A 55214-nucleotide genomic window follows, 5' to 3' on the forward strand; every position below is an offset into this window, starting at 1 on the left:
TCGCCGAGCTGGCCGCGGCGCCGGCGCCGGACGCCGACGACCTGCCCACGCTCGACGGCGAGGACATCCTCGAGGAGATCCCGGCCGACGAGCTGGTGGCCCTGGCGCCCGACGAGGTCGGCGGCGACGTCGAGCCCGGCGCGCCGTCGCTCGCCGAGGCGGGCGCGGAGCCGGTGCCCGAGCCCGGGCCGGTTCCCGGGCCGGTTCCCGAGCCGGCGCCGGAGGCCGAGGCCGCCGGCGTGCCCGAGCCGGCGGCGGCCGCCGCGATCCCGGCCCCCGATCTCGAGCCGCTGCCGGTCGAGGAGGTCTCCTTCACGCCGCCCCCGGTGGTCGAGGCGCCGCCCGCGCCGCCCGGCGCGTGGGAGGTGCCCGGCGCGCACCGGGTGGTGATCCACACGCTGGAGGGGCTGGTGAAGCGCGGCGTGATCGAGGACCCGAGGCTGGACGCGCCCGCGCTCGACCTCGTCGCGCAGGGGCCGCTCCCGGAGCGGATCCCCACCGACAAGGTGAAGGCGATCTTCTTCATGCTGGCGCCGGGCGAGGCCGCGCCGGCGGCGGAGGGGAAGCGCGTGCGCGTCACCTTCCGCGACGGCCGGCAGGTGGCCGGGTTCAGCCCCGACTACCGCGAGGACGGGCCCGGGTTCTTCATGATCCCGGCGGACACGCGCACCAGCACGGCGCGGATCTGGATCTACCGCTCGGCGGTGCGGCAGGTGGCGGTGAGCTGAGGGACGGCCGGCTCAGTTCATCCAGCGGGGCGGCTCGTCCTTGCCGTTCTTGCGGATCACCTTGAGGTGCTTGGAGCGGCGGCGGAACTCGCGCTCCGCCCACCACTCGCGCGCCTGCAGCTTCCAGCGCCGCGTGGGCAGCCGGCCGCCGCGCGACAGCGCGAAGCCCAGGCCGAGCGCCGCGAAGTGCGGCACGAACGCGCCCAGCCCCGGGAGGCCGCCGCCGGCCAGGCCGTACAGCACCGTCCCGAACACCACCAGCAGCGCCAGCGTCTTGCCGGTGAGCGGGAGCACGCCCCAGATGCTCACCTGGCGGTCCGGGTACAGCATCGCCCACATGAGCAGGAGCGCGTTCACCACCGGCCACATGCCGAGGTGCGGCCGGTCGGCCGGGAACCAGAGCAGCGCCGCCACCACGGTCACCGCGGTCGCGCCGGCGGCGAGGCCGAGGAAGGTGCCGACCAGGCGCCGCTCGCTCCAGGTGAACGCGAGCTGCTGGCCGATCGAGTAGAGCATGAACCCGCCGAACAGCAGCGTGAGCGGGTCGTTCTGCACGAAGGCCCAGGAGACGAGCCGCCACACCTGCCCGCGCAGCACCAGGCCCGGCACCAGCGCGGCCCAGGTCTGGTCGCGCGTCACCCAGGAGCCGACGGTCGCGACCAGGATGAGGACGAGCAGCAGCCCCAGCCCGGAGGGGATGCGGCCGCCGAAGGTGAACGCGCTGCCGAGGTCGGGGCTCCGTCTGCTGCGCACGCGGTCCTAGCCCTTCTTCCTCTCCCGGTAGAAGAGGGTGATGGTGAGGCAGTGGAACTCCTTGTCCGAGCTCTGCCGGACCTCGTGGCTCACCACCTCGAGCTCGGGGTTGCCGGCGAGCCAGCGCGTGATCTGCTCGCCCATGGCGTCGCGATCGCGCGCCAGCGTCGTCGAGAAGACCTTCACGCCGGTGAAGCTCGTCATCGTCGCCCCTCCTCGCCGCGGACCCTCGGGGACCCTATCGTCCCCTCCCGGCGGGGGCAAGAACGCGGTCGTTACAGCGGCTCCAGGATCACCGCGACCCCCTGGCCGCCGCCGATGCAGGCCGCGCCGAGGCCGGCCCGGGCGCCCCGGCGCCGCAGCTCGTACAGCAGGTGCATGGTGATCCGGGCCCCGCTCGCGGCGAGCGGGTGCCCGAGCGCGATGGCGCCGCCGTCCACGTTGGTGCGGTCGCGCGGCAGGCCCAGCTCCTGCTCGACCGCCAGGTACTGCGGCGCGAACGCCTCGTTCACCTCGAACAGATCGAGGTCGGACAGGGTGGCGCCGGCGCGGGCGAGCGCGTTGCGGACCGCCGGCACCGGGCCGATGCCCATCACGGTGGGGTCCACGCCGGCGTGGCCCCAGTTCACCAGCCGTCCCAGCGGCCGCAGCCCGCGGCGCTCCGCGTAGGCGCGCGAGGCCACCACCAGCATGCCGGCGCCGTCGGCGATGCCGCTCGCCGCGCCGGCGTGGATGACGCCGTCGGCCTTGAACACCTTGGGGAGCTTGCTCAGCCCCTCGAGCGTGGTGCCGGGGCGCGGGTGCTCGTCCTTCTCGAACCGGACCGGCCCCTTGCGCGTCTGGAGCTCCACCGGCGCCAGCTCCTCGCGGAAGCGCCCGGCCTCGTCGGCGGCGGCCCAGCGCCGCTGCGAGGCGACCGCGAACTCGTCCACCGCCGCCTGGCCGATGCCGTGCAACTCGGCCAGCTTCTCGGCGGTGAGCGCCATGGGCATGCCGGCGTAGGTGTCGGTGAGCGCCGACCAGAGCATGTCCTCGAGCGGCGGGGTCTTGCCGAAGGCGTGGCCGAAGCGCGTGCCGCGCAGCACGAGCGGCGCCTGGCTCATCGACTCGGTGCCGCCGGCCAGCACCAGCTCCGCCTCGCCGGTCTGGACGAGCCGCGCCGCCTCGATGACCGCCTCGAAGCCGGAGCCGCACAGCCGGTTCACCGTGAGCGCGGGGACGCCCTCGGGGAGGCCGGCGCGGAGCCCCACGTGGCGCGCCAGGTAGATGGCGTCCGGCGACGTCTGGGCCACGTTCCCGACCACCACGTGGCCGTAGTCCGCGGGCGGCGCCCCGGCCTGCGCCATCGCCGCCTTCGCGGCGTGGACCGCGAGGTCGGTCGCGCTGAGGTCCTTCAGGGCGCCGCCGAACGTCCCGAAGGGCGTCCGCTTCGCGGCGAGGAACACCACGTCCTGCTGGCCGGCCCGGTTCATCACGCCTCCTGGTGCTCACCTCGAGATAAGCGCGCCCGCGAGGCCTTTCACGGCCACCACCAGGATGGCCAGCGCCAGGGCCACGTTCAGGGCCGGCACGAGCGCGCCCACCCGGTCGCCGGCGCGGCCGCGGAGCGCGGCCCAGGCGCGCGGGGCGTGGCGGGCGAGCATGTAGACCGCGAACAGCGCCGCGACCGACTGGAAGACGAGCATCCGCCGATGCTAGACGCAGGCGCCCGCCGTGAACAGCGCGCCGGCGCGCCGCGCCCGCCCGGGCCAGGGCCCGGGCCGCCCTAGGCCGCGGGGGCGGCGTCCGCCGCGGGCTTCTTGCCGAGGATCCGCGCCAGCACGATGCCCACCTCGTAGAAGACGATCATGGGCACGGCCATGAGCGCGAGGTTGAGCGGGTCGCCGGTGGGCGTGATGATCGCGGCCGCGATCACGTTCACGATGATGGCGATGCGCCGGTACTTCGCGAGTGTGCGCCAGTTCACCAGGCCGATCATCGACAGGAACGCGATGACCACCGGGACCTCGAACACCACCCCGAAGCCGAGCAGCATGGCGAGGACGAGCGAGAGCTGCTCGGAGAGGGAGAGCATCGGCGAGAGCGTGTCGCTCTCGGCGAACGCCAGCATGGCCGGGAAGGCCTGCGGCATCACCAGCTCGAAGCAGAACAGCGCGCCCAGGTAGAAGAGCAGCGTCCCCCAGAACAGGAACGGGAAGACGACCTTCTTCTCGCGCTTGTACAGGCCGGGGGCGATGAAGAGCCACAGCTGCCACAGCACCCAGGGGGCCGCGACGAAGACGCCGCCGTACATGGCCACCTTGATGTAGACCATCATCGGCTCGATCGCGCTCGTGTACACGAGCTGCTGGCGGCCGGCCGGGAGCGCGTCGCGCACCGGCTTCATGAGGTGGTCCACGATCTGCGGCACGAACCCGCCGACCAGGCCCATCCCCACGGCGATGCCGAGCATCGCGCGCACCATGCGGACGCGCAGGTCGCGCAGGTGATCGAGGAAGGAGAGCTTCACCTCGCCCTCGGGCTCGGGCGACGGCGGCGGCGGCAGCTGCGGGACGGTTTCGCTCATGCGGGCCTACGCTGCGGTGCCGCCGGTGCCGGACGGCTCGGGCGACGATGACGGGGCCGGCGCCGCGGGCGCGGCGGGCGTTTCGGGCGCGGCGGCGGGCGCGGCCGGCTCGGCGTCCACCAGCGCCGCCTCGAGGCCCGGGACGTTCTCGGCGGTGGCGGCGGGCGGCGGACCGGACGGGCCGGGGACCGGACGGTTCGGGACGGGCGGCACCAGCGAGGGGCGCGCCACCTTCCGGTCGTCCTTGTAGATCTCGGTCTCGATCTGGTCCTTCAGGTCGTCGGTGGCCTGCTTGAACTGGCGCAGGCCCTTGCCGATGGTCTTCGCCGCCTCGGGGAGGCGATCCGGCCCGAGGAGGATGAGGGCGAGGACGGCGATGATCACGATCTCGCCGAAGGACAGACCGAACATAGGGCGGTTCCTATAACACGGCGGAAACCGGGACGCTTCCGCCGCCGGACGGATCCGGTTGCGGCGGCAGCATGCCACGCCTAACGTCCCCGCGCATGGCCTACTGGCTGCTGAAGACCGAGCCCGGCACCTATGCGTGGTCCGACCTCGTCGCCGACGGGACCACCCCGTGGACCGGCGTCGCCAACCCGCAGGCCCAGGCGAACCTCCGGGCCATGAAGGCGGGCGATCGCGCGATCGTCTACCACTCCGGCGAGAAGCGCGCGGTGGGCGTCGCCGAGGTGGTGCGGACCGCCTACCCCGACCCGACCGCCGGCGGCGAGCTGGTCTGCGTGGACGTGAAGGCCGTCGAGCCGCTCCCGGCGCCGGTGCCGCTCGAGGCGCTGAAGCAGGAGCCGGCGTTCGAGGGCTCGGTCCTGCTCAGGCAGGGCCGGCTCTCGGTGGTGCCGCTCGCGCCCGCGGAGTGGCGCGATCTGGCCGCGCTCGCCGACGTCATCGCCCGGACCGGCGGCCTGCGCCGCAAGGCCAGGTTCTAGGCGGGCGCGGCCGGGCGCCGCACCTCCTCAGATCCTGAACCGCCTCACCTCGCCGCGGAGCACCTCCGCCTGCGAGGCGAGGTCCACGATGGCGGCCTCGAGGTCGCGGACCGAGTGCGTCTGCGCCTCGGCCACCTGCTTGATCTGCACCACCGCCGTCATCACCTGCTCGGAGCCCTTGGTCTGCTCCTTCTGGGCGCGGTTCAGGTGGTGGACCATCTCCGAGATCGACTCGATGGCGCGGGTGATCTGCTTCGACCCGCGCGCCTGCTCCTGCGCCGAGCGCTCCACGTGCTTGGTGATCGCCTTCATCTTCTCGGCGCTCTTCATGATCTGCTCGGAGCCGCGCGCCTGCTCCGCGGTGGCGCTCGCGATCTGCTGCACCGTCTCGGCGATGCGGTTGATCGCCATGGTCACCTGCTTCGACCCGCGCGCCTGCTCCAGCGTGGCCCGCGCGATGGCCTTCACCATCTGCGTGGACTTCTGGCTCGACTCCTGGATCTTCTTCAGCGCGGTCTCGGTCTCCTGCCCGAGCCGCACGCCCTCTTCCACGTTGCGGACGCCGCGGTCCATGGCCTGGATGGCGTTGCGCGACTGGTCCTGCACCGCGCGGATGAGCTCGGAGATCTCCTTGGTGGACGCGCCGGTGCGCTCGGCCAGGTCCTTGATCTCGTCCGCCACCACCGCGAAGCCCTTGCCGTGCTCGCCCGACTGCGCCGCCAGGATGGCGGCGTTCAGCGCGAGCAGGTTGGTCTGCTCGGCCACGTCGTCGATGACGTTGAGGATGTTGCCGATGGCGGCGATCTTGGCGCCGAGCGCCTCGATGACGCTGGCCGCCTCCTTGGAGGACTCCTTGATCTTGTCGATGCCGAGGAGCGTGCGCGAGAGCGCCTCCGCCCCCGACTCCGCGTCGCGCTGCGCCTGCTCGGAGAGGCGCGCGGTCTCGTTCGCGTTCGACTCCACCTGCGAGATGGACACGTCCATCTCGTTCATGGAGGACGACGTCTCCTCGGTGGTGGCGGACAGGTCCTCGATGTTCTTCGCCACCTCCTTGATCGAGTAGGTCATCTGCTCGATCGCGGCGGTGGTCTCCTCCACGCTGGCCGCCAGCGCCTGGATGTTCTCGGCCACCTCGTCGTTGGTGGCGGCCATCTCCAGGATCGACGAGGACGACTCCTCGGCGCTCTGCGCCAGCACCTCGACGTTGTCGGCGATGCCCTTCAGCGACGAGATCATCTGGCTCATCGAAGAGGAGGTGTCCACCACCCGGGCCGACACCGTGCCGGCGCCGGAGGACACCGCCGAGCCGGTGCGCGAGATCCGGTCGATCACCGTCGCCACGCCGCCGGTCACGTTCTGCACGCGGGAGAGCGTCGCGGCCAGGTTCTCGCCGATGCGGTTCAGCGACTCGGCCAGCGTCCCCAGCTCGTCCGGGCCGAGCTGCGCGGAGCGGGCGGTGAGGTCGCAGTCGGAGACCCGGCGCGCCACCGCGCTCATCTCGTCGAGCGGCCGGAGCACGAGGCGCGAGACGAACACGTAGACGAGCCCCGCCAGCACCATCCCGCCGCCCACCAGGAGCGCGAAGATGTACCAGCCGGCCCGCCCGGCCTGCGCGTCGAGCGGGTCGCGATCGAGGCCGAGCAGCACGTACCCGGCGCGCGCGCCCCCGCCCGCGCCCTCCACCGGGCGCGTGAAGGCGACCACGCCCGGCGCCCGGGGCTGCGCGGTGGCGCCCGCCGCCTGGTGCCACGCCACCACCTCCTCGGCGCTGCGGCCCAGGTTGCGGGAGAGGTGCCTGGCGGCGATCGACCAGTCCTCCCGGACCACCACCACGTACGCGAACGACTCCTCGTCCCAGTCCTCGTCCACCCGCGCCGCGATGCGCGCCGGGTCGCCGGCCGCGAGCGCCGGCGCGAGCGCGGAGGCGTAGACGCGGGCGTCGGCCTCGCCGCGGTGCTCGGCGGCGCGCTCCAGCGCGGCGTGGATCTCGCGGTTCACGGCGATCGACGTGAGCACGCCGGCGATGGCCAGCGCGCCGGCGATGGAGAGGAACAGGATCCGCTTCACGCCGAGGTGGGCGAGCTTTGGACGCATCGGGCCCTTCTCGCCGGCGCGGGCTGAAGCACGCGGATTTCCCGGCGGTTCGGCGCGATGCTACCGGCGGGTCGGGACCGAGGCAAGGGAACGGCCGGCGCCGCGCCGGGCGGCGCACGCACCTTGGCCCACGCCGCCCGCGCTACTGCATGAACAGGTCCTGCACCTCGACCTGCTTCTTCTCGGCGTCGGCGAGCACGGGCTCGGTCCCCTGCTTGAACGGCTCCGGCACGCCGCCGGCGCCGTCCGCCACCGCCTTGCCGCTGGCCGGGTCGATCCGCACCTCGACGATCCCCGAGGGCGCCTCGAACTCGGGCTGGGCCCGGCCCTTCAGCGCCGCCGACATGAAGTCGAGCCAGATGGGCAGCGCGGCGTGGCCGCCGGTCTCGTACCGGCCGAGCGGGGTGACGTTCACGTCGTAGCCGAGCCACACGCCGGTGGCGAGGTCGCGGGTGAACCCCATGAACCAGGTGTCGAAGGAGTCGTTGGTGGTGCCGGTCTTGCCCGCCGCCGGCTTCCCCAGCGCGGCGGCGCGCGCGCCGGTGCCGACCGTCGCGACCTCGCGCATGAGGCGGACCAGGATGTACGCGCTGCGCGGGTCCATCACCTGCTCGCGCGGGCGCGTCACCTCGGCCACCGCGCCGGCCAGCCGCTCGTCGAGCCCCACCCACGGGTCGCGGTAGTCGGCGTGGTCCTCGAGGACGCGCCCGTCGCGGTCCAGCACCCGCTTCACGAAGGTGCTGGGGCGCTTCTCGCCGTAGCGCGCGAACAGCGCGTACACGTTGGTGAGCTCCCAGGGCGTCACGCAGGACGAGCCGAGCGCGCTGCCCAGCTCCTGCTTCACCGGCGTGGTGATCCCGAGCGTCTTCGCCCAGTCGCCCAGCCCCGCCGGCCCGAGCTTCGCGTTGAGCGCCTCGGCGGTCTTCACCGCCGGGATGTTCATCGAGTTGACGAGCGCGGTGCGCAGGGTGACGTCGCCCTTGAAGTCCTCGCCGTAGTTCTGCGGCTTCCAGCTCGACTCGTCGTCGCGGAAGACGATGGGCGCGTCGGTGAGGATGGTCGCGGGCGTGTAGTCGAGCTTCTCCACCGCGGCGGAGTAGACGACGGGCTTGAACGCCGAGCCCGGCTGGCGGCAGGCCTGGAAGGCGCGGTTGAACTCGGAGGCCTCGAAGTCGTAGCCGCCCACCATGGCGGTGACGTACGCCGTCCCGGGATCGACCGCGACGAGCGCCCCCTGCAGCGTGGGATCCTGCTGCAGCGAGAACAGCACCGGGGCCTCGGGCACGTCCTTGGGCCGGCCCACCCCGAGCTGCGCCTCCCTCCGCTGCAGCTCGGCGCGCTCGACCCGCTTCAGCACCACCACGTCGCCGGCGCGCAGCGCGCTCGACGGGCGGGAGAGGAGCGAGTCCGCGTAGGACACCACCGGGTTGGGCCGGCGGGCCCAGCGCATGCCGGAGATGGGCAGCACCCCGCGCGTCTCGCCCACCTCCACCTCGACGATCCCCGCCTTGTCGTCCACCCGGTCCACGATGCCGACGCAGTAGTCGCCGGCGTGGAGCGTGCCCTTCGGCCAGGCCTTCGCGAGCCGCGCGGCGAGCGCGGTCCGCTCCGCGCCGGCCACCTTCGCCACCGGCCCGGTGAAGCCCTGCCGCTGGTCCACCTCGACGAGCCCCTTCAGCACGGCCGCCTGCGCGGCGCGCTGCTTCTCGAGGTCCATCGCCATCTCGACCCGCAGCCCGTCGTGCAGCAGCCGCTCGTTGCCGTAGCGGTCCACCACCTGCCGGCGCACCGTCTCCACGTAGAACGGCGCGGTCTCGCGGAACACGTCGTCCACGCCGAAGACCTTCACCTCGGCCTTCTCGGCGCTGCGCCGCTCGGCCTCGGTGATCATCCCCTCCTCGGCCATGCGCCGCAGCACGTACCGCCGGCGCTCCGAGGCCGCCTCGGGCCGCGAGAACGGCGAGTAGCGCGAGGGCGCCTGCGGCAGCCCGGCGATGAGCGCCGCCTCCTCCAGCGTCAGGTCCTCCACGTTCTTCCGGTAGTAGTTCTCCGCGGCCGACTGCACCCCGTAGCTGTGGTGCCCGAGGTACACGCCGTTCAGGTACATCCAGAGGATCTGCTCCTTCGTGAACCGCGCCTCGAGGCGCCGCGCCAGGATCAGCTCGCGGATCTTGCGGCGCAGGCTCCGCTCGGTGCCGCGCTCGAACCCCTCGGCGCTGATGAGGATGGCCTTGGCGGTCTGTTGCGTGAGCGTGGACGCGCCCTGGATGCGCGAGCGGAGCACGTAGGTCTTCACCGCGGCGCGGAGCGTGCCGAGCAGGTCGATGCCGCCGTGCTCGAAGAAGTTCTTGTCCTCCGAGGCGATGAACGCCTGGATGACCCGCTTCGGGATGCGCTCGTACGGGACGACCTTGCGGCGCTCCACGAAGAACTCGCCCGCGATCTGGCCGTCGGCCGAGATCATCTCGGTGATGATGGGCGGGCGGTACTGCTCCAGCGTGGGGATGTCGGGCAGCCCGCGCGAGAACACGATCCAGCCCACCACCGCGGCCACCAGCGCGGCGTTCACCGCCGCGAGCGCGGCGAACAGCCCCCAGCGGAGGAGCCGCCGGCGCAGCGGGCGCTCGGGCGGCAGGCCGTCGAGGACCACGCGCGAGGAGGGCTCCTCGGGCGGCTTGTGGGGTTCGCCGGGCTCGCTCATGGGGTGGCCGAATCTATGCGTGCCCCGCCCCGGAGTTCAACGCTCGCGGTGCGGTCCGTCGCGGCGCGCGGCGGGCGCGTGTGCGCCGGTGGGCGACGCGGGGAGCTTCAGGTTCGCGCGGGAGAGCACCTCGGCGAGCTCCGCCGGGAACGGCGCCTCGAGCCGGAGCGGCGCGCCGGTGAGCGGATGTGGGACCTCCAGCCTCCACGCGTGCAGGCCCATGCGGCGCAGCCCCCAGCGCGTGCGCGCGGTCCGGTTGAAGGCGAAGTCGCCGTAGCGCCGGTCGCCCGCCACCGGGTGGCCCACCGCCTCGAGGTGGCGGCGGATCTGGTGCGTGCGGCCGGTCTCGATGGTGACGGCGAGCAGCGAGAGCTCCTTCGCGGCCGAGACGACCTTCCAGCGCGTCAGCGCCTCCTGGAAGTTCACCCCCCGCATCGCCTTGGACCTCGAGGTCTGCTCGTGCTCGGAGAGCGGCAGGTCGATGGTGCCGGCCTCGCGCGGCATCTTCCCCTTCACGAGCGCGAGGTAGGTCTTGTGGACGCCTTCGCCGCTGGTGAACGTCTCGGTGAGCCGCACCATCGCCTTGCGGTGCTTCGCCACCAGCACCACGCCCGAGGTGTCGCGGTCGAGCCGGTGCGCCGGCGAGGGCTTGAACTCGGTGGGCGGGAGGTCGTCGGGCGTTCTCAGGTATCCGCGCGCCATCTCCACCAGCGTGGCGCCCTCGATCCCGGTGCCGGGGTGCGCGGCCAGGCCGGCCGGCTTGTCCACCGCGAGCAGGTCCGCGTCCTCGTGCAGCACGCCGAACGTCACCCGCGGCGCGCCGCCCGGGGCCGTCGGCTCGGGCTTCGCGAGCAGCCGCTCCTCGTCCCCGCGGATCACCACCACGTCGCCCTCGGCGACGAGCTGGTCGGCCTTCCCGCGCGCGCCGTTCACCCGCACCTTGCGCGTGCGGAACATCTTGTAGACGTGGCTGAGCGGCACGTCGCGAAGCGCCTTGCGCACGAGCTTGTCGAGGCGCTGGCCGGCCGCGTCGGCCGAGACGGTGAGCTGGATCACGGGGGAGATCTACCTCACCCGGGCCCGCGGCACCTCAAATCAGCTCGAGCTGCATGTGCTCGCGCAGGGGCTCGGCGCGGATCCCCTCCTTGCGGAGCGCGGCGGCGAGCGCGTCCTCGTGGCCGTGGACCGTGAACACGCGGCCGGCGCCGGTGGCCCGGGCGTAGCGCACCAGCGAGGGGAAGTCGGCGTGGTCGGAGAGCGGGAACGCCGCGTCCACCCCGCGGAAGAAGCGGCCGCCGTCGATGGCCCAGCCGGTGAGGATGGCGGTGCGGCGCCTGCGGATCCCGCGCATGGCCGGGCTGCGGGCGAGGTGCGGCGGGCACACCACCACCTCGTCGATCGCGGCGCCCTCCGGCCCGAGCGGCCGCACGTTGGGCAGCGCCACCCCGTGCGCCTCGTAGACCTTGTTCACCGCCTGGACCACCGGGTGGGCGCGGCAGGCGTAGCCGAGGTCGGAGAGGTACTTCAGGATCTCCTGCGCCTTGCCGAGCGCGTAGCCGAGCAGCACCGGCGTGACCCCGTCGGCGAGCGCGTCGTCCACGAAGCGGCGCACCGCCGCGAGCGTCTCGTCCTTGGGCGGGAACACGTAGCGCGGGTGGCCGAAGGTGGACTCGATCACGAGCACGTCGCAGCCCATCACCTCGGCGCGCTCCGCGGCGTGGGTCGGCTCGGTGCAGAGGTCGCCCGAGTAGCCCAGCGAGACGCCGTTGCGCGTCACCCGCACCTGCGCCGAGCCGAGGACGTGGCCGGCCGGGAACAGCTCCAGGGTCAGCTCGCCCAGGCCGAACGGCGCGCGGTAGGACGCGGGCAGGTGCTCGGTCCGGCGGCGCTTCCCCTCGCCCAGGCGGTGGCGCATGAGCGCCAGCGTCGGGGCGGTGGCGATGGTCCGGTCGTGGCGCCCGATGTGATCGCCGTGCGCGTGCGACACGAACGCGCACTCGACCCGCCGGGTGGCGTCGAGGTGGAGGGACGAGCCGGTGATCCTCAGCTCGCCCCGGTGGAGCTCGATCGGCGGGCGCCTCATCGGGCGCCCGTTCTACAACGGGCGCCCGACACGGCGCGAGGCAGGGCCCGCGGGCCCCGCCGCTACTTCTTCGGCGGCTCCTTCGCCGGCGCCTTCTTCTCCTCCGGCTTCGACTCCTGCGCCGCCTTCGTCCGGTCTTCCTCCTCGATCTGGTGGATCCGTTTCTCGAGCGAATGGAACCCGCCCTTCTTCTTCTCCTCCGCCATGGAACACCTCCTTCGAGGACCCTAGGGATCCTCTCGCGGCCGGGGGAACCGGTCCGCGCCACGGTGGGTTCCGCCGGAGGTCCCACCCGCGCCGGGGCCCCGCCCGCGGCCGAGCGCCGCGCCGTGCCCCTCTGGCGGGTGTCAGGGCGGGAGGGCATGATGCGCCGCCCCAGCCCTCCGGCACCCCGGCCGCCCCGCCGGCCAGCGCCCGGGCGAGCGGGCGCGTCGCGTGGCGCATCTCGAGGAGGGACCATGAAGAGGACCGTGGACGTCGGGGAGCGGCTGCCGCTGCTCCAGAGCATTCCCCTGTCGCTGCAGCACCTGTTCGCCATGTTCGGCGCCACCGTGCTGGTGCCGTTCCTGGTCGGGCTCGACACCTCGGTGACCTTGTTCACCAGCGGTGTCGGCACGCTCGTCTACATCTTCATCACCAAGGGGAAGATCCCGGCCTACCTCGGCTCCTCCTTCGCGTTCATCGCCGCCCTCTCCGCCATCCTCGGGGTGGCGCCGGGCCAGGCCGCGCCGGCCGACCGGGTGGCGGTGGCCATGGGCGGCTGCGTGGCGGTGGGCGTCTGCTACCTGGTGGTGGCGGCGCTCATCGGCAAGTTCGGCACCGGCTGGATCGACCGCCTGCTCCCGCCGGTGGTGATCGGCTCGGTGGTGATGGTCATCGGCCTCGGCCTCGCCCGCGTGGCGGTGGTCAACATGGCCATGAACGGCGGCGGCCCCACCTACCGGCCGGAGTTCTTCGCGGTGGCGCTCGCCTCGCTCGCCATCGCCATCCTGGCGGCGGTGTTCCTGAAGGGCTTCCTGGGCGTCATCCCGGTGCTCATCGGCATCGTGGGCGGCTACGTCGTCGCGCTGCTCGCCGGCCAGGTGGACCTCTCCGGCGTCGCCGCGGCGAGGCCGCTGGCGGTGCCGCCCTTCGTGCTCCCGAAGTTCACCTGGGCGGCCATCATCACGCTCGCGCCCATCTCGCTCGTCGTCATCACCGAGCACATCGGCCACCTCATCGTCACGAACAACGTGGTGGGCCGGGACTTCGTGAAGGACCCGGGCCTGCACCGCTCGCTCGCCGGCGACGGCGTCGCCACCATGATCTCCGGCGCGCTGGGCGGCCCGCCCAACACCACCTACGGCGAGAACATCGGCGTGATGGCCATCACCCGCGTCTTCTCGGTGTGGGTGATCGGCGGCGCGGCGGTGCTCGCCGTGCTCATGTCCTTCCTCCCGCCGGTGGGCGCGCTCATCCGCTCCATCCCGACCCAGGTGATGGGCGGCATCTGCATCCTGCTCTTCGGGATCATCGCCTCCGCCGGCATCCGCATGCTGGTCGAGGCGGGCATCGACTTCTCGCAGAAGCGGAACCTGATCATCGCCTCGGTGGTGCTGGTCATCGGCGTGGGCGGCGCCGAGATGCACTTCGGCTCGGTGAAGATCGACGCCATGCCGCTCGCCACCTACGTCGGCATCCTGCTCAACCTGGTGCTGCCGCGCGGGATGGAGGGCACCGCCGCGAACGGGACCGTCTCCGAGGCGCCGGACGTGTAGCCCGCGGGACGCCGCTCGCCCCTCGACGGGCTCAGGGTGACCCTTCGACGGGCTCAGGGTGAGCGGGGGTCCCCGCTCGCGGTGAGCCCGTCGAACCGCGGGCGGGGCCCGGCTACCTGAGCAGCAGGTACCAGAGCCGCCCCGGCTGCTTCATGCGGCCGGCGGCGTTCGCGGCGTAGGGGCCGCTGCCCAGGTACAGGTCCACGCGGCCGGAGGTGCGGATGGCCCCGCCCGCGTCCTGGTCGAGCACGAAGCGCGAGAACGGGCGCATGGTGGCCGAGGTCGCGTCCACCGGCCGCTCGGTCTCCAGGAACGCGAGGCCGCCCTTCGGGAACACCTTCGCGTCGGCGGCGATGGTGCGGTCCGGGGTGACCGGGACGCCCAGCGCGCCGATGGCGTCGTCGGCGAAGCGGAAGAACACGTAGGACGGGTTGGTGGCGAGCACCGCCGCCTGCTCCTCCGGGTGCGCGAGCAGCCAGGCGCGGATCGACTGCATCGACACCTCCTCGCGCCGGAGCGCGCCGCGCCGGACCAGCTCCGCGCCCACCGCGGCGTAGCGCTGGCCGTTCTTGCCCGCGTAGGTGACCACGCGCGCGGTGCCGTCGGGGAGGCGCACCACCCCGCTCCCCTGGATCTCCAGGAAGAACGCGTCGAGCGCCGAGTCCACGAAGCAGAGCTCCGCGCCCTTCCCCTCGAGCGCGCCGCGCGCGATGTCGGCGCGGGTCGGGTAGGGGACGAGCCGGCCCTGCTCCACCCGGCCGACGACGTCCTCCGCGACCTGCGGGAAGTCGCGCGCGCGCACCACCACGAGGTCGTCGGGCGCGCGGTGGAGCGGCACCTGGTACGGGCCGCCGCGGGCGAGCGCGCCGCGCAGCTCGGGCAGGTAGTAGCCGGTGAAGAGCACCGTCCCGCGCCCGTCGCCGGCCGAGCGGAAGGCGCGGAACTCGCGGCGGAGCGCCTCGCGCAGCGCGTCCGGCGAGGGCCGCGCCGCCACGAGGGCGCGGAAGCGCGCCAGCGTCGCGCGCACGCGCTCGAGCGGCACGCGCTCCTTGCCGTAGGCGAACGTCCGGCCCGGATCCGAGGCGGCGAGCCGCGCCAGCCAGGTCTCGGTGCGGCCGATCGCGTCCTCGAGGCCGGCGTAGTCGAGGTCGTCCGCGAACGCCGGGAGCTCGGACGGCGGCACCTCGCGCAGCGCCTCGTCGGCGGTGCGGGCCGGCGCGGGCGGGGGCGCGTGGCGGCAGGCGGCGAGCGCCGCGGTGAGCACCAGGACGAGCGCCGCGGCGAGGGCGTGCTGGAGAGGCGTGCGTCGCATCGGGCCGAAGGTAGCAGAGGTCCCGACGCGCGGCGCGGGCCCGGCGCTCGCCCCGGCGTCGCCGGCTACGCCGCGGGCGCGCGGGCGCGGGCCCTGGCCTCCGCCGCGCGGGCCTCCAGCACCCCGCCCACCTCGCCGGCCAGCACCCCGAGCACCATGAGCGCGCCGCCGGCCCAGTCGAGCGGCCCGAGCGGCTCGCCGTAGTACAGCCAGCTGAACACCGCGGCGGCGGCGGGCTCGAGCGAGAAGATGAGCGCGGCCCGGACCGCGGTGGTGTGGCGCTGGCCCCAGTTCATGACGAAGAAGGCGAACGCGGTCATGACGAGGCCGGTGAACGCGACCACCAGCACGAAGTGGCCGGCCCCGGCCGGATCGAAGCGCGGCCCCTCCAGCGGGACGAGGACGAGCGCGCCGGCCAGCGTGACCAGCACCTGCACCGCCACGAACGGCGCGAGCGGGTGGCGCGGCGCCCACTCCGAGGTGAACGTCACCTGGAGCCCGTAGGCGACGGCGCAGAACAGCGTGAGCAGGTCGCCGAGGCGGACCTCCTCCGTGACCGCGCCCGCCGTGAAGGGCCGGGTGAGCAGGACCAGCCCGGCCACCGCGAACGTCACGCCCACCCAGAACGCGGGGCGCACCCGGCGCCCCAGGAACCAGCGCGCCACCACCGGCACCACCAACACGTTCAGGCCGGTGATGAACCCGGAGCGCGCGGGCGTGGTGTGCCGGAGCGCCACCGTCTGCAGCACGAAGCCGACCAGCATGGTCAGGCCGAGCAGGAGCCCGTGCCGCCAGAACCCCTCGCCGAGCGGCGCGCGCGGCCGGAGCGCCCAGGCGGCGAGCAGCGCCACCGCGGCCAGGCCGAAGCGGGCGGTGAGGAACACGCCCGGCGAGGCGGTCTCGAGCGCCTCCTTCACGAGCGCGAAGGTGGTCCCCCACAGCAGGGTGAGGGCGAGCAGGGCGAGGTCGGCCACGGGCGCGGCGGGGCGGCGCTAGCGCCCGGCCCGCTCCTCCTCGAAGCGCCCGTGCAGGTGGACCGGCGCCTGCCGCGCCTTGCGCACGCGCATGTTGAGGAGCTCGACGCCGAGGGAGAACGCCATGGCGAAGTAGACGTAGCCCTTCTCGATGTGCCTCCCGAGCCCCTCGGCCACCAGCATCACGCCGATGAGGATGAGGAAGGACAGCGCCAGCATCTTGATGGTGGGGTGGCGCTCCACGAAGCCGCCGATCGCGTCGGCGAAGATCAGCATCACGCCCACCGCGAGGACCATGGCGGCGACCATCACCGGCAGGTGCTTCGCCATCCCCACCGCGGTGATGACCGAGTCGAGCGAGAACACGATGTCGAGCAGCGCGATCTGCACGATGACCGCCCAGAACGCGGCGCCGCCGCCGGCCTTCCGCGCCTCGGCGTGCTCGACCTCGAGCTTGTCGTGGATCTCGTGGGTGGCCTTGGCGATGAGGAACAGGCCGCCGCCCAGCAGGATGAGGTCGCGCCCGGAGATCTCCCGGCCCAGCACCTCGAAGAGCGGCCGGGTCAGCCCCATCACCCAGCTGATGGCGAACAGCAGCCCGAGCCGGGTGAGGAGCGCGAAGGCGAGGCCCAGCTTGCGCGCCTTCCCCTGCTGCTCCTGCGGCAGCCGCCCGGCGAGGATGGTGAGGAACACCACGTTGTCGATGCCGAGGACGATCTCCATGGCGGAGAGCGTCACCAGCGAGATCCACGTGTCGGCCTGGCCGAGCAGCTCGAGCATGGCGCCTTGAATGCCCGATGGCGCCGCGGTTGTCGAGCGGCGGCGCGGCCGGTCAGGCCGCCAGGTAGCGCCAGGGCTCGGCCGCGCGATCGCGCCGCACCTCGCCGCGCGACTCCATCACCTCCAGGTTCGCCACCGTCTCGGAGAGGGTGAGGAACGCGTCGGCGGGGCGGGCGTGGGGCCAGAGCGCGCGGGCGATCTCGTGCGCGGTGCGCGGCCCGGCCCGGAGCAGCTCGAGCATCCGCGCCTGCCGCTTCGCGTAGAAGCCGACCAGGGCGTCGATGATCTCGCGGTGGCCGCCGAACGGCGGGCCGTGGCCGGGGAGCACCAGGTCCACCTCCATGGCCCGCAGGCGGCGGAGGCTGTCGAGGTAGGCGAGCAGCGGGTGGAAGAAGCCGTCCTGGCCGTCCGGCCCGAGCTCGACGAGCGGGTTCGGCGACACCTTCTCGAGCAGGTGGTCGTCGGAGAAGAACAGCCGCTGCTCCCGCTCGTACAGGCACAGGAGCCCGGGGGTGTGCCCCGGCATGTGCATCACCTCGAGCGCGAGGTGGCGCGTGCGCAGGACCTCCCCCTCGGCGAGGCGGCGCACCTCGGGGAGCCGCCGCGCGTAGCGGAAGCCGCCCTCGCCCTGCCTCGCGAGCACCTCGACCACCTCGGGCGGCACGCCCTGGCGCGCGAGGTACGCGGCGAGCCGCGGCGCCAGCTCCCGCCAGCGCGGCCCCTGCTCCGACATCTTGGGCGCGTCGGCGGGGTGGCCGAACACCGGGACGTCCGGGCCGCCGTGCCGCTCCTGCACGAAGCGCGCGGCGCCGTAGTGGTCCACGTGGCCGTGCGAGACCACGATGCGGGTGACCTCGTCGAAGCGGCGGCCCAGGCGCGCGAACCCGGCCTCGAGCGCCGCCTGGGCCTCGGGCGTGCCCAGGCCGGCGTCGAACATGAGGAGGCCGCCGCCGGCGTCCTCGACCAGGTAGGCGTTGACCGGCCCGCCCGCCTGCGGGAACGGGACCGGGATGGCGATGCGGTGGACGCCGAGCCCCTCGAGATCCGCCTCGGTCACGCCCGCACCGCCCGCCCGCTCACTTCGACGCCTTCACCTTCTCGGTGAGCGCCGGGAGCGCCTGGAACAGGTCCGCCACCAGGCCGTAGTCGGCGATCTGGAACACCGGCGCGTCCGGGTCCTTGTTCACCGCCACGATCACCTTCGAGCCCTTCATGCCGGCGAGGTGCTGGATGGCGCCGGAGATGCCCGCCGCCACGTACAGGTCCGGCGCCACCACCTTGCCGGTCTGCCCCACCTGCCAGTCGTTCGGCACCCAGCCCGCGTCCACGGCGGCCCGGCTGGCGCCCACCGCCGCGCCGAGCACGTCGGCGAGCGCCTCGACCGGCTTGAAGTCGCCCTTCGTGCCGCGGCCGCCCGACACCACCACGCGCGCCTCGGTCAGCTCGGGCCGCTCGCTCTTCACCTCGCGGAAGCCCACGTGCCGGGTGCGCAGGCCGGCCGGCACCTGCGCCGCCACCTCGTGCACCGCGCCCTTGCCGGCGCCCTGCTCGGCGGCCGGGAACTCCGTCGCACGGACCGTGAACACCTTCACCGGCGTCGCGATCTCCACCTCGGCGAGCACGTTGCCCGCCCACATGGGCCGGCGGAACGTGACGGCCGGCCCGTCGCCGCCGAAGCCGAGCACCTCGGTGGCCATGCCGGCGCCGAGGCGGGCCGCGACGCGGGGCAGGAGGTCCTTGCCCTGGGCGGTGGCGGCGGCGCCCACGTACGCCGCGCCGCAGGCCTTCGCGAGCTCCGCGATCACCGGCGCCCAGGCGTCGGCGAGCGGGTGCTCGAGCGCCGGCGCGTCGGCCACGTGCACCTCCGCGCCGTACGCGGCGAGCGCGTCGGCGAGGGGGCGGACGCCCTTGCCGAGCAGCGCCACGTGCAGCGCGCCGCCGGTGCGGGCGGCGACGGCGCGGCCGGCCGAGATGGCGTGGAGCGTCGCCTTGCGGATCTGGCCGCCGCCCTGCTCGGCCACGATGAGGACGTTCGACATGTCGCCTCCGGAGGTTCGATCGCCGCGCGAGGCGCGGACGGTGGGCTAGAGGACCTTCGCCTCGTCGTGCAGCTTCTTCCAGAGCTCCTCGACGTCGGCCACCTTCACGCCGCCCTTGCGGGCGGGCGGCTCGGCGAGGCGCTTCACCACCACCTTCGGCGCGAGGTCCACGCCGAGCGAGGCGGCGGCCAGCTCCTGGAGCGGCTTCTTCTTGGCCTTCATGATGCCGGGCAGCGAGGCGAAGCGCGGCTTGTTGAGGCGCAGGTCGGTGGTCACCACCGCGGGCAGGCCCAGCTCCAGCGTCTCCACGCCGCCGTCCACCTCGCGCACCACGGTGAGCGCCTTGCCGTCGGCGGAGAGCACCAGGCCCGGCTCCTTCTTCTGCTCGGCCTCGCTCTCCAGGCTCTCGGTCTTCGAGGCGAACGTGCCCTGCGGCCAGCCGAGCCGCTCGGCCAGGTACTGGCCGGCCTGGTTCTGGTCGTCGTCGATGGACTGCTTGCCGAGGATGACGAGGTCGGGCTTCTCCTGCTCGACCACCTTGGCGAGCAGCGCCGAGACCACCACCGGATCGAGCGGACCGTCGTGGCGGACGAGGATGCCGCGGTCGGCGCCCATGGCGAGCGCGGCGCGGATCTCGGTCTGCGACCTTTCCCCACCGATGGAGGCGACCACCACCTCGCCGCCGTGGCGCTCCTTCAGCCGGAGCGCCTCCTCGACGGCGATCTCGTCGAACGGGTTGATCTTGTAGTTGACGCCGTCCGTCACGATCCCGGAGCCGTCCGGCTTCACTCGGATCTTCGACTCCGGGTCCTCGACGCGCTTCGCGGTCACCACGATCTTGAGGGCCATGATCGCTCCTGATTCCGGAATCAAGTCTGGGGCTCGACCATATTGCGCAGTGCGCCACGGTGCCGCAACCGAAATCCTGTCCTGCCCGGCAGGGCCCCGACAAGGGTCGTCTGCGAAGTTCGCAGGCGTGAGAGACAGCGGTATACGGGAACGATCTCCACGGAAAGCATGCGTGGGGGACTTCACTGGGGGTTCGTGAACCCCCGAACGAAAGGGAGACACATGACCCGCATCACGCTCGCGCTCGTCGCCGCGCTGCTCGCCGTGCCGGCCGCCGCCGCCGATCAGACCGCCTCCGCCATCAAGGGCACCGGCCGCTACGGCACCGCCGGCTGTGGCCTCGGCTCCATGGCGTTCGGCAGCACCCCCGGCGCGGTCCAGATCCTGGCCGCCACCACCAACGGCACCTTCGGCAACCAGACCTTCGGCATCACCACCGGCACGTCCAACTGCGGCAGCGGCGTGTTCGCCGCGGGCACCAAGAACTTCGTGGACGCGAACCGCGAGGCGCTCGCCAAGGACATCTCCCGCGGCGAGGGCGAGGCCATCGGCGCGCTCACCGTGATCAACGCCTGCGAGAACTCGCACGCGGTGGGCGCGGCGCTGCAGAAGAACTTCAAGTCGATCTTCCCGAGCGAGAGCGCCTCGAACGACGACGTGACCAAGGCGATCCTCGACACGCTGCACGGCGACGCGGCCCTCGGCTGCGGCCGCAGCTAGCCCGCACCGACGCTTCGACGGAGGGGAGCCCTCGCGAGAGGGCTCCCCTTTCGTTTACCCTCGTCGCCCCGCATGCTCGGCCCGCTCGCCCTCGCCCTCGCCCTCGCGCTCGCGTCCCCGCCCGCCCCGCCGCCCGCCGACCCCGCCTACCTCGGCGAGCTCGTCGCGAAGGCCCGCGCGCTGCGGCTGGCGGAGGACCCGGGCTGGCTGAAGCTCGGACACTGGCGCCCGCGCCCGCTGGGCGGCTGGAAGAGCGAGGCCGACGGCGCGAAGTTCTTCCGGGCGCGCGACGGGAAGACCGATCCGGCCGCCGAGCTGGAGGCGACGCTGGCCGGCTTCCTCGACGCCACGCCCAGGGCGGACGAGCTCGACGACGCGCAGTGCCGCTTCCCGGCGCGCTTCGCGTTCCTGGGCGGGCGGCTCGGCTTCGACCTCGCCCGCCTGCCGCCGCGCCGCTGCCCGCGCTTCGAGGACTTCTACGGGAAGATCCGGCCGCAGGGCGTGACGGTGGTGTTCTCGTCCTACTACCTCAACAACCCCGCCTCGGCGTTCGGCCACACCCTGCTCCGGCTCGACAAGGCGCCGGAGGCAATCGGCGGCAAGCACTTCGAGCTGCTCGACTACGGGGTGGACTACGCCGCCACCGTGGACACCGGCAACGCGGTGCTCTACGCGGCGAAGGGGCTGCTCGGCTTCTTCAAGGGCGAGTTCAAGTACTACCCGTACTACTACAAGGTCCGCGAGTACGGGGACTACGAGTCCCGCGACCTGTGGGAGTACGACCTCGAGCTCACGCCGGGCGAGGTGGCGCTGCTCGGCGCGCACGTGTGGGAGCTGGGCGGCACCTGGTTCGACTACTGGTACCTCGACGAGAACTGCAGCTACCACGTGCTCGGCGCGCTGGAGGCCGCCGCGCCGCGGCTCGACCTGCTCTCGCACGTGGGCCGGGCGGTGGTGCTCCCGTCGGACACCGTGGTGGCGCTGTTCCGGAACCCGGGCCTGGTGCGGCGCGTCCACTACCGGCCCTCGATCCGCACGCAGTTCGAGGCGCGGGCCCGCCGGCTCTCCGGCGCCGAGCTGCGCGAGGTGGAGGCGCTCTCCCGCGACCCGGCGGCGCCGCTCGACCCGGCCACCCCGCCCGACGCGGAGGCGAAGGTGCTCGACGCGGCGGTGGACCTGCTCGACCTGCGCCACGCGCGCGAGCTCATCCGCGGCCTCGGGCCGAAGGCGGCGCAGGACCGGCAAGCGCTGCTCGAGCGCCGGGCCGCGCTGGGCGTGGCGAGCGCGCCGCTCGCGCTCCCCGTCCCGGAGGCGCGCCGCCCCGAGCGCGGCCACGGCTCCCTGCGCCTGGGCCTGGGCGGCGGCGCCGTGGACGGGCAGGGCGGCACGGTGCTCCTCGATCTCCGCCTGGCGCTGCACGACCTCGGCGATCCGCCCGAGGGCTACCCCCCCACCGCGCAGATCGAGTTCCTCCCCACCCGCCTCCGCTGGACGCCGCGCGAGCGGCGGGTGGACCTCGACGACGTGGCGCTCGTGCGCATCGTCTCGCTCAGCCCGGTGACGCGCTTCGACGCCCGGCCGTCCTGGAAGGCGAGCTTCGGCGCCGCCACCGTGCGCGACCGCGGCTGCGACCGGTGCGTCGCCTTCGCGAGCGAGCTGGGCGGCGGGCTGGCCGCGGCGCTGCCCGGCGGCCTCGACCTCGCCGCCACCGGCGACCTGGAGCTGCGCGCCTCGCCGCGGCTCTCCGGCGCGGGCGGCACCGGGTGGCGCCCCGGGATCGGCCCCTCGGCGCTGGCGCGGCTCCGCCTCGGGTCCCGCGCCGTCCTGCTCGCCGACGCGCGCTGGCGCTGGCTGCCCGAGGCCGCGCCCCGCACCACCTGGTCCTGGGGCGGCGCGCTCCGGCTGCACCTCGCGCGCGACCTCTCGCTGGCGTTCGAGGGCCGGCGGCAGCCGCTCGCCACCGAGGCGGCGGCCCTGGTCCTCGGCTACTTCTAGGCGCGCGCCCGCGACCGGCCGTAGATTCGCGAGATGCTCCAGGGCCTGCTCGCGCGCTACGGCTATCTCGCCATCCTCGCGCTGCTCGGCGGCGCGGGCCTGGGCCTTCCCATCCCGGAGGAGGCCACGCAGCTCGGCGCCGGGGTGCTCGCGCACCAGGGCTACCTGCGCCTGCCGCTCGTCATGGCGGTGTGCTGGGCGGGGATCGTGGGCGGCGACCTCGCGTGGTTCCTCGTCGCGCGGCGGCACGGCGAGCGGGTGCTCGGCGCCCGGCCGGTGGCGCGGGTGCTCACGCCGGAGCGCCGCGGCCGGCTGGAGGGCCACCTCGCGCGCCACGCGTTCCTGTCGGTGGCCGTCGCCCGGCACACCTCGGGCCTGCGGCTCGCCGCCTTCGCGCTCGCGGCCACGCACGGGGTACGCGTCCGCACGTTCCTGCTGGCGGACGGCCTCTCCGCGCTGGTCTCGGTGCCGCTGGTGGTCTCGGTCGGCTACCTGTTCTCGCACCACCTCGGCGAGGCCGAGCGCGGCGTGCGCCGGGTCGAGCTCGCGGTCCTCGGCGCCGTGCTGGTGGCGCTCGCGGTGGCCGTGTGGATCCGCCGGCGGCGCGCCCGCGGCGCGGCCTGAGCGGACTTCAGGCCGCGTCCGCCCCGCCCGCCTCGGCGGGCACCTCGCGCACCAGCACCATCTCGGTGGAGGTCGCGGAGCGCCGCTGGCCGGCCGCGTCCGCGAAGCCGAAGCGGGCGTAGAGCCCCTGCGCGTCGCGGGTGACGAGGCGGACGAAGCGGGTGCGCCGGAGCGCGGGGTGGTCGAGGAGCAGCGCCACGAGCCGCTTGCCCAGGCCGCGCCCGCGCCAGGCCGGCGCCACCACCACGTCGTAGATCCAGGCGTGGCGCGGGTCGGCCATGGCGCGCGCCGAGGCGACGAGCGCGCCGTCCGCGTCGCGGGCGCCCACCCAGGCGGTGGAGGCGAGGTGCGAGGGGCCGGCCAGCGCGGCGGGCTCGCCCTCCCACCAGTACTCGCCGGCGAGGAGCGCCTCGACGGCCGGCGCGTCGGCCTCGCCGAGCGCGACGTGCAGCCGGACCCCGGGGATCCCCGCGGCGAGGAACGCCGGCTCCGGGGCGCCCGGGTTCGCGGCGCGGACGGCCTCGATGGCGGCGACGTCGCCCGGGGCGCCGCGCGCCCACAGCCCGGCGAGCGCGGCGCCGATCTGCTCGGGCGTCCGGTTCTGGAGCAGCTTCCACTTGCCGTCGAGCGCCTCGCCCAGGCGGACGCCCAGCACCAGGATCCCGCGCAGCTCGCCCGCGTAGAGCGGGTCGTCGGCGCGGATGGGGCGGTAGCGCCCCTCCGGCTGCCAGCGCGCCATCAGCGCCGAGAGCACCTCGGCCTTCCGCGCCGGGTCGGTCAGCTCCTCCAGCGTCCCGTGCGCCTGCACGCTCCGGTAGAGCGTGGTGGCCGGACAGGCGCGCACCGGATCGGCCATCCAGCTGGGCAGGTGCGCCACCAGCTCCTCGGCGGAGACCACCGCCGCCCGGCCCAGGCAGCGCGCCTTCTCGCCGGCGCGCGCGCCGTGGAACCAGACGCCGTCGTCGAGCACGGCGGCGTCGAGCGCGCGCAGCACCGGCGCGCCCTCGGGGGTGGTGGTGGCGAGGTGCACGGTGGGCGCCCGCCGCAGCAGCGCCAGGGCCTCCGCGCGGCCGGTCCGGAAGATCTCGCGTCTCATGCGCGGCAGCCTGCGCCGGGGCTGGTCTGGCGAGAAGGTCCAGTTTCGAGGTATCGGATGGACCAGTGCGCACCTGGCAGACCCCGCTCTCGCTCGACCGGGCCGACCCGGCCCCGCTCGCCGTGCAGATCGCCCGCGCGCTCACCGCCCGGATCCGCGCCGGCGCGCTCCGCCCCGGCGCGCCGCTCCCCTCCAGCCGCGCGCTGGCGCGGACGCTGGGCGTGCACCGCAACACCGTGCTCGCCGCCTACGGCGAGCTCGCCGCCGAGGGCTGGATCGCCTCCGACCCGGCCCGGGCCACGCTCGTCTCGCGCGACCTCCCGCCCCCGGCCCCCGGCGCGGCGGGCGCGCCCGGCCCGGCGGCGCGCGCCGGCTTCGACCTGCCCCCCGCCCCGTCCGACGCCACCTGGGAGACGCTGCCGCCCGGCACGCTCGAGCTCCTGGGCGGCACGCCCGATCCGCGCCTCGTGCCGGTGGCCGCGCTGGGGAGCGCCTACCGCCGGGCGCTGCGCCGGCGCGAGCACCTCGCCTACGGGGACGCCGCCGGGCACCCGCGCCTGCGGGCGGCGCTGGCGCGCATGCTGGGCGAGGCGCGCGGGCTGGCGGTGCCGCCGGAGGCGATCCTGGTGACCCGGGGCGCGCAGATGGCGCTCGCGCTCGCCGGGCGGGCGCTGCTCTCGCCCGGCGACGGCGTCGCGGTCGAGGCGCTCGGCTACCGGCCGGCCTGGGAGTCGCTGCGCCTGGCCGGGCTCCGCACCGTGCCGGTGCCGGTGGACGCGCGCGGGCTGCAGGTGGAGCGGCTCGAGGCGCTCGCCGCGGCGGGCGCGATCCGGGCCGTCTACCTCACCCCGCACCACCAGTACCCGACCACCGTCACGCTCGCGCCGGCGCGGCGCCTCGCGCTCCTCGAGCTGGCCCGGCGCGCGCGGCTCCTCGTCCTCGAGGACGACTACGACGCCGAGTTCCACTACGAGGGCCGCCCGGTGCCGCCGCTCGCCAGCGCCGACGGCGCCGGGGTGGTGGTGTACGTGGGCACGCTCTCGAAGGTGCTCGCCCCCGGCCTGCGGATCGGCTGGCTGGCCGGCCCGCGCGACGCGATCGCGCGGCTCACCGCGCACCGGCGCTTCCTCGATCGCCAGGGCGACCTCGCGGTGGAGGCGGCCGTCGCCGAGCTGTTCGAGGAGGGCGAGGCGCAGCGGCACGCCTGGCGGACCCGCCGCGTCTACGCGGGCCGCCGCGAGGCGCTCGCGGCCGGGCTGCGCGCGCACCTCGCCGGCGCGCTCTCCTTCCGGACCCCGGCGGGCGGGATGGCGTTCTGGTGCCGGGTCGCGCCGGGCCTCGACCCGGAGGCCTGGGCGGCGCGGGCCCTCCGCGCCGGGGTGGCGGTGCAGCCGGGGCGGCTGTTCGCGCACGATCGCCGGCCGCGCCCGTTCCTCCGGCTCGGCTTCGGGCGCCTCGACGAGCGCGAGCTGGCCGAGGCGGTGCGCCGGCTCGCCGCCGCGCTGCCTCGCGGGGCTCAGCGCGCGGGCGCGAGCGGCGCGTAGCGCCGGGCGGGCTCCTCGCCGGAGAGGACGCGCAGCGCGCCCTCGGCGAGCGCCCGCAGCTCGTCTTCGCCCGGGTGGACCTCCACCGGCGCGATCCACGCCACCCGGCGCCGGACGCCCTCCACCACCGGCGCGAGGTGGGCGAGCCCGCCGGTGAGCACGATCGCGTCCACCCGGCCGTCGAGCGCGACGGCCATCGCCGCCACGGCCTTCGCCGCCTGGTAGCACATGGCGTCCACGAGCAGCGCGGCCCCGGCGTCCCCGCGCCCGGCGCGCGCCAGCGCCTCGCGGACGTCGCGCGTGCCGAGGTGCGCGTAGAGCCCGCCGTCGCCGAACAGCCGGCGCTTCACGGTCCGTGCGTCGGCGCCCGGCGCGAAGCACAGGTCCACGAGCGCGGTGGCCGGCACGCCGCCGGCGCGGTCGCCGGAGAACGGCCCCTCGTCGCGCGGGTTGACCACGTCCACCATCCGGCCGCCGGACAGGGCGCAGAGCGAGATGCCGGTGCCGAGGTGCGCGAGCACGAGCGAGAGCGCCTCGAGCGGGCGCCCGGCCGCGGCCGCGTGGCGCCGCGCCACCGCGCGGAGGTTGAGCGCGTGGACGAAGCTGGTGCGCTCCACCCCGGCGAGCCCGGTGACGCGCGCCACCGGCGCGAGCTCGTCCACCGAGACCGGGTCCACCACCAGCGCCGGGCAGCCGTGCGGCGCGGCGAGCGCGCGCGCCATGGGCGCGCCCAGGTTGGAGGCGTGCTCCCCGTGCGCGGCCCGCTCCAGCTCGCCGACGAGCGCCTCGTCCACGAGGTAGGCGCCGGCGGCGAGCGGCGGGAGCAGCCCGCCGCGTCCGGCCACCGCGGCGAGGTCGCCCGCCCGCACCCCGGCGCGAGAGAGGAAGTCCTCCGCGGCGGCGACGCGCCCGGGCAGCTCGTCCCAGATCCGCGCCGCGGGCCTGGCCATCGCCTCGGGGTGCAGCACCTTCTCCTCGCGGACCAGCCCGCCCCCGCGGAACAGGCCGAGCTTGGTGGACCCGGCCCCCGGGTTCACCGCCAGGATCAGCGGCGCGGCCGGCCCGGCGCCTGCGCTCACGGGGCGCCCCTCGCCGCCGCCAGCACGCCGAGCGCGATGGAGCAGAGCTTGTCCTCCGGCCGCTCCACCCGCGACGGGATGAGCACGGGCGCGCGGGCGCCCACGATCACGTGCGCCACGCTCCGGTGCGCGAGGTAGGTGAACGCCTTCCCGAGCGCGTTGCCGACCTCGATGGTGGGCACGAGCAGGACGTCGGCCCGGCCGGCCACCGGGTGGTCGATGCCCTTCTGCCGGGCGGCGTCGGCGGAGAGCGCGTTGTCGAGCGCGAGCGGGCCGCCCACCACGCATCCCGACAGCTCCCCGCGCGCGTTCATCGCCGCGAGCGCGGCCGCGTCGCGGGTGTGCGGCATGGCCTCGGCCACGGTCTCGACCGCGCACAGGCAGGCCACCCGCGGCCGGTCGTACCCGAGCGCGCGGAACAGCGCCGCCGCGTTCTCCACGATGGCCCGCTTCTGCCCGAGGTCCGGCGCCACGTTCACGCCGCCGTCGGTGACGCCGAGCAGCCGGGGCGCGGCGGAGAGCGGGTGATCGGCCACGAGCACGTCGGAGAGGAGCCGCCCGTCGCGGAGCCCGTCCCTGCGATCCAGGATGGCCTCGAGCAGCGCGGAGGTCTGGAGCCGGCCCTTCATCAGCACCGCCGCCTCGCCGCCGCGGACCATGGCCACCGCGCGGCGCGCCGCGTCCTCGTCGCCCGGGGCCTCGTGCAGCTCGAACAGCGCCGGATCCTCTCCGAGCGCGCGCAGCCGCGCCGCGATCTCCGAGCGCCCGCCCACCAGCACCGCGTCCGCGATCCGCTGCCGGCGCGCCAGCGCCGCCGCCGCCAGCGCGGAGTCGCTCGCCGCCGCCGCCACCACCAGCCGGAGCGGGCCGGCGGTCCGGGCCTCCGCGGTCAGCCGGGCCAGGGTAGGGATGGGAATCATCAGCCCCGTTCAGGTATCATGCCGGGTCCACGTCCAGAGACGACCGCGACCGGCCCGTTCTATCGCGGACCGGGGGCGGCCTGCACGCCCCGTGATCCGGCGCGCGCGAGAGGAGAACCCGAACGATGGAACGGCGGCTTCTATCCGGCGACGAGGCGGTGGCGGCGGCGGCCCGCGACGCGGGCGTCCGGCTCGGCACCGGCTATCCCGGCACCCCCTCCACCGAGATCCTCCAGGCGCTCGACGCGCTGGGCGGCCGCGCCCAGTGGGCGCCGAACGAGAAGGTGGCGCTCGAGGTGGGACTGGGGGCCGCGTTCGGCGGCGCGCGCGCGCTCGTGACCATGAAGCACGTCGGGCTGAACGTGGCCGCCGACCCGCTCTTCACCGCCGCGTACACCGGCGTGACGGGCGGCCTGGTGGTGGTGAGCGCCGACGATCCGGGCATGGCCTCCTCGCAGAACGAGCAGGACAACCGGCACTACGCCGCCGCGGCCGGGCTGCCCATGCTCGAGCCGGCCGACTCGCAGGAGGCCTACGACCTCACCGTGGCCGCGTTCGAGCTGTCCGAGCGCTTCGCCATCCCGGTCATCCTCCGCATGACCACGCGCGTGTGCCACTCGAAGACGCTGGCCGCGCGCCGCGCCGACCTGCCGGCCCCGCCCGCCCCGGCGTTCGTGCGCGACATCCCCGGCCGCGTGATGATCCCGGCCTACGCCCGCCCCGCGCACCGGCGGCTCCGCCAGAAGCTGGAGGCGCTCCAGGCGTTCGCCGAGGCGACCCCGCTCAACGTCTGGGTGAAGGGCGACCGCGCGCTCGGCGTCATCACCTCCGGCGTGACCGCGCGGCACGTGGCCGAGGCCGCGCCGTCGGCGAGCCGGCTCGAGCTGAAGACCGTCTACCCGCTCCCCCTCGAGAAGATCCGCGCCTTCGCGGCCAGCGTCGATCGCTGCGTGGTGGTGGAGGAGGGCGACCCCATCTTCGCCGACGCCATCCGCGCCGCGGGCATCGCGGTGGAGTCGAAGGAGGCGCCGTACCGGTTCGGCGAGCTGGACGTGCAGCGGGTGCGCCGGATCCTGGCGCGCGACCGCTCGCCCGAGCCGGAGCCGCCGAAGGGCCGGCCGCCGGCGCTGTGCGAGGCCTGCCCCTACCACCCGGTCTACGCCACGCTCCGCAAGCTCGACTGCATCGTGGCGGGCGACATCGGCTGCTACACGCTCGGCGTCCTCCCGCCGTACCAGGGCATCGACACCTGCGTCGCCATGGGCGCCTCGCTCGGCGTCGGGCTGGGCCTCCGCCACGTGCTGCCCGAGGCGGACGCGCGGCGGGTGGTCTCGATCATCGGCGACTCGACGTTCGTCCACACCGGCCTGAACGGCCTCGTCGAGATGGTCTACAACCCGCCGCCCACCGGCCACGTGCTCGTCGTGCTCGACAACGGCACCACCGCCATGACCGGCCAGCAGGAGCACCCCGGCACCGGCCGCACGCTCGATCACGAGCCCACCGGCAAGGTGTCGATCGAGGGGCTGGCCCGCGCGCTGGGCGTCGCGAACGTGGACGTGATCGACCCGGTCGCCGATCCGGCCGGCTGGGAGAAGCTGCTGAAGGACCGCCTCGCCGAGCCGAAGCTGTCCGTCATCATCGCGCGGCGGCCCTGCATCCTCGCCGCGGCCGACATCCGCAAGTACGAGAAGGCGGCCGACGAGAAGCGCGCCGCGCTCGCCTGCGCGGGCTGCGCCGGCGCCGGGGAGGTGTCCGATGCCTAGCCGGACCGTGAACGTGGTCGTCGCCGGCCTGGGCGGCCAGGGCGTCATCAAGGCCTCCGACATCCTGGCGGACGCCGCCTTCCGCGCCGGCCTCGACGTGAAGAAGGCCGAGGTCCACGGCATGAGCCAGCGCGGCGGCTCGGTCACCACCGACGTCCGCTTCGGCGCGCAGGTCCTCTCGCCCATGGTCCCGGCCGGCGAGGCGGACTTCCTGCTGGTGCTGGCGCCGTCCGAGCTGGAGGTGACCCGCCCCCTGCTCCGGCCCGGCGGCCTCCTCATCCCGCCCGACGCGGTGGACGAGGCGAGGCTCCCGAACCGCCGCAGCCTCAACGTGGCGCTGCTCGGCCTGCTCTCGCACCACCTCGAGCTCGACGAGGCCCACTGGCTCGCCGCCATCCACGCCGCGCTGCCCGAGCGGCTCCACGCCGTGAACGACGCGGCCTTCCGGCTCGGCCGGGAGACCGCCGCCGCCGCGCGCTGACGCGGGAGGCCCCGTGACCACCTCCTGGAACGACGCCGGCAGCGCCTTCCACCCCGCCAGCGCCCCCGACTTCCTCCCCCGCCGCGAGCTGGAGCAGCTCCAGCTCGCCCGGCTCCGCGCCGTGGTGGCGCGCGCCTACGAGAAGGTCCCCCTCCTCCGCCAGCGCATGGAGGCCCGCGGCGTCTTCCCCGACGCGCTGCACGCGCTCGAGGACCTCGGGCGCCTGCCGTTCACGGTGAAGGCCGACCTGCGCGACACCTACCCGTTCGGCCTGTTCGCCTCGCCGGTGGAGGAGATCGTCCGGCTGCACGCCTCCTCGGGCACCACCGGCAAGCCCATCGTGGTGGCCTACACCGCGGCGGACCTGGAGGTGTGGACGAGCGTGATGGTGCGCGCGTTCGCCGCCTGCGGGCTGCACAAGGGCGACCTCATCCAGAACGCCTACGGCTACGGCCTGTTCACCGGCGGCCTCGGCGCGCACTACGGCGGCGAGGCGCTCGGCGCGACGGTGATCCCCATCTCCGGCGGCAACACCGAGCGCCAGCTCATGGTGCTGCAGGACTTCGGCGTGACCGCCATCTGCTGCACGCCCTCGTACATGGTCCACCTCATCGAGCGCGCCCGCGACGCGAAGATCGGCTTCGGGCGGCTGAAGGTGGGCGTGTTCGGGGCCGAGCCCTGGTCCGAGTCGATGCGCGCGCACATCGAGCGGGAGGCCGGCATCCGCGCCCACGACATCTACGGCCTCTCCGAGATCATCGGCCCGGGCGTGGGCATCGAGTGCGTCCACCGCGACGGGCTCCACCTGTTCGAGGACCACTTCTACCCGGAGATCGTGGACCCGGAGACCGGCGCGGTGCTGCCGGACGGCGCGGAGGGCGAGCTCGTGCTCACCACGCTCTCCAAGCAGGCGATGCCCATGATCCGCTACCGGACCCGGGACATCACCGCCATCGATCCCGAGCCCTGCCCGTGCGGCCGCACGCTCCGGCGCATCCGCCGCATCGGCCGGCGCTCCGACGACATGTTCATCATCCGCGGCGTGAACGTGTTCCCGTCGCAGGTGGAGACCGCGCTGCTGCAGGTCGAGGGGACGCTGCCGCACTACCAGATCGTCCTCACCCGCGCGAAGGGGCTCGACGAGATGGAGGTCCAGGTCGAGGTCACGCCGGAGGTGTTCTCCGACGAGATCCGCGGCCTGCAGCGGCTGCAGGAGCACCTCGCCGCCGCGCTCGAGCAGGTGCTCGGCATCCGCGCGCAGGTGACGCTGGTGGCCCCGCGCACGCTGCAGCGCAGCGAGGGCAAGGCGAAGCGCGTCATCGACCGTCGCAGCATCTGATCCCGCACCGGAGGCCGGCATGAAGATCCGTCAGCTCTCGCTCTTCCTCGAGAACCGCCCCGGGCAGCTCCGGGTCCCGTGCCAGGTGCTGGGCGACGCCGGCATCGACATCCTCACCCTCTCGCTCGCCGACACGCAGCAGTTCGGCATCCTGCGCCTCATCGTGAAGGACCACGAGCGGGCGAAGCAGGTGCTCGAGAAGGCCGGCGTGGTCGTGAACGTCACCGACGTGCTGGCGGTGGACGTGCCGGACCGGCCGGGCGGCCTCGCCGAGGTGCTCCAGGGCTTCGAGGCCTGCGGCCTGGGCATCGAGTACATGTACGCGTACTCGGTGCGGAGCCGCGGCGAGCACGCCACGCTCGTCTTCCGCCTCTCGGATCCGGACCGGGCGGCGGCGCTCCTGCAGGCGCGCGGCGTCCGCCTGGTGGGCGCGGCCGAGCTGTTCGCGCGCGCGGGGGCCTAGCCGATGGCCCGCTTCGCGCTCGAGAACCGGATCCTCGATCCGGAGGAGACGCTCGACCGTGACGCGCTCGCCGCGCTCCAGGGCCGCCGCCTCGCCGACACCGTCCGCCGCGCCCGCGCGGTGCCCCGCTACCGCAAGGCGCTCGAGGCGCTCGGCGTCCGCGACGAGGACCTGCGCGGCCCGGCCGACGTGCGGCGCCTGCCGTTCACGGTGAAGGACGACCTCCGGCAGAGCTACCCGCTCGGCCTGCTGGCGGTGCCGCGCGAGCAGGTGGCGCGCATCCACGGCTCCTCCGGCACCACCGGCCGCCCCACCTTCGTCGCGTACACCCGCCGCGACCTCGAGACCTGGTCCGGCCTGGTGGCGCGGTTCCTGGTGGCGGGCGGGCTCCGCCCCGAGCACACCGTCCACGTCGCCTTCGGCTACGGCCTGTTCACCGGCGGCTTCGGCCTGCACTACGGCATCGAGCGGGTGGGCGCCGCGGTGGTCCCGTCCGGCGGCGGGAACACGCCGCGCCAGGTGCGGCTCATCTGCGACCTCTCCGCCGAGGTGCTCATCTGCACGCCGTCCTACGCGCTGCACGTGGGCGAGGTGGCGCGGGCCGAGGGCCTGAGGCCCGGCGACCTGCCGCTCCGCTACGGCCACTTCGGCGGCGAGCCCTGGACCGAGGAGATGCGCGGGGAGATCGAGCGCTCGCTCGGGATCCTCGCCTTCAACAACTACGGGCTGTCCGAGGTGATCGGGCCCGGCGTGGCCGGCGAGTGCCCGGCCCGCGACGGCATGCACGTCCAGGAGGACCACTTCATCGTCGAGTGCCTCGACCCGGTCACGCTCGAGCCGGTGCCGGACGGCGAGGTGGGCGAGCTCGTGTTCACCTCGCTCACCAAGGAGGCGATGCCGGTGCTGCGGTACCGCACCCGCGACCTCGCCGCGCTCGACCGCTCGCCGTGCCCCTGCGGCCGCACCGGCGTCCGCATGAGCCGGGTGCGCGGGCGCTCCGACGACATGCTCATCATCCGCGGCGTGAACGTGTTCCCGTCGCAGGTGGAGGAGGCGCTGCTCCGCGTCGAGGGCACCGCCCCGCACTACCTCATCGAGGTCTCGCGCCCCGGCGCGCTCGACGAGGTGGTGGTGAAGGTGGAGGTCCGGCCCGAGGACTTCCGCGACGAGATGCGCCAGATGGTGGAGCTGCGCGATCGCATCGACCGCGAGATCCACGCGGTCACCGGGATCCGGATGATCGTGGAGCTGGTGGCGCCGAACACGCTGGAGCGCTCCGCCGGCAAGGCCCGGCGGGTGCTCGACCACCGGAAGGTCGCGCCGGCCTGAGTCCGGCTCGCTCGCTCGTCCCTCGACGGGCTCAGGACGAGCGGATCCCGGTCCGCTCACCCTGAGCGTAGGCCGCGCCCCGGGCGCGGCCGGAGTCGAAGGGTCGCTCAGAACGCGTACAAGGAGCCCACCTCGAGCTGCGTGCTCTCGCGCCGGGCGCCGTCGAGCGTCTCCGTGGTGTAGAGCGTGCCCTCGAGCGACACCTTCCAGCGCGAGGTGAGCGCCAGGATGGCGCCGCCCGAGACCTGCTGGTTGCGCTCGATGGTGGTCGCCTCGCTGCCGGCCGGCAGGTCGGAGGTGCGCGGCTCCTCGATGCCGTAGCCGCCGAGGAGCTGCAGGACCGGGATGGGCGTCACCACCGCCTGCGCCCAGAACCCGCCGGTCCGCACCGGCGAGATGGCGTCGAGCTTCGCCGGATCGGTCGCGTTCTTCGTGGGCCGCACCACCGGCGCCACCGAGCCGTAGCCGCCCAGCACCTCGCCCATGAACGTGCCGCCCTGCACGACCAGGTACGGCACCTCGAGCCGGCCGTCGGCCGCCACGCCCCAGCCGGTGAGCCGCTCCTCGCGCGGCGCCGAGAGGCCGTCCAGCTTCCAGAGCTGCTGCCCGAAGCGGCCCGACGCGCCGAGCTCCAGCCACGACCTCCCGGCGCGCCGGAGCTGCAGCGCCACCCGGCCCTCCGCGTCCGGCACGCCGGCGCGCTCGCCCACGAGCTGGTTCTGCGAGGTCGCCTTGTCGCCGCTCGAGGCGAGCGCGGCGACGGCCGCGGTCACCCCGACGTCCTTGCCGCGGCCCGCCTCGGCGGTGAGCCGCACCTGCGGCGCGCGCCGGTACAGGTAGCCCGCGCCGGCGAAGCGGGGCAGCGCCACGTGCCCGAGGCTGGTCGCGAACCAGGGGCCGCCGAACAGCGACCAGGTCTGGCCCACGAGCAGCGTCAGGTTCCCGCGCGCGCAGGCTGCGGTGAGGTACGCGTGGCGCAGCCGGACCTGCGGCATCGACGCGTCGGAGTTCACGTAGGTGCCCATGAAGTCGGCCTCGACGAGGCCCTTCAGCACCGCGCCCCCGAGCAGCCCGTCCACCGGCAGCCCCAGCGCGGCGCGCACCCGGCTCTGCCGCACCGTCATGCCCGCGGTGGAGTGCGCGGTCGTGGCCCACTGCGGCAGGTCGCTCGCGTTCAGGCCGCCGTCGCTCCAGTACGCGTTCGCGATGAGCCAGCCGGAGAGGTCCACCGTGACGCCCGGCTTCGGCGCCGGGGCCGGGGCCGGGGCGACCGGAGCCGGGGGCGGCGGCGTCTGCGCGTGCGCGGCGAGCGGCAGCGCGGCGAGGGCCGCGAGGGCGGCGAGGAGGCGGCGGATTCGGCGCATCGAGGGCTCCGTGGGACGGGGTCGGGCGGTGCGGGCGGATCGGATCAGAGGTCGTCGAGCTCGGCCTCGCCGGGCGGGTGGACCGGCGGGGGCAGGGGGGCGTCGTCGTCGTTCCAGTGGAGGAGGCCGTATCCCACGCACAGCGCCGCGCTCGCGAGCGTCAGCACGAACGCCGCCGTGACGCCGAGGTCACCGAAGCCCAGCATCGAGCCCTCCTTCCCGCGTCCGGGCCGTTGCGCCCGCCTCCGCGCCGGGCGCGGCGCGGCCGAGCAGCGAGCCCACCACCGTCACCAGCGACGAGACCGGCAGCGCCACCACGATGGGATCGACGAGCGCCCAGGTGGTCCCGGCGCCGAGGCTGGTCCGGCCGGTCAGCGCCTTCACCACGCCCAGCGCGGCCGACTCGCGCTCGTGCACGAACAGCACCCACAGCGCCCAGGCCGCGAACCCGGCCAGCATCCCGGCGATCACGCCCGCGCGGGTGGACCGGGCCCAGAACAGCGCCGAGACGAACGCGGGCAGGAACGTCGCGGCGCACATGCCGAAGAAGAGCGCGGTGGCGATGGCGATGACGCCGGGCCCGAGGTTCCAGGCGAGGAGCACCGTGCCGGCGAAGCCCGCCAGGATCCCGGCGCGCGCCAGCAGCACGGTGCGCTCGGCCCCGCCGCCCAGCCGGAACGCCTGCTCGTAGAGGTCGCGGCCGATGGCGGTGCCGATGGCGTGGAACTGCGCCGAGAGCGTGGACATCGCGGCGGCGAGCAGCGCCAGCATGAACAGGTAGGCGAACCACTCCGGCATGGCGGCCTGCGTGTAGAGCGGCATGAGCCGGTCCACGTTGGGCTTGCCGGTGGCCGGGTCGGTCATGATCGCGAGCGCGATCTTCCCGGTGCGCTGGAAGTACCAGAGGTTGGTGAGCGAGCCGACCACGTAAGCCACGCCGGCCATGAGCAGCAGGAACAGCCCGCCGGGCACGAGCGCGCGGTGCAGCTCGCGCCCGCTCTTCACGGTCATGAACCGGACGGTGAGCTGCGGCTGGGCGAGGACGCCGATACCGACGCCGAGGACGATGGTGGACACCATCTGCCACCAGAGCGGCGAGCCGGCCGCGGGCATGGCGGTCCAGCCGCGGTGGCCCTGCGCGCGCAGCGCCGGCGGGACCTTGTCGGCGAGATCGGTGAGCGCCTGGTGCGCGGAGAGCCCGCCCACCTGCGCGTAGGTGGCGACGAGCAGCACCAGCATGCCGCACACCATCAGCACCGCCTGGAACGCGTCGGTGTAGACGACGCCCTTCAGCCCGCCGAACAGCACGTAGCCGACGGTGATGACCGCGAACACGAACAGCGCCACCTGGTAGTCGAGCTGGAGCTGCACCTCGAGGAAGCGCGCGCCGCCGATGAGCACCGCGGCGGCATAGAGCGGCATGAGCAGCGCGATGGTCCCGCCGGCGAAGCCCTGGATGAAGCGCGAGCGGTAGCGGCGCCCGAGCAGCTCGGGGAACGTGTGCGCGTCGAGCGCGGCGCCCAGCCGCCGGGTCGGGCGGCCGAACACGACGAACGCGACGAACACGCCGAGCAGGATGTTGAGCATGGTGAGCCAGAGCAGGCCCATGCCCATGAGCGCGGCGACGCCCGCGAAGCCCACGATGGCGGAGGTGGAGATGAAGGTGGAGCCGTAGGCGAGCGCCATCAGCACCGGGTGGATCTCGCGACCGCCCACCAGGTAGTCGGCGGCGCTGCGCGTGCGGCGGTACCCGAGCCAGCCCAGGAAGGCGAGCACGGCGGCGTACGCGCCGACGGCGAGCGTGAGCAGCTCCAGGTTCACGCGTGACCCCCTCTGGTCAGGTGCAACGGGTACGGGGCGACCGAGCCCGCCATGGTAGCTGGCCCCGTGTGGGACTCCAAACGGCTTCCAAGGAGGGACGCGCCGCACCGACCGGGACGCGCGGTGCGGACGCATTGCGTCATGCTGATTTAGCCGATTGCGTCACGGATTGGACGCGTCCCGGCAATTCTTGACTTCTCAGTCAGCGGAGGGGAAACAGGATTGGTCCCTTTCCTCACCGAAACCCCGTTCCTCGCGCACCCGAGGAGGCCGCAGATGTCGCTTCGCCGCTACGGTCCCCCGCTGGCCCTCGTCTTCGTGTCGCTGCTCGCCTGCACCGACGTGAAGCAGGAGAAGCCGGCCCCGCAGCTCGTGATCGCCACCTTCGCGTCGCCGAACATCCCGACGCCCAACGACCTGGTCCTGCAGGCCGTGCCGACGCTCCCCGACAGCGCGCAGAAGGAGCTGCTCCAGTCCTTCATCGACGCGGGCGGGTTCCCGAGCGATCAGGAGGTCGCCATCACCATCCCGTTCCGGGCCGTGAGCTGGAACGGCAACGCCTACGTCGAGACGACCCCGCCGGACCTCGACCCCGCCACGGTCACGCCGTCCACGGTGGCGCTGCTCAAGGTGGACGGGGCCCCGCAGGCGGTCGAGTTCGAGGTGGGCAGCGCCACCGCGGGCCGCCTGGTGCTCCGCAAGAAGGCGGACACGAGCGGCAGCCGCCGCTTCGCGCCCGGCCGCTACGTCGTCGCGGTGCGCGGCGGCCCGTCCGGCGTGAAGACCACCGCCGCCCAGGGGGCGATGCCGGTGAACGCCGACCAGGCCATCGCCATCGCCGCCCAGAACAAGGACCTCACCGTCCACGAGAACCAGCCGCCCGGCCTGACGCCGCAGCTGATCGCCCAGCTCGAGGCGGTGCGCAAGACGCTGTGGAGCCCGCTCACGTGGACCGACGTCGGCGGCCGCTGGACGGCGTCCGTGGACACCAGCGTGACCCCGGCCTTCGCCGCGGTGGCGCCGACGTTCGCGCCCACCGAGGTCGCGGCCATCGCCACCTTCGGCATCGCGCCGGCCGCGGCCCAGCCGCTCACCGACTCGGGCTCCGGCCAGATCCCGCTGCCCTCGACGTTCCTGCTCGACGGCACCCGGCCCTCGAACGACCCGCCCACCCGCTTCTACGTGCGCAACGTCCCCGCGTTCGGCCCGGCCGCCGCCGGCCTCGCCACGCTGGACGGCTTCTCCACCACGGGCATGATGCTCGCGCCGCTCAGCGCGCCGGTCGCCGCCTCCACCGTGAACGCGCAGACGGTGCTCCTGTTCGAGCTCCCCGAGGGCGCGGGCGCGCCGCGCCGCATGCGCGACGTCGCCGCCGCGCTCGGCGCCGGCCAGCCCGCCACCGCCGAGTACCTGACGCAGCCGCCGGCGCTGAACCGCACCGTGCAGGTGGGCGGCGCGGACGTGGCGGTGACCACCGCCATCGGCCTGCAGCCCGGCGTGGCCGTGCCGGTGCCGGGCGTCGGCATCGTGCCCACGCCGCCGCTCAAGGAGAAGCGCAACTACGCGGTCGTCATCACCGACGGCGTGAAGGACCTCGCCGGCAACGCGCTGAAGCGCTCCACGCTCGGCAACATCCTCTTCACCTTCACCCACCCGCCCGCGGTGGACGGGGTCTCGCAGCTCTCCGGCGTGTCCAACGCCGACGCGACCGCGCTCGCCAACCTGCGGGCCGGGCTCGAGCCGCTCCTCGCCAACCTCGGCGCGCTCACCGCCGGCGCCGTCACCCGGGACAACGTGGTGATGGCGTACACGGTCCAGACGCAGACCGTCACCGACGTCTCGGTGGGCCTCTCGGCGCTGCCCTACCAGTCGCCCACCGCGTTCGTCGGCCAGGGCGTCGCCCCGCTCGACCTCGCCGCGCTCGGCTTCGACGCGCCCGCCCAGGCGGCGCTGTTCCCGGACGTCGGCGGGTTCCTCACCGCCATGGTGCCCACGGTGGACGCCATCAACCCGGCGAACGGCGCGCTCAACCCCGATCAGACCCAGTGGACGCCGAAGGCGATCCCGGCGGTGGTGGCCTACCCGTCCGACGCGGCCTGCACCACCGCGACCCCCTGCGTGCGCCCGCTGGTGGTCTTCCACCACGGCCTCTCCGGCGGCCGCCTCCAGATGCTCACGGTGGCGAACTCGCTCGCGCAGAAGGGCTTCGTCGTCGCGGCGATCGACGCGCCGTACCACGGCGATCGCGCGTTCTGCATGGAGAACTCGGAGTGCACCACCGACGGCACCGCCGACGGCGTGTGCACGCCGGACCAGGCCAAGGCCGGCCAGGGCGACGCGATCCCGCCGGGCACCTGCACCACCGGCCACCTGCGCGGCACCAACCTCAGCACCGTCGCGTCCGGGAACTACTTCATCTCGGGCAACTTCTTCCGCATCCGCGACGCCATCCGCCAGGACCACATCGACCAGGCCGCCCTGGTGCTCGCGGTGGCGCGGCCGCCCGCGCCGTTCCCGCAGCCGGCGCAGGATCCGCTGGCGGCGGCGCTGCTCCAGCGCGGCTTCGTGGTGAACCCGACCGCGGTCCACTACGAGGGCATCTCGCTCGGCGGCCTCGAGGGCGCGTCGATCCTCGCCACCAACCCGCGCTTCGCCCGCGGCGTGCTGAACGTGCCGGGCGGCACGCTGGTGGACATCTTCACGAACGCGCCCGCGTTCACCGCCTCGGTCAACGCGCTCTTCCTCTCGCTGGGCATCGATCGGTCGCAGATCCCCACCAACCCGACGGTCGCGTCGCGCTACCTGCAGACGCTCATCCTGGCGAAGTGGATCCTGGATCCGGCGGAGCCGCTCAACTACGCCGCGCACGCCCGCACCAAGCTCCCGAGCCCGCTGCTCGCCGCCCCGCCCGCGGGGATGGGCGGCACCGGCCTCGTCCACGCCACCACCGACGTGCTCGGCCAGCTCGCGAAGTGCGACCCGGTGGTGCCGAACGCGACCACGGTGGTGGGCGGGATCCCGCTGCCCTACGGCGACGAGCTGCTCTCGCTCGCCGGCGCGCCGAGCACGCTCTACGTCTCGGCCTCCGCCCCCAACAACTGCGTCCCGCACGGCGTGCTGAACGACACGTTCCTCACCGCCACCGGCGCCGGCACCACCATCGGCGGCCAGGTGCGCGACGACGCCGCGCAGTTCCTCCTCGACGTGACCGTGCCGGCCTCGCCGGCGACCCTGCCGTAACGAGGTGACGACCATGCGGAAGACCTTCCGGATCGCCTTCCTCGCCGTCCTCGCCGCCCCGGCCGTCGCGCTGGCCAGCGGGTTCGAGGTCATCAACGTCAACCCGCGCGACCTCGCGCTCTCGTCGTCCGGCGTGGCCGCCCAGGAGGACGCGGCGGCCACGTTCCAGAACCCGGCCGCGCTCTCCAAGCTCTCCGGGCTCAACCTGTCCCTGGCCGGCTCGATGCTGAGCCTGCGCACCAAGTGGACGGGCACCGACGCCTACCCGGGCAAGGAGACCACCAAGTTCGCGCCCACGCCGCCGGTGGCGATGTACGTCGCCTACGGCACGAAGCTCGCCGGGCGCGGCCTCGGCTTCGGCTTCGGCGTGGGCACGCCGGGCGGCGGGCAGATGAAGTGGGACGACCAGTGGGAGGGGCGCGGCCGCATCATCACCGTCGAGCGCCGCATGCTCGGGTTCTACCTGAACGGCGGCTACGAGATCGCGCCCTGGCTGCGCGTGGGCGGCGGCGCCATCTACTACGAGGGCATCCAGTACCTGAAGCAGGGCATCCAGCCGTTCCCGGACGCCTACGCCGAGCTCGACACCAAGGGCGGCGGCTTCGCCTACCAGCTCTCCGCCGAGGTGAAGCCGCTCGAGAACCTCACGCTCGGCTTCGACTACAAGCACAAGGGCACCATGCACATGAAGGGCGACGCGCACTTCCAGGTGCCGCCCTCGCTGGTGGGCCCGACCACGCAGGACCAGGACGTGAAGCAGGACCTCACGTTCCCGAACCGCATCGACACGGGCCTGGCCTGGCGGGTGGCGAAGCCGGTGCTGGTGACGCTGCAGTACTCCTGGTCGCGCTTCGTGGTCTACAACCAGGACCTGTTCGAGGGCGAGACGACGACCATCACGGTCCCGCGCGACTACCGCAACGGCAACGTCATCCGCGGCGGCGTCGAGTGGACCGCGCTCCCCAGCCTGCGGCTCCGCGCCGGCATGATGCGCGACTGGTCGGGCCTGCGCACGAACACGCTCTCGCCGACGCTCCCCGACTCGAACACCACCGGCTACTCGCTGGGCGCGGGCTGGGACGTGGGCGGCGACGTCGGCCTGAACGCGGCGGTGTTCTACGGCGACCGCGACAAGCAGACCGCGACCGGGACCACCGCGTTCCCGGGCAGCTACAAGACGGACATCTGGATCGTGGCGCTGGGCTTCACCTGGCGCACCGACCTCGGCCGCCGGTAGCTCCGCGGCCCGCCCCCCGACTCGAAGGCCCCCTCGCCTCGCGGCGGGGGGGCCTTCTCGCGTCAGGGGCCGGGCGCGGCCGGGCCGCGATCAGGCCGGCTCCTCGTTGTAGCGGCGAGCGGCCCGCTCGCCGAGCGCGGTCAGGATCGAGCGCGCCAGCCCGCGGCGGAACAGCTCGGCCGGGAGCGCGATCCCGTGGCGCGCCCCGGGGGCGGCGGTCGGCAGGAACCGGTTCACGAGGCCCAGCGTCGCCACGATCGCGCCGGGCATGATCGAGTGGGCGAGCCGGAGCAGGCGCGCCGGCAGCCCGATGATCACGAAGCGCTCGCCGTGCTCGATCGCGCGCACGATGCGCCGCGCCGCCCGCTCCGCCGAGACGGTGACGAGCGGGAGCGAGGCGAGCAGCGAGAACAGGCTCGCCTCGGCGTAGCGGCGCCCCTTCACCAGCGCGCGGCCGAAGGAGCCGGTGCGCATCAGCCCGGGCACCACCGTGATGACGTCGATGCCGTGCTTGGCCGCCTCGGCGCCGAGCGCCTCCGACCAGCCGCGCGCCGCGAACTTGGCGGCGTCGTACGGGGCGAGGTGCGGGATGCCCACCGCCGCGCCGATCGAGGTCACGTTCACGATGGTCCCGCGGCGGCGCGCGCGCATGCCCGGCAGCACCGCCTCGGCCGCGTGCAGCGGCCCGTAGAACAGCACGTCCATGGCGCGCCGGTAGTCCTCCACGGTCATGGCCTCGGCCGGGCCGACCTGGATGATGCCTGCGCTGTTCACGAGCAGGTCCACCGGGCCCAGGTTCTCCTCCACGTCGGCGACGAGCGTGCGCATCCCGTCCTCGTCGGTCACGTCGCCGGGGAGCGCGGTCGCTTCGATCCCCTCCTGCGCGAGGCCACCCCGCGCGCGCTCCAGCTCCTCCTCGTCGCGCGCGCAGAGGACGATCCGCATGCCGCGCCGCCCCAGCTCGCGGGCCACCACCAGGCCCAGGCCGCGCGAGCCGCCGGTGACGAGCGCCACCCCGCCGGCCAGCGGCGTGCGGCGGCGCAGCCGGCGCGAGGCCAGCCAGGCGCCCGCGGCGAGCGCGATGGTGAGCGACAGGGCGGTCGAACGGCGCATGGGCGATCCTCCCGCCGAACGTTGCACACGTCCGCCGCACGGCGCCGCGCGGCCGGGTGCCCGGCACCGCGGGGTCCGTCGCTTGCAGCCGGGCCCGGCGCCAGCACCGCGGCCCCGCTGCCCCGCACCCGGCGCCCCACGGGCCGCCGGGATCCGGCCGGGCGGCGGGTCGGCCGCCCGGGGCACGTCAGACCCCGGGTGCCCGCCGCACCTGTCGTTTCACCCGCTCGGGACCGGGCCAGCGACCGCCCGGCGAGGTCCACCCTGCATGCGCTCCGCCTCCCTCGCCACCAAGCTCGTCCTCACCATCGGCCTGGCCTTCGCGGTGGTCCTCGGGGGCTTCACCGCCGTCTCGGCGGCGTTCACCGTGCGCACGGTCGAGCAGCAGACCGCCGACGCGCTGCGCGGCCGGGTGGCGCTGGTGCGCGACATGGTCGCCGTCTACGACGCCAGCCTGGCCAGGGCCACCGCCGACCTGCTCCGCGTCTTCCGCGCCTCCTACCCGGAGGGCATCCGCACGGACCCGTCCCGCGCCGCGTACGTCGAGGGCGTGGCCCTCCCCGGCCTCGCCGCCGGCGACCGGATGGTGGACCTCGACTACCCCACCGTCGATCGCTTCACCGCGACGAGCGGCGCCGTCGCGACCGTGTTCGCTCGCGCCGGCGGCGACTTCGTGCGCATCACCACCTCGGTGCAGCGCGACGACGGCCGGCGGGCGGTGGGCACGTTCCTCGGCGCCGACCACCCGGCGCACCGGCACCTGCTCGATGGCGAGCCCTACACCGGCAAGGCCGTGCTGTTCGGCCGCGACTTCTTCACGCGCTACGAGCCCATCGTCCAGGATGGGAAGGTCATCGGCGCGCTCTTCGTGGGCGTGGACTTCACCGAGGGGCTCGCCGCGCTGCGCGAGCGCATCCGCGCGGTGCGCTCGGGCGACCAGGGCTACTTCTTCGTGGTGGACGCCTCGGCCGGCGCCGGGCGCAACCGGCTGCTCGTCCACCCCACCCGCGCCGGCGAGGCTGCGCCGGACGGGCTCGCGCCCGCGCTCGCCGCCGGGGGCGGCGGCGCCGAGGGGCTGCGCATCGCCGGCGCCGACGCGAAGGGCGCGGCGCGTCCGGAGATCGCGACGTGCCAGGCGTTCGAGCCGTGGCAGTGGCTGGTCTGCGGGGCGGTGCCGGAGGAGGAGCTGAAGCACGACGGGCGACGCCTGGGGCTCCTGCTGTCGGTGGGCGGCGCCGCGCTGGTGGCGGTGCTGGCCGGGCTCGCGCTCTGGCTGGTGCGGCGCCTGGTGCTCGAGCCGCTCGCGCGCACCGCGCGGTTCGCCGAGCGGGTGGCGGCCGGCGACCTCGCGAGCGAGCTCGAGGTGCGCGCGCGGGACGAGGTCGGCGCGCTGGGCGAGGCGCTGAACGAGATGGTGCGGGCCCTCCGCGCCGTCGTCGGCACGCTGCGCTCCGCCTCCGACGCGGTGGCCGAGGCTTGCCAGGCGCTGTCCGCCTCGACGGCGCAGATCGCCCAGGGCGCCTCGGAGCAGGCGGCCGGGGCCGAGACCGCCAGCGGCGCCACCACCGAGCTCGCCGCGCGGGTGCGCGACGTGGCCGGCGGCGCCAGCGAGACCGAGTCGCTCGCGGCCCGCTCGGCGGCGGCGGCGCAGGCCGGCGGCGAGGCGGTGCGGCGCGCAGTCGAGGCGGTCCGGGAGATCGCCGGGCGGACCGCGGTCATCGAGGAGATCGCCCACCAGACCAACCTGCTCGCCCTGAACGCCGCCATCGAGGCGGCGCGCAGCGGGGCGCACGGCCGGGGCTTCGCGGTGGTCGCGACCGAGATCCGGCGGCTGGCCGAGCGGAGCCGGGCCGCCGCGGCCGAGATCGGCGCGCTCGGCACCTCCACCGTGCAGGCGGCGCAGCTCGCCGGCGAGTCGCTCGACGCCGTGCTCCCGGACATCGCGCGCACCTCGGAGCTGGTGCGCGGCATGGCCGTCGCCACCGAGGAGATCTCCGCCGGCGCGCACGAGGTGACGGGCGCCATCGGCCAGCTCGACGCCGCCGTCCAGGCGAGCGCGTCCTCGTCCGAGGAGCTCGCCTCCACCGCCGCGCGGCTCGCCGAGGAGGCCGAGGCGCTGCGCCGCTCCGCCGCGTGGTTCCACACCGGGGAGGGCGAGCGCGGCGCCGCGCCCGCGGTCGCGCACCGCGCGCTCCCGGCGGCCGCGCCGGACCGGGCCGCCTAGGGCCGGCGGCCGTCCCGGGGCTCGCGGCGGGACCCGGGCCCCGGGGCGCACGAGGCGCCCCGGGACCTCGCCGTCCTCAGCACCACATGTCCCAGGCGAACGCGCCGAAGCTGCCCGGCGTGGACCAGCCCGACTCGTGGCCCGCCTGGTCGCGGACGCGCACGCGCCAGTAGTACATCCGCGGCGCGTACGGCCCGCACCAGTCCTGCGGGATGTTGAACAGCCGCGCCGGCACCTGGAGGGCGGGGCGCCCGCCCGAGGTGGTCGGCGTCCCGTTCACCCATCCCGTGCTGCCCACCGTGCTCCCCGGCACGCCCGGCCCCGTCAGCGAGCCGTTCTGCAGGTAGGTGAACGCGGCGTCGGAGGCGAGCTGGACCTCGTACTGGAGCACCGCGCCCGCCGGCGCCGTCACCGGGAACCAGACCAGCGGCACGGTCGCCTCGTACGTGCCCACCTCGAAGTTGGCGTCCACCGAGCCCAGGTCCGGGCTCGGCAGCGCGCCCTCGGCCGGGGTGGTGAAGGACTGCAGCGCGGTGTGCGTCACGTTCCGGAACACGTCGCTCGTGCGCACGCGCCAGACGTAGGTGGTCCCCGGCGTGAGGCCGGTGAGCTGGATCGAGTGCTGGAGCACGAACGCGTCGTCGCCGACGACGTGGCCGGCGGTGCCCACGCCGTACTCGACGTAGGAGGTGGCCTTCTCGCTGCTCGTCCAGGTGATGGTCGCCGTGGTCGCGGTCACGCCGCTCACGGTGGGCCCGGCCTGGAAGCGCGGGGCCACGTACTCGGTGGGCGGCGGCGCCCAGCCGTCGTGACAGTGCGTGCAGGCGCTCTGGGGCAGGCCGGTCGAGTACGGGTGGTTCGGCGGGTACGCGGGCGAGCTGACCTCCATCTGCTGGATGCCCTCGTGCCCGTGGCAGAAGAAGCACGCGGCGCCGTCCGGGGCCGGGTCCGCCGGGGCGCCCTCGAACCAGGAGTACGAGCCGTCGGTGACCCACCGCTCGCGGTGGCAGGCCTTGCACAGCTCGTGACGGTCACCCTGGTGGCAGGCGGTGCACAGCAGCTGCGCGCCCACGCCGGCGCGGTCGATGCTGCCCGGCGGGATGGCGACGCCGTTCACCTCGGCGGCGAGCAGGAAGGCGTTGTTGCTCGCGTGGAAGTCGTGGCAGCGCGCGCAGGCGATGGCGCCCTGGCCGCGCGCGTACGGCGCGAGCAGCGTGCCGCCGAAGCCGCGCGTCACGAAGGTGGTCGGGTAGCAGCTCGGGGCGGCGGGGTTGCTGCTGCAGGTGGAGTTCTGGATCGTGCCCTCGGGGCACGGCTGCCCGGTGAGCGGCGCGCCGACCGGGTTCCCGGCCGCGTCCAGCGGCTGCAGCGTGCAGATCCAGGCGAACGCGCCGGAGGTGCCGTTCGCGTACCACCAGCGCGGCGTGATGCGCAGCGCGCCGGGCTGGTCGGGCTGGTTCGGGGGGCAGGGGTACGCGCCGCGCCCCATGGTGCGCTGGCCGGTGGCGTCGAGCGGGTCGAACCGGCACGTGCCGGGCCGGTCGCCGTGGAAGTCGCCGGCCGCCAGGTCGTCCCAGCCGACCAGCAGCGGCGGCGTCTCGCCGGAGAGCGTCTGGCCCTGGCCGGCGTGGCAGCCGGTGCAGGTGACGGCCGCGCTGCCGCCGCCGCCGTCGACCAGGCGGACCTGGCCGCTCAGGTGCTGGGAGGTGTCGTGGCAGGACTGGCAGCTCGTCCCCGAGCTGCCGTCCGGCAGCGGGTGCGCCGAGAGCGCGGTCGCGGGATCGATCGCGCCCACGTCGGTGTGGCACGTCACGCACTGGAGCGGGCCGGCGGTCCAGGTGACGCCGTGCGGCTCCGCGCCGAGCGGCGCGTGGCAGCCGACCGAGCAGGTGGTGCCCGAGGCGTCGCTCACGATGGTGCCGTTCGCGCTGGTGGTGCCGCCCGGGAACGTGACCGGGTTCGCGAACCCGAGCGCGCCGCCGCACGGGTGGCACGCGACGCAGCCGATGCCGGACGCCGCGTGCTTGTCGTGCGCCGCCGAGCCGACGCACACCTCGCCCGCCACCGGGAGCGCCTGGGTGGTGAAGCGCGGCGGCAGCGGCGCGGGCGCGGGCTCGACGATCTTGCGCGGTGCCGCGTCGCCGGCCAGGGCCGACGCCCCCGGCGCCTCCTCCGGCCCGCAGCCGGAGCCCAGGACCGCGGCGAGCGCGACGGCGGTCGCGGTGATTGGATGAAGGCGAGACGAGCCGTTCGAGCGAGGCGCGTGGAGGCCGCCGCGCGGGTGGCGGTGCACCGGCTGGCGCATAGGTAGTCCCCCTGGGTAGGTCAGCCGGGGGTTTCCCCCAACCCCGCGGCTGCGATCACCCACGCTAGAGGACCGGCGGGCAGACGGACATGCGCTCGTTTGCCGCACCACGTCCGAGGACCGGGATGACCCGCGGTGCGCTTGCGGCGGCGTGCCGCGGGCGGCGCCCGGATCAAGCCGGGTCGCCGGGCGTCATCCCCAGCCGCCGCGCCTCCTCGAGGACGAAGTCCCACACCGCGGCCACCCGCGGCACCTCGCGGAGCGCCCGGTGGACCACCAGCCACAGGTCCCCGGCTCGCTCGGACGGCAGCTGGCGCCGGACCGCCGGCGAGAGCCGGACCTCCGCGAGGCCGCAGGCGAGCGCCATGTTGCGATCGGCGAGCACCAGCCCGACCCCGGCGCGCGCCGCGGCCATCTGCGTCCCCATGTGGCTGGTGCGGAGCGCGATCCGGTCCGGGGGCACGCGGTCGAGGATGCAGCGGGTGAGCTCGAGGTGGGCGAGGTCCTCGCCCCAGGTGATCCAGCGCGCGGCGTCGAGGCTGCGGAGCGTGCCGAGCGCGCGGGCCTGGCGCGGCGCCCCGAACACGCCGCCGGTGGCGGTGCCGAGCTTCCGCGCCAGGAGGTCGCCGGAGGCGGGGAGCACCCCGCGGACGGCGAGGTCCGCCTCGCGCCGGGTGAGGTCGGCGTAGCCGATGGTGGCGTCGATGGTCAGGCGCACGCCGGGGTGCGCCGCGAGCAGGCGCGGCAGCGCCGGCGCGAGCAGGTACTCGGCCACGCCCGGCGCCGCGGTGAGCCGCACCTCGCCCTCCGCCGCCTGCTCGCGCCCCTGGGCCGCCAGCGCCAGGGCGTTCGCGGCGCGCTCCATCGCCTCCGCGTGCGGCGCGAGCGACTCGGCCAGCGCGGTGGGGAGGACGCCGTCCGGGGTCCGGTCGAAGAGGCGCGCGCCGAGCGCCGCCTCGAGCGCGGCCAGGCGGCGGGAGACGGTGGAGGCGTTCACGCCCAGGCGCGCGCCCGCGCCGGAGAGCGAGCGCGCCTCGAGGAGCGCCCGGAGGACGCGGGCGTGATCCCAGTCGAGCGCGCCGGGCGGCGGGACGGGGGCGGGCGAGGGCCTTTGCATGCTCGCAAGGCTACCCGGCGGATTCGCCACGTGCACCGCGTTTTCGCGGGCCGTAGGTTTCCGCTCGAGAGGAACCCGCATGCCCCGTCCCGATCCGTTCGTCCCCCCCGAGCTCCACGTCGTGTTCGGCGCCGGCCAGGTCGGCCGCCGCCTCGCCACCGAGCTGCTTGCGCTCGGCCACTCGGTCCGCCTGGTGCGGCGTGGCCCGCCCGGCCCGGCGCTCCCGGGCCTGAGCTGGCTGAGCGGCGACGCCACCGACCCGCTGTTCGCGCGCGAGGCCTGCCGGGGGGCCGACGCGGTCTACGACTGCACCAACCCGCCCGACTACCACCGCTGGGACGAGCTGCTCCCCCCGCTCCGGCGCGGGATCCGCGACGCCGCCGCCCGCGCCGGCGCGCGCCTCGTCGCGCTCGACTGCCTCTACATGTACGGGCGGCCGGCCGCCTCGCCCTTCGACGAGGACACGCCGCTCGCGCCCTGCAGCCACAAGGGCGAGCTGCGCGCGCTCCTGGCGCGCGAGCTGCTCGAGGCGCACGCCCGCGGGGACCTGCGCGCGACCACCGGCCGCGCCTCCGACTTCTTCGGCCCGGGCGCCGGGGCGGCGGCGCTGCTCGGCGACCGGCTCGCCGCCCGGCTCCGCGCCGGGAGGCCGTTCGAGGTCTTCGGCGATCCCGACCTGCCCCACGCGTACTCGTTCGTCGCCGACGTGGCGCGCGGTCTCGCCGTGCTCGGCACGCACGACGCCGCGCCGGGGAGGGCGTGGCACCTGCCGGTCGCCTGGACCGGCACCACCCGCGGCCTGGTGGAGGCGGTCGGGGCCGCGCTCGGACGGCCCGCCCGGCTCCGCGCCGTGCCGGACTGGCTGCTGCGCGTGGGCGGCCTCCTCGACCCGACGCTCGGCGCCGCCGCCGAGATGACCTACCAGTGGAAGGTGCCGTACGTCCCGGACGACGGCCGCTTCCGCGCCGCGTTCGGCGTGGGGCCGACCCCGGCTGCCGACGCCGTGGCGGCGACGGCCCGGGCCATCCTGGAGGGCGAGACCCCCGAGCGGCGTCGTGACGCTGCGTGACCCCCGGAGAATGATGCGGCGGACGCACCCACCGCTCGGAGGAGCCGCCCTTGACCCTGCCGCCCCGCGCCGTCCCCGCCGCCGTCGTCGCCCTGCTCACCGCCTGCGCCGGCGCGCGCGACGCCCGCCGCGCCGGCGCGCCGCCGGAGGCGCTCACCGTCCGCGAGCTCACCGTGGTGGACGCGCAGGGCCGCCCGCGCCTGCGCATCGGCGCGCCGCTGCCGCCGCCCAAGGGCGCCGAGCGCCGCGCGGTGGACGCGGTCGGGATCCAGTTCATGGACCAGGACGGCTACGAGGTCGCCGGGCTCGCCATGCTCGAGCCGGTGGACATCCGCGGCCTGTGCTTCGACATCAAGGACGCGTACGAGGCGATGTGCGTCGGCCTGGTGAAGGGCGAGCCCAGCATCACCTTCCGCCACGACTGGAAGGAGCGGATCACGCTGGGCGTCGAGAAGGGCGTGGCGAGCATCGTGCTGCGCGACGCCCAGGGGGAGCCGCGCGTCCGCCTCGAGGTGGACCCGGACGGGAAGACGCGGGTCGAGGGCGTCAGTACGACTTCGCCCAGACCACCCGCTTCGGGCTCGGCCGCCCCGTGAACGGGCAGGTGCCGGGCTCGCCCGGCTCCAGCGGGATGCAGCGCACCGTGACGCCGAGATCCTCCTTGATGCGCGCCTCGACCGCCGGAGCGCCCCCGAAGTGCGCCAGCGCGAACCCGCCGTGGATGGGCGTCGGGTCGTTCGGGCGCCGGGTCGGCGGCGGCGTGAAGTACGCGTAGAACTCGTCCTTCGTGTCGATGACGCGCGTGTGCTCGGCGCGCATCGCCCGCGCGCGCTGGAGCAGCGCGTCCTGGATCTCCTGCAGGAGCGCCCCCACCCCGGCGACGAGCTCGGCCCGCGGCACGCTCTGCTTCTCGCGCGGCTTCCGGTCGCGGCGGCCCATGAACACCGCGCCCTTCTCGATGTCCTTCGGGCCGACCTCGAGGCGGATGGGCGTGCCCTTCTTGATCCACTCCCAGGACTTCTTCGCGCCCTGGACGTCGCGCGCGTCGAGGTGGACGCGCACCGGGGCGCCCGCGTAGCTCTGCGCCTCGAGCTCCCGCTTCAGCGCCGTGCACCACGCGAGCACCTGCTCGCGGACCTCCGGCTTCTGGATCACCGGGATGATCACCACCTGCTGCGGCGCGAGCCTCGGCGGGCAGACCATGCCGTCGTCGTCGCCGTGGGTCATGATCATGGCGCCGATCATCCGGGTCGAGAGCCCCCAGGACGTGGTCCAGGCGTGGGTGAGCGCGCCCTTCTCGTCCTGGAACTGGATCCCCGAGGCCTTCGCGAAGTTCTGGCCGAGGAAGTGCGAGGTGCCGGCCTGCAGCGCCTTGCGGTCCTGCATCATCGCCTCGATGCAGTAGGTGCGGACCGCGCCCGGGAAGCGCTCGCTCTCGGTCTTCTCGCCCTGGACGACCGGCAGCGCCATCCACTCCTCGGCGAAGCGGGCGTAGATCCCGAGCATCTGCATGGTCTCGTCGACCGCCTCCTGCTCGGTGGCGTGCGCGGTGTGGCCCTCCTGCCACAGGAACTCGGCCGTGCGCAGGAACATCCGGGTCCGCATCTCCCAGCGGACGACGTTCGCCCACTGGTTGATGAGCAGCGGCAGGTCGCGGTAGCTCTGCACCCAGCGCGCGAAGCTCTCGCCGATGATGGTCTCCGAGGTCGGCCGCACGATGAGCGGCTCCTCGAGCTCGCCCACGGGCACGAGCTTCCCGTCCCGCGCCTCCAGCCGGTGGTGGGTGACCACCGCGCACTCCTTCGCGAACCCCTCGACGTGCGCGGCCTCCTTCTCGAGCAAGGACAGCGGGATGAAGAGCGGGAAGTAGGCGTTCACGTGCCCGGTCGCCTTGAACATGCCGTCGAGCACGCGCTGCACGTGCTCCCAGAGCGCGTACCCCCACGGCTTGATCACCATGCAGCCGCGGACGCTCGAGCTCTCGGCGAGGTCGGCCGCCTTGATGACCTCCAGGTACCACTCGGAGAAATTCTCGGCCCGGGTCGGGCGGATGGCGGTCTCGCCGCTGGCGTTGCTCATGGTGGGGAACCTAGCGCGCCGCCGCGCCCGGGGCCACGTGGGACGCCGGGCGGTCGCACCCGGAGCGCGGCGCGCGCTGCCGGTGCGGGTCACGATCCGTGCGCTCCCGGCGGATGCGGCCGGCCCGCACCGCCCGTGGGAGGCGGCGCCGAGGCAGCACTCTCGGTGGGTCCGCTTGACCGCGGTCACCGATCTCGACGCTGCGTCGGTCCAGCCTCGCGGTGGACGCGCGCGTCACGCGCGCGCGCCCTCCGGGAGAGACCATGAGACGAATCGTGAACGCGCTCTGCGCGGTGGCGGCGGCATGGGCGCTCGGCTGCGGCGGCGGATCCGACGAGGCGCGCCTGGCGGCCGCGGCGGATGCGCTGGGGAAGGGGAACCCGCCCGTCTACCTCGCGCTCGGAGACTCCATCGCCTTCGGCTACAACCCGCTCGTCCTTCCGCCGCCGAACGACAACGTGTTCGACGCGACGGCCTACCCGTCGCACCTCGCCGCGATCCTCGACCTCCCGCTCGTGAGCGCAGCGTGCCCCGGGCAGACCTCCGCCGCCTTCATGTCGCTGGATGGCGTGGACAAGGACTGCTTCCAGTGGCGCTTCGAGCGGGGCTGGGACCTGCACGCCGATTACGCCGGCGCGCAGCTCGACTTCGCCCTCGACTTCCTCGCGAAGCACGACCGCGTGAAGCTCGTGACGCTCATGATCGGTTCCAACGATCTGCTCATGGTCGAGGATGCGTGCGCCGGCGACCCCGCCTGTATCGTCGCCGGGATCCCACCGGTGCTCGCGGCGCTCGGACAGAACCTCGCCCAGATCCTCGGCGCGATCCGGGGTGCGGGCTACGCCGGCCAGATCGTGGTGCCGCTCTACTACTCGCCCTACACGAGCGAGCTCTACCACCAGATCGTGCAGGCCCTCGACTACCTCACCATCGCGCCCGTCGCGGCCGCCTTCGGCGCCGACGTCGTGGACCTCTACGCCCTGTTCGTCGAGGCGAGCGCGCCGTACGGCGGCGATCCCTGCGCGGCCGGCCTCCTCAACCCGTTCCCCGGCGGCGGCTGCGACGTCCACCCGAACGCGGCCGGCGCCCAGCTCATCGCCGAGGCGATCGCCGAGGTCGTGCCGCCCTGGACCGGGAAGCCGTGATCCCCCGGGCGAGCGCCGCGCGCGCCGCCTCGTCCGCGGGGACGTACAGCACCACCCGGACGTCCTCCGGCTCCCCCTCCGGCGCGAAGGACGCGTAGAGGAGCTCGAGCGGCTCGCCGCCCGGGCCCGCCAGCCGCTTCCGCCGGAGGTGGGGATCGGCGAGGGCGTGGGCCTCCCATGCCCTCGCGAACTCCGGGCTGCGCGCCGCGAGGTCCGCCACGAACGCGTTCCAGTCCGGGTGCGCCACCAGGCGTCCGCCGCCCGCCCGGAACTGCGCCACCGCGGAGGACGCGACCGCCTCCCAGTCCAGGAAGCGGCTGCGCCAGCCCGGATCGAGGAACAGGCGCACCAGCACGTTGTCGGTGACGCCCGGGATCGGATCGAACGGTCCGAGCGCGGCCCGGGCTGCCGCGTTGGCGTGGAGCACGTCCCAGCGGCCGTTGACCACGTACGCGGGCGCGTCCCCGAGGCCGTCCACCATCGCGCGCAGCGCCGGCGAGGCCTGCGCGGTCCGCCGCCAGCGCGGCGCGGCGGTCGCCACCGCCTCGGCGAGGCGAGAGAGGTGCGCCGCCTCCGCCTCGCCGAGCCGCAGCGCGCGGGCGATCGCGCGCACCGTCCGCCGCGAGGTGCGCACCGGCCGTCCCTGCTCGAGCCACGTGTACCAGGTGATGCTGATGCCCGCCGCGACCGCGACCTCCTCGCGGCGGAGTCCCGTGACGCGGCGGCGGACGGCACCCGCGACCGCCAGCGCCGGGCGCGACCGCATGCGGCGCAGGAAGTCGCCGAGCGCGCGGGCGGCGAGGGTGGTGGCGCCACCACCCGCATCCGCGGCCACCTTCTTCACGACGCTCGCCGGCATCACCATCCCGCCTCCACCACGCCGTCCCCGAGGTGCACCGATGACCGCGCTCCAGACCATCCGCCAGCTCGACTACACCGTCCTGTTCGCCCGCGACCCCGAGCGCATGCGCCGATTCTACGCGGAGGTGATGGGTTTCCCCATCGCGCGCGAGCTCGGGCCCGGCTGGGTGGAGTTCCGCGTCGGCTCCAACCTGCTCGTGCTCACGCAGCGCGGCGGCCTGTTCGACGATCCGCCCACACCCGAGGGCGCGCTGTCCGTCCAGCTCGCGTTCCGCGTGGCGCCCTCCGCGGTGGACGCGTGCGCCGAGGAGCTGCGCCGCCTCGCGGTGCCCATCGCGTCGCCGCCGACGGATCAGCCGTGGGGTCACCGCACGCTGTTCTTCCGCGATCCCGACGGCAACGTGCTCGAGGTCTACGCGGACCTGTGAGCGGCGGGCGCCCGGTCGGCGCCCTTCGGCGACTCGCCGGCCGCCGCGCGCGGGAGCTCGAACCAGAAGGTGGCTCCCTGGCCCGGTTCCGAGCGGACGCCGACCCGTCCGCCGTGCGCCTCGGCGAGCCGCTTGACCGTGGCGAGCCCCAGGCCGAGCCCGGGCACGTCCCAGGCGCCGCGGACGTACGGCTCGAAGACACGATCGCCCAGGTCCGGCGGGAGCCCGGGACCGTCGTCCTCGACCTCCACGTGGATCGCGGCGGCGTCCGTGGACGATCGGACCACGACGCGCCCACCGCGGCGCGCGTACTTGACGGCGTTCTCCACCGGGTTGCCCACCGAGCGCCGCGGCCTCGATCTCGAAGCTCCCAGGTGGTGGCGCGCCTCCGCGAGGCACTTGATGGTCGGCATCGCGTCGCGGGCGATCTCGTCGGAGGCGACGTCGATCTCGCGGATGTGCGCAGGCGTTCGAGGCTGGCCGCCCTTCGAGGCGACCCGCGCGCGGCGGCTCGACAGGTGGGAGGGCGATGGCCCGCGCGTCCCCGACGACTGCAACGCCTCGCGGCGGGGGGATCAGCGCGCGTCGGTCCAGTCGCCGGTCTCGACGCGGTACAGCGTCATCGCCTGCGGATCGACGGCCACCACGCGGAGCCGCGCGCAGAGGTGCTCCACGGTCGCCCGGTCCACGCGCCGGATCGTGACGAAGCGGACCTGCCCGTCCGGCTCCGGCGTCAGCTGCAGCTCGGCGCCACCCTCGGCGGCCTGCCAGCCGCCGAACCAGGTCGACTCGTGCTGCGTCCACGCCACGTCGCGCAGCAGGTCGTCGAGCCGCTGCTTCACCTCCGCGACCGATCCGAGCGCCGGCGGCGACGTGGCCGGCCAGGCGCGCATCGGGCCGTCGGCGGGCGCGCGGAAGACGGTGTAGTCGTAGCTCACGTTCGAGTCTCGGTGTTCGCAGCGGGCCAGGCCGGCCGGGCCCCACACCCGACATACAGCTTGGCGTCCCTTCCGCGCTGCGTGCAAGCGCGGTCCCGACGTGGAGCGCGACGCCTACACCGCCCGCACACCGAACCAAGGGCGACGAGCCCTGACGTGCCCGCGCCTCACGAAGCGTGGCGGTTCCTCCACACGCCGCGCCCCTGCTCGCCGTTTCCCCCGGGATCTCGCGGCCCGCCAGCCTGGTACGCGGCTCGCATCCTGCCGTCACGTGCCCACGGGGCGGGGGCACCAGGAGGTTCGCCATGAACTCGACGTTCGATGCGATGCCGGCTCCGCGCCCTCGCGCGCTCGTCCTCCACCCGGACGTCTCGATGCGCGCCGAGCTGGGCTGGGCGCTCGGCTCCCGGGACATGGCCTCCCTCTCCGCCGCCGACGGCGCCAGCGGCCTCGCGCTCCTGCTCGAGGAGCTCCTCGCGCTCGACGCGCTGGTGGTGAAGCTCGACCTGCCGGGCCGCGACGCCCGCGCTTTCGCCGACCTCGTCCGCCGCGCCGGCGGCGAGCAGGACCTCGCCATCGTGGTCCTCGCGAGCGAGCCCAGCCCGTCGCTCTGCGCCGAGCTCGCCGCGCTCGGCGTGGACGCGGTGGTGGACCCGCGCCTCGGGCCGGACGCGGTGGCCGACGCGGTCTTCGAGGCGGTGGAAGCACGCCGCGCGGGCGCTGCGATCGAGCTGCGCCCGCCGCGCCCGCGGTGCCGTTCGCGCGGCTCGGAGCGGCTGGACGCGTTCAGCACCGCGGCGTGATCCGGCGGCCCGTCCCCCGCGCATCGACGCCGAAGACCAGACGGCCCGCCAGACCTTGCGATCTGGCGGGCCGAGATGTTCGAGCGAGTTGGTGTGCCTGGGGCCGGAATCGAACCAGCGACACGGGGATTTTCAGGCTTGGTGCGGGAGCGCAAGGCCCCGGAATCGCTCGCAGCGGTAGCGACGAAGGCCGGCGGTGTAGCACCGGCGTAACAGCGATCCGGGTCCGTGCGGTTGGCGTTCTACGCGCCGACCACGTTGGTTAGTAGAATTCGATCTCGCCGGGGCTGATGCGGCGACGATCATATCGGCCGGTCGAATAAGACGAGTGCTCAGCCGCAAGCGCGTCGATCAGCGTGCTCGTCCCCGTGACGGCCACGCGCCATTCGGTCCGCTCGCCGCCTTGCGAAACCGTGACGGTCATGTCCTTATTGTGATGGCCCTCCTTCTGCTTGATGAGCTTGGCGAGATCCTCCGCGTGGGTCTTCAACATGGACTCTCCTCGTCCTCGGCCGGCGGGAAACGGTACGC

50 protein-coding genes and 1 pseudogene are annotated in these 55214 nt (G+C 74.6%); 20 read left to right on the forward strand and 31 right to left on the reverse strand.

Features of this window, described 5'->3' with window-relative positions; all coding sequences use genetic code 11:
* Nucleotides 1–728: pseudogene (locus PSR1_RS02200) on the forward strand (chemotaxis protein CheA); the annotation flags it as partial.
* A 12-nt stretch (nucleotides 729–740) separates the two neighbouring features.
* Here PSR1_RS02200 and PSR1_RS02205 read toward each other — a convergent pair.
* The 6 genes from PSR1_RS02205 to PSR1_RS02230 all read right to left on the reverse strand — a co-directional run bounded on the left by PSR1_RS02205 (nucleotide 741) and on the right by PSR1_RS02230 (nucleotide 4458).
* Nucleotides 741–1481, reverse strand: a complete 741-nt coding sequence (locus PSR1_RS02205) for a rhomboid family intramembrane serine protease (protein WP_059436010.1) — start codon at nucleotides 1479–1481, stop codon at nucleotides 741–743.
* 6 nt (nucleotides 1482–1487) lie between these two features.
* On the reverse strand, nucleotides 1488–1685 hold the full coding sequence (locus PSR1_RS02210) for a hypothetical protein (RefSeq protein WP_059436011.1): 198 nt from the start codon (nucleotides 1683–1685) through the stop codon (nucleotides 1488–1490).
* A gap of 71 nt (nucleotides 1686–1756) precedes the next feature.
* Nucleotides 1757–2953 carry an acetyl-CoA C-acetyltransferase gene (locus PSR1_RS02215; RefSeq protein WP_082100112.1) on the reverse strand — a complete coding sequence of 399 codons (1197 nt, stop codon included), beginning with the start codon at nucleotides 2951–2953 and terminating at the stop codon, nucleotides 1757–1759.
* 15 nt (nucleotides 2954–2968) lie between these two features.
* Nucleotides 2969–3166 carry a hypothetical protein gene (locus PSR1_RS02220; RefSeq protein ID WP_059436013.1) on the reverse strand — a complete coding sequence of 66 codons (198 nt, stop codon included), beginning with the start codon at nucleotides 3164–3166 and terminating at the stop codon, nucleotides 2969–2971.
* 80 nt (nucleotides 3167–3246) lie between these two features.
* Nucleotides 3247–4047 carry a twin-arginine translocase subunit TatC gene (gene tatC / locus PSR1_RS02225; protein WP_059436014.1) on the reverse strand — a complete coding sequence of 267 codons (801 nt, stop codon included), beginning with the start codon at nucleotides 4045–4047 and terminating at the stop codon, nucleotides 3247–3249.
* 6 nt (nucleotides 4048–4053) lie between these two features.
* On the reverse strand, nucleotides 4054–4458 hold the full coding sequence (locus tag PSR1_RS02230; RefSeq protein ID WP_059436015.1) for a twin-arginine translocase TatA/TatE family subunit: 405 nt from the start codon (nucleotides 4456–4458) through the stop codon (nucleotides 4054–4056).
* 95 nt (nucleotides 4459–4553) lie between these two features.
* Here PSR1_RS02230 and PSR1_RS02235 point away from each other — a divergent pair, with 95 nt between their 5' ends.
* Nucleotides 4554–4994 carry an EVE domain-containing protein gene (locus PSR1_RS02235; RefSeq protein WP_059436016.1) on the forward strand — a complete coding sequence of 147 codons (441 nt, stop codon included), beginning with the start codon at nucleotides 4554–4556 and terminating at the stop codon, nucleotides 4992–4994.
* 27 nt (nucleotides 4995–5021) lie between these two features.
* On the opposite strand, the gene PSR1_RS02240 is transcribed toward PSR1_RS02235, so the two are convergent.
* The 5 genes from PSR1_RS02240 to PSR1_RS24140 form a co-directional block, all read right to left on the reverse strand.
* A complete protein-coding gene (locus PSR1_RS02240) occupies nucleotides 5022–7088 on the reverse strand; it encodes a methyl-accepting chemotaxis protein (protein ID WP_059436017.1) in 2067 nt (688 codons plus the stop codon).
* Between the two features lie 142 nt (nucleotides 7089–7230).
* Nucleotides 7231–9789, reverse strand: a complete 2559-nt coding sequence (locus PSR1_RS02245) for a penicillin-binding protein 1A (RefSeq protein WP_059436018.1) — start codon at nucleotides 9787–9789, stop codon at nucleotides 7231–7233.
* A 36-nt stretch (nucleotides 9790–9825) separates the two neighbouring features.
* On the reverse strand, nucleotides 9826–10845 hold the full coding sequence (locus PSR1_RS02250; protein ID WP_059436019.1) for an RluA family pseudouridine synthase: 1020 nt from the start codon (nucleotides 10843–10845) through the stop codon (nucleotides 9826–9828).
* A gap of 34 nt (nucleotides 10846–10879) precedes the next feature.
* Nucleotides 10880–11872, reverse strand: a complete 993-nt coding sequence (locus PSR1_RS02255; RefSeq protein WP_059436020.1) for an MBL fold metallo-hydrolase — start codon at nucleotides 11870–11872, stop codon at nucleotides 10880–10882.
* A 62-nt stretch (nucleotides 11873–11934) separates the two neighbouring features.
* Entirely contained in the window at nucleotides 11935–12078 is a 144-nt protein-coding gene (locus PSR1_RS24140; RefSeq protein ID WP_193388333.1) for a hypothetical protein, read from the reverse strand.
* Between the two features lie 252 nt (nucleotides 12079–12330).
* Here PSR1_RS24140 and uraA point away from each other — a divergent pair, with 252 nt between their 5' ends.
* Nucleotides 12331–13629: a uracil permease gene (gene uraA / locus PSR1_RS02260; protein ID WP_059436021.1), complete on the forward strand. Its 1299-nt coding sequence runs from the start codon at nucleotides 12331–12333 to the stop codon at nucleotides 13627–13629.
* A gap of 112 nt (nucleotides 13630–13741) precedes the next feature.
* Here the strand turns inward: uraA and PSR1_RS02265 are convergent, their stop codons facing one another.
* From PSR1_RS02265 to PSR1_RS02290, 6 genes are all read right to left on the reverse strand, one after another.
* A complete protein-coding gene (locus PSR1_RS02265) occupies nucleotides 13742–14941 on the reverse strand; it encodes a murein transglycosylase A (protein WP_059436022.1) in 1200 nt (399 codons plus the stop codon).
* 65 nt (nucleotides 14942–15006) lie between these two features.
* Nucleotides 15007–15915, reverse strand: a complete 909-nt coding sequence (locus PSR1_RS02270; RefSeq protein ID WP_059436023.1) for a DMT family transporter — start codon at nucleotides 15913–15915, stop codon at nucleotides 15007–15009.
* Nucleotides 15916–15933: 18 nt separating this feature from the next.
* Nucleotides 15934–16695 carry a TerC family protein gene (locus tag PSR1_RS02275; RefSeq protein WP_059436024.1) on the reverse strand — a complete coding sequence of 254 codons (762 nt, stop codon included), beginning with the start codon at nucleotides 16693–16695 and terminating at the stop codon, nucleotides 15934–15936.
* Between the two features lie 52 nt (nucleotides 16696–16747).
* Nucleotides 16748–17752: an MBL fold metallo-hydrolase gene (locus PSR1_RS02280; protein WP_059436025.1), complete on the reverse strand. Its 1005-nt coding sequence runs from the start codon at nucleotides 17750–17752 to the stop codon at nucleotides 16748–16750.
* Nucleotides 17753–17771: 19 nt separating this feature from the next.
* Nucleotides 17772–18734: an electron transfer flavoprotein subunit alpha/FixB family protein gene (locus PSR1_RS02285; RefSeq protein ID WP_059436026.1), complete on the reverse strand. Its 963-nt coding sequence runs from the start codon at nucleotides 18732–18734 to the stop codon at nucleotides 17772–17774.
* A 45-nt stretch (nucleotides 18735–18779) separates the two neighbouring features.
* Complete coding sequence (locus PSR1_RS02290; RefSeq protein ID WP_059436027.1) at nucleotides 18780–19583, reverse strand: electron transfer flavoprotein subunit beta/FixA family protein; 804 nt, start codon at nucleotides 19581–19583, stop codon at nucleotides 18780–18782.
* A 222-nt stretch (nucleotides 19584–19805) separates the two neighbouring features.
* Here PSR1_RS02290 and PSR1_RS02295 point away from each other — a divergent pair, with 222 nt between their 5' ends.
* The 3 genes from PSR1_RS02295 (at nucleotide 19806) to PSR1_RS02305 (ending at nucleotide 22922) form a co-directional block, all read left to right on the forward strand.
* Nucleotides 19806–20303 (forward strand): DUF3015 domain-containing protein, encoded by a 498-nt coding sequence (locus PSR1_RS02295; protein WP_059436028.1) that lies wholly within the window; start codon nucleotides 19806–19808, stop codon nucleotides 20301–20303.
* A 72-nt stretch (nucleotides 20304–20375) separates the two neighbouring features.
* Nucleotides 20376–22298: a DUF4105 domain-containing protein gene (locus PSR1_RS02300; RefSeq protein ID WP_059436029.1), complete on the forward strand. Its 1923-nt coding sequence runs from the start codon at nucleotides 20376–20378 to the stop codon at nucleotides 22296–22298.
* A gap of 33 nt (nucleotides 22299–22331) precedes the next feature.
* The gene (locus tag PSR1_RS02305; protein ID WP_059436030.1) at nucleotides 22332–22922 is read left to right on the forward strand and encodes a DedA family protein; all 591 of its coding nucleotides are present in this window, start codon (nucleotides 22332–22334) and stop codon (nucleotides 22920–22922) included.
* Between the two features lie 7 nt (nucleotides 22923–22929).
* Here the strand turns inward: PSR1_RS02305 and PSR1_RS02310 are convergent, their stop codons facing one another.
* On the reverse strand, nucleotides 22930–24018 hold the full coding sequence (locus tag PSR1_RS02310) for a GNAT family N-acetyltransferase (RefSeq protein WP_059436031.1): 1089 nt from the start codon (nucleotides 24016–24018) through the stop codon (nucleotides 22930–22932).
* Between the two features lie 65 nt (nucleotides 24019–24083).
* Between PSR1_RS02310 and PSR1_RS02315 the strand changes: the two genes are divergently transcribed.
* Entirely contained in the window at nucleotides 24084–25562 is a 1479-nt protein-coding gene (locus PSR1_RS02315; protein ID WP_059436032.1) for a PLP-dependent aminotransferase family protein, read from the forward strand.
* On the opposite strand, the gene buk is transcribed toward PSR1_RS02315, so the two are convergent.
* Nucleotides 25535–26641: a butyrate kinase gene (gene buk / locus PSR1_RS02320; protein WP_059436033.1), complete on the reverse strand. Its 1107-nt coding sequence runs from the start codon at nucleotides 26639–26641 to the stop codon at nucleotides 25535–25537. The two genes, PSR1_RS02315 and buk, sit on opposite strands and share 28 nt — an antisense overlap.
* Nucleotides 26638–27561 carry a phosphate acyltransferase gene (locus tag PSR1_RS02325; protein ID WP_059436034.1) on the reverse strand — a complete coding sequence of 308 codons (924 nt, stop codon included), beginning with the start codon at nucleotides 27559–27561 and terminating at the stop codon, nucleotides 26638–26640. The genes buk and PSR1_RS02325 overlap by 4 nt, the downstream gene beginning before the upstream one ends.
* A 125-nt stretch (nucleotides 27562–27686) precedes the next feature.
* On the opposite strand from PSR1_RS02325, the gene PSR1_RS02330 reads away from it, so the two are divergent.
* From PSR1_RS02330 to PSR1_RS02350, 5 genes are read left to right on the forward strand one after another with little or no spacing between them, the layout of a single operon-like run.
* Nucleotides 27687–29327 (forward strand): thiamine pyrophosphate-dependent enzyme, encoded by a 1641-nt coding sequence (locus PSR1_RS02330; RefSeq protein ID WP_059436035.1) that lies wholly within the window; start codon nucleotides 27687–27689, stop codon nucleotides 29325–29327.
* On the forward strand, nucleotides 29320–29808 hold the full coding sequence (locus PSR1_RS02335) for an indolepyruvate oxidoreductase subunit beta (protein ID WP_059436036.1): 489 nt from the start codon (nucleotides 29320–29322) through the stop codon (nucleotides 29806–29808). Before PSR1_RS02330 ends, PSR1_RS02335 begins: the two co-directional genes overlap by 8 nt.
* Nucleotides 29809–29821: 13 nt before the next feature.
* Nucleotides 29822–31147: a phenylacetate--CoA ligase family protein gene (locus PSR1_RS02340; protein WP_059436037.1), complete on the forward strand. Its 1326-nt coding sequence runs from the start codon at nucleotides 29822–29824 to the stop codon at nucleotides 31145–31147.
* Between the two features lie 19 nt (nucleotides 31148–31166).
* A complete protein-coding gene (locus PSR1_RS02345) occupies nucleotides 31167–31610 on the forward strand; it encodes an ACT domain-containing protein (RefSeq protein WP_059436038.1) in 444 nt (147 codons plus the stop codon).
* 3 nt (nucleotides 31611–31613) lie between these two features.
* Nucleotides 31614–32939 (forward strand): phenylacetate--CoA ligase family protein, encoded by a 1326-nt coding sequence (locus PSR1_RS02350; RefSeq protein WP_059436039.1) that lies wholly within the window; start codon nucleotides 31614–31616, stop codon nucleotides 32937–32939.
* Between the two features lie 107 nt (nucleotides 32940–33046).
* On the opposite strand, the gene PSR1_RS02355 is transcribed toward PSR1_RS02350, so the two are convergent.
* Genes PSR1_RS02355 through PSR1_RS02360 form a run of 3 tightly spaced genes read right to left on the reverse strand, consistent with a single transcriptional unit; the run spans nucleotide 33047 to nucleotide 36124 of the window.
* A complete protein-coding gene (locus PSR1_RS02355) occupies nucleotides 33047–34303 on the reverse strand; it encodes a hypothetical protein (protein ID WP_059436040.1) in 1257 nt (418 codons plus the stop codon).
* 44 nt (nucleotides 34304–34347) lie between these two features.
* Nucleotides 34348–34509: a symporter small accessory protein gene (locus PSR1_RS24145; protein WP_193388334.1), complete on the reverse strand. Its 162-nt coding sequence runs from the start codon at nucleotides 34507–34509 to the stop codon at nucleotides 34348–34350.
* Nucleotides 34493–36124: a sodium:solute symporter gene (locus PSR1_RS02360; protein ID WP_059436041.1), complete on the reverse strand. Its 1632-nt coding sequence runs from the start codon at nucleotides 36122–36124 to the stop codon at nucleotides 34493–34495. The genes PSR1_RS24145 and PSR1_RS02360 overlap by 17 nt, the downstream gene beginning before the upstream one ends.
* A 276-nt stretch (nucleotides 36125–36400) precedes the next feature.
* Between PSR1_RS02360 and PSR1_RS02365 the strand changes: the two genes are divergently transcribed.
* Together PSR1_RS02365 and PSR1_RS02370 are read left to right on the forward strand one after the other, a co-directional pair.
* Nucleotides 36401–39364: a hypothetical protein gene (locus PSR1_RS02365; protein WP_059436042.1), complete on the forward strand. Its 2964-nt coding sequence runs from the start codon at nucleotides 36401–36403 to the stop codon at nucleotides 39362–39364.
* 13 nt (nucleotides 39365–39377) lie between these two features.
* Nucleotides 39378–40601 (forward strand): OmpP1/FadL family transporter, encoded by a 1224-nt coding sequence (locus PSR1_RS02370; protein ID WP_059436043.1) that lies wholly within the window; start codon nucleotides 39378–39380, stop codon nucleotides 40599–40601.
* Between the two features lie 90 nt (nucleotides 40602–40691).
* Here PSR1_RS02370 and PSR1_RS02375 read toward each other — a convergent pair whose 3' ends face one another.
* On the reverse strand, nucleotides 40692–41714 hold the full coding sequence (locus PSR1_RS02375; protein WP_059436044.1) for an SDR family oxidoreductase: 1023 nt from the start codon (nucleotides 41712–41714) through the stop codon (nucleotides 40692–40694).
* A 268-nt stretch (nucleotides 41715–41982) separates the two neighbouring features.
* On the opposite strand from PSR1_RS02375, the gene PSR1_RS02380 reads away from it, so the two are divergent.
* Nucleotides 41983–43938, forward strand: a complete 1956-nt coding sequence (locus tag PSR1_RS02380) for a methyl-accepting chemotaxis protein (RefSeq protein WP_059436045.1) — start codon at nucleotides 41983–41985, stop codon at nucleotides 43936–43938.
* Nucleotides 43939–44014: 76 nt separating this feature from the next.
* Here the strand turns inward: PSR1_RS02380 and PSR1_RS02385 are convergent, their stop codons facing one another.
* On the reverse strand, nucleotides 44015–46243 hold the full coding sequence (locus tag PSR1_RS02385; protein ID WP_059436046.1) for a cytochrome c3 family protein: 2229 nt from the start codon (nucleotides 46241–46243) through the stop codon (nucleotides 44015–44017).
* A gap of 172 nt (nucleotides 46244–46415) precedes the next feature.
* Nucleotides 46416–47360 (reverse strand): LysR family transcriptional regulator, encoded by a 945-nt coding sequence (locus PSR1_RS02390; RefSeq protein WP_059436047.1) that lies wholly within the window; start codon nucleotides 47358–47360, stop codon nucleotides 46416–46418.
* 79 nt (nucleotides 47361–47439) lie between these two features.
* Here PSR1_RS02390 and PSR1_RS02395 point away from each other — a divergent pair, with 79 nt between their 5' ends.
* Together PSR1_RS02395 and PSR1_RS02400 are read left to right on the forward strand one after the other, a co-directional pair.
* Nucleotides 47440–48429 carry an NAD-dependent epimerase/dehydratase family protein gene (locus PSR1_RS02395; protein WP_059436048.1) on the forward strand — a complete coding sequence of 330 codons (990 nt, stop codon included), beginning with the start codon at nucleotides 47440–47442 and terminating at the stop codon, nucleotides 48427–48429.
* 50 nt (nucleotides 48430–48479) lie between these two features.
* Nucleotides 48480–49025 (forward strand): hypothetical protein, encoded by a 546-nt coding sequence (locus PSR1_RS02400; protein ID WP_059436049.1) that lies wholly within the window; start codon nucleotides 48480–48482, stop codon nucleotides 49023–49025.
* Here PSR1_RS02400 and proS read toward each other — a convergent pair.
* Nucleotides 48976–50508: a proline--tRNA ligase gene (gene proS, locus PSR1_RS02405; protein WP_059436050.1), complete on the reverse strand. Its 1533-nt coding sequence runs from the start codon at nucleotides 50506–50508 to the stop codon at nucleotides 48976–48978. The two genes, PSR1_RS02400 and proS, sit on opposite strands and share 50 nt — an antisense overlap.
* Nucleotides 50509–50771: 263 nt before the next feature.
* Between proS and PSR1_RS02410 the strand changes: the two genes are divergently transcribed.
* Entirely contained in the window at nucleotides 50772–51653 is an 882-nt protein-coding gene (locus PSR1_RS02410; protein WP_152643281.1) for an SGNH/GDSL hydrolase family protein, read from the forward strand.
* On the opposite strand, the gene PSR1_RS02415 is transcribed toward PSR1_RS02410, so the two are convergent.
* The gene (locus PSR1_RS02415; protein WP_237757792.1) at nucleotides 51601–52512 is read right to left on the reverse strand and encodes a helix-turn-helix transcriptional regulator; all 912 of its coding nucleotides are present in this window, start codon (nucleotides 52510–52512) and stop codon (nucleotides 51601–51603) included. The two genes, PSR1_RS02410 and PSR1_RS02415, sit on opposite strands and share 53 nt — an antisense overlap.
* 40 nt (nucleotides 52513–52552) lie before the next feature.
* On the opposite strand from PSR1_RS02415, the gene PSR1_RS02420 reads away from it, so the two are divergent.
* Nucleotides 52553–52942 (forward strand): VOC family protein, encoded by a 390-nt coding sequence (locus tag PSR1_RS02420; RefSeq protein WP_059436053.1) that lies wholly within the window; start codon nucleotides 52553–52555, stop codon nucleotides 52940–52942.
* Here the strand turns inward: PSR1_RS02420 and PSR1_RS02425 are convergent.
* Entirely contained in the window at nucleotides 52927–53355 is a 429-nt protein-coding gene (locus PSR1_RS02425) for a sensor histidine kinase KdpD (RefSeq protein ID WP_237757793.1), read from the reverse strand. The two genes, PSR1_RS02420 and PSR1_RS02425, sit on opposite strands and share 16 nt — an antisense overlap.
* A gap of 162 nt (nucleotides 53356–53517) precedes the next feature.
* Nucleotides 53518–53880 carry a hypothetical protein gene (locus tag PSR1_RS02430; RefSeq protein ID WP_082100114.1) on the reverse strand — a complete coding sequence of 121 codons (363 nt, stop codon included), beginning with the start codon at nucleotides 53878–53880 and terminating at the stop codon, nucleotides 53518–53520.
* A 305-nt stretch (nucleotides 53881–54185) separates the two neighbouring features.
* On the opposite strand from PSR1_RS02430, the gene PSR1_RS02435 reads away from it, so the two are divergent.
* The gene (locus tag PSR1_RS02435) at nucleotides 54186–54683 is read left to right on the forward strand and encodes a hypothetical protein (RefSeq protein WP_059436055.1); all 498 of its coding nucleotides are present in this window, start codon (nucleotides 54186–54188) and stop codon (nucleotides 54681–54683) included.
* Nucleotides 54684–54945: 262 nt separating this feature from the next.
* Here PSR1_RS02435 and PSR1_RS02440 read toward each other — a convergent pair whose 3' ends face one another.
* Complete coding sequence (locus tag PSR1_RS02440; RefSeq protein ID WP_059436056.1) at nucleotides 54946–55176, reverse strand: hypothetical protein; 231 nt, start codon at nucleotides 55174–55176, stop codon at nucleotides 54946–54948.
* Nucleotides 55177–55214: the final 38 nt, after the last annotated feature.

This window comes from Anaeromyxobacter sp. PSR-1 (genome assembly GCF_000964525.1).
In the GTDB taxonomy this organism is placed as follows: domain Bacteria; phylum Myxococcota; class Myxococcia; order Myxococcales; family Anaeromyxobacteraceae; genus Anaeromyxobacter.

Bases quoted from the DNA above. Each gene is read 5' to 3' on its own strand.
- PSR1_RS02220 (WP_059436013.1), bottom strand. From the start codon at position 3,166: ATGCTCGTCTTCCAGTCGGTCGCGGCGCTGTTCGCGGTCTACATGCTC.
- PSR1_RS02420 (WP_059436053.1), top strand. From the start codon at position 52,553: ATGACCGCGCTCCAGACCATCCGCCAGCTCGACTACACCGTCCTGTTC.
- PSR1_RS02370 (WP_059436043.1), top strand. From the start codon at position 39,378: ATGCGGAAGACCTTCCGGATCGCCTTCCTCGCCGTCCTCGCCGCCCCG.
- proS (WP_059436050.1), bottom strand. From the start codon at position 50,508: ATGAGCAACGCCAGCGGCGAGACCGCCATCCGCCCGACCCGGGCCGAG.
- PSR1_RS02240 (WP_059436017.1), bottom strand. From the start codon at position 7,088: ATGCGTCCAAAGCTCGCCCACCTCGGCGTGAAGCGGATCCTGTTCCTC.
- PSR1_RS02345 (WP_059436038.1), top strand. From the start codon at position 31,167: ATGAAGATCCGTCAGCTCTCGCTCTTCCTCGAGAACCGCCCCGGGCAG.
- PSR1_RS02305 (WP_059436030.1), top strand. From the start codon at position 22,332: ATGCTCCAGGGCCTGCTCGCGCGCTACGGCTATCTCGCCATCCTCGCG.
- PSR1_RS02215 (WP_082100112.1), bottom strand. From the start codon at position 2,953: ATGAACCGGGCCGGCCAGCAGGACGTGGTGTTCCTCGCCGCGAAGCGG.
- PSR1_RS02335 (WP_059436036.1), top strand. From the start codon at position 29,320: ATGCCTAGCCGGACCGTGAACGTGGTCGTCGCCGGCCTGGGCGGCCAG.
- PSR1_RS02380 (WP_059436045.1), top strand. From the start codon at position 41,983: ATGCGCTCCGCCTCCCTCGCCACCAAGCTCGTCCTCACCATCGGCCTG.
- PSR1_RS02415 (WP_237757792.1), bottom strand. From the start codon at position 52,512: ATGCCGGCGAGCGTCGTGAAGAAGGTGGCCGCGGATGCGGGTGGTGGC.
- PSR1_RS02295 (WP_059436028.1), top strand. From the start codon at position 19,806: ATGACCCGCATCACGCTCGCGCTCGTCGCCGCGCTGCTCGCCGTGCCG.
- PSR1_RS02325 (WP_059436034.1), bottom strand. From the start codon at position 27,561: ATGATTCCCATCCCTACCCTGGCCCGGCTGACCGCGGAGGCCCGGACC.
- PSR1_RS24140 (WP_193388333.1), bottom strand. From the start codon at position 12,078: ATGGCGGAGGAGAAGAAGAAGGGCGGGTTCCATTCGCTCGAGAAACGG.
- PSR1_RS02245 (WP_059436018.1), bottom strand. From the start codon at position 9,789: ATGAGCGAGCCCGGCGAACCCCACAAGCCGCCCGAGGAGCCCTCCTCG.
- PSR1_RS02210 (WP_059436011.1), bottom strand. From the start codon at position 1,685: ATGACGAGCTTCACCGGCGTGAAGGTCTTCTCGACGACGCTGGCGCGC.
- PSR1_RS02330 (WP_059436035.1), top strand. From the start codon at position 27,687: ATGGAACGGCGGCTTCTATCCGGCGACGAGGCGGTGGCGGCGGCGGCC.
- PSR1_RS24145 (WP_193388334.1), bottom strand. From the start codon at position 34,509: ATGCTGGGCTTCGGTGACCTCGGCGTCACGGCGGCGTTCGTGCTGACG.
- PSR1_RS02275 (WP_059436024.1), bottom strand. From the start codon at position 16,695: ATGCTCGAGCTGCTCGGCCAGGCCGACACGTGGATCTCGCTGGTGACG.
- PSR1_RS02255 (WP_059436020.1), bottom strand. From the start codon at position 11,872: ATGAGGCGCCCGCCGATCGAGCTCCACCGGGGCGAGCTGAGGATCACC.
- PSR1_RS02300 (WP_059436029.1), top strand. From the start codon at position 20,376: ATGCTCGGCCCGCTCGCCCTCGCCCTCGCCCTCGCGCTCGCGTCCCCG.
- PSR1_RS02390 (WP_059436047.1), bottom strand. From the start codon at position 47,360: ATGCAAAGGCCCTCGCCCGCCCCCGTCCCGCCGCCCGGCGCGCTCGAC.
- PSR1_RS02355 (WP_059436040.1), bottom strand. From the start codon at position 34,303: ATGCGCCGAATCCGCCGCCTCCTCGCCGCCCTCGCGGCCCTCGCCGCG.
- PSR1_RS02440 (WP_059436056.1), bottom strand. From the start codon at position 55,176: ATGTTGAAGACCCACGCGGAGGATCTCGCCAAGCTCATCAAGCAGAAG.
- PSR1_RS02285 (WP_059436026.1), bottom strand. From the start codon at position 18,734: ATGTCGAACGTCCTCATCGTGGCCGAGCAGGGCGGCGGCCAGATCCGC.
- PSR1_RS02425 (WP_237757793.1), bottom strand. From the start codon at position 53,355: ATGCCGACCATCAAGTGCCTCGCGGAGGCGCGCCACCACCTGGGAGCT.
- PSR1_RS02395 (WP_059436048.1), top strand. From the start codon at position 47,440: ATGCCCCGTCCCGATCCGTTCGTCCCCCCCGAGCTCCACGTCGTGTTC.
- PSR1_RS02410 (WP_152643281.1), top strand. From the start codon at position 50,772: ATGAGACGAATCGTGAACGCGCTCTGCGCGGTGGCGGCGGCATGGGCG.
- PSR1_RS02230 (WP_059436015.1), bottom strand. From the start codon at position 4,458: ATGTTCGGTCTGTCCTTCGGCGAGATCGTGATCATCGCCGTCCTCGCC.
- PSR1_RS02235 (WP_059436016.1), top strand. From the start codon at position 4,554: ATGGCCTACTGGCTGCTGAAGACCGAGCCCGGCACCTATGCGTGGTCC.
- PSR1_RS02310 (WP_059436031.1), bottom strand. From the start codon at position 24,018: ATGAGACGCGAGATCTTCCGGACCGGCCGCGCGGAGGCCCTGGCGCTG.
- PSR1_RS02365 (WP_059436042.1), top strand. From the start codon at position 36,401: ATGTCGCTTCGCCGCTACGGTCCCCCGCTGGCCCTCGTCTTCGTGTCG.
- PSR1_RS02290 (WP_059436027.1), bottom strand. From the start codon at position 19,583: ATGGCCCTCAAGATCGTGGTGACCGCGAAGCGCGTCGAGGACCCGGAG.
- uraA (WP_059436021.1), top strand. From the start codon at position 12,331: ATGAAGAGGACCGTGGACGTCGGGGAGCGGCTGCCGCTGCTCCAGAGC.
- PSR1_RS02265 (WP_059436022.1), bottom strand. From the start codon at position 14,941: ATGCGACGCACGCCTCTCCAGCACGCCCTCGCCGCGGCGCTCGTCCTG.
- tatC (WP_059436014.1), bottom strand. From the start codon at position 4,047: ATGAGCGAAACCGTCCCGCAGCTGCCGCCGCCGCCGTCGCCCGAGCCC.
- PSR1_RS02350 (WP_059436039.1), top strand. From the start codon at position 31,614: ATGGCCCGCTTCGCGCTCGAGAACCGGATCCTCGATCCGGAGGAGACG.
- PSR1_RS02375 (WP_059436044.1), bottom strand. From the start codon at position 41,714: ATGCGCCGTTCGACCGCCCTGTCGCTCACCATCGCGCTCGCCGCGGGC.
- PSR1_RS02435 (WP_059436055.1), top strand. From the start codon at position 54,186: ATGAACTCGACGTTCGATGCGATGCCGGCTCCGCGCCCTCGCGCGCTC.
- PSR1_RS02385 (WP_059436046.1), bottom strand. From the start codon at position 46,243: ATGCGCCAGCCGGTGCACCGCCACCCGCGCGGCGGCCTCCACGCGCCT.